Below are 55,987 nucleotides of genomic sequence, written 5' to 3' on the forward strand. Positions count from 1 at the left end.
TCTGCCCCCGTATTGAACAAACCCGCATTGAAGAAATACGGACTTTTACGCCCCGATTTCAAAGTAAACTCGCCGAATTTCAATACATTTCGGCTTAAAGCAAATTCGATAAAATCGCGTTTATATTGTTCCATTTTTTCACTCCTATAAACTGTGTTTATAAGCCTAGCGCTTCGCGTTGAGCGATAAAAATTTGATTACAGCCTTGTTTCGCTAAATCTAATAATGTTAATAATTCTTCATGGCTAAATGGCTCGCCTTCTGCAGTGCCTTGCACCTCAATCATGCGACCATCTTCCATCATCACAACATTCATATCGGTTTCCGCTGCAGAATCTTCCACGTATTCCAAATCACAAACAGCTTGACCATCAACAATCCCTACAGAAATCGCCGAAACTAGCCCTTTAATGGGGTTAGTTTTTAACGTGCCATTCTCAATTAAACCGTTGATCGCATCACATAATGCGACTGCAGCACCAGTAATGGATGCAGTTCGTGTGCCGCCGTCCGCTTGAATAACATCACAATCTAAAGTAATCGCACGTTCACCCAGTGCTTTAAGATCCACCATGGCACGCAAAGAGCGGGCAATTAAGCGTTGAATTTCCATTGTGCGTCCGCCTTGTTTACCTTTAGCCGCCTCACGTTGCATACGACTATGTGTTGAACGTGGCAACATTCCATATTCAGCCGTTACCCAACCTTGCCCTTGTCCTTTTAAGAAACGTGGCACAGCATCTTCCACTGTTGCAGTACAAAGCACTTTGGTGTCCCCAAATTCAACAAGCACAGAACCTTCAGCATGCTTGGTGTAGTTACGGGTAATTTTAATTTGGCGGGGTTGATTATTTTCTCGATTATTTGGACGCATAATTATTCCTTGATATGGTTTCGAACGATGTAATAAAAAAGCGCACTATTCTAGCACGCTTTAGTTTTTATTTTTGTTAAAATTCACTAAGATATTGATTATTGATAATAAAAAAGCAAGGTGCTTTACCTTGCTTTATTAATTTGGTGGAGATAATCGGGATCGAACCGACGACCTCTTGAATGCCATTCAAGCGCTCTCCCAACTGAGCTATATCCCCATAAAAGACAGCGACATGATAAAATTTGACTATGTGGCTGTCAATACGATTTTATTATGCGTTTGTTATCCGATTAAATATTAAGCGTTTTGTGCATGAATAAAATCAATAGCGCGCTGAATACGTGCAAGTACGCGATCTCTGCCGATACCGACTAGGGTAACATCCATTGATGGCGATTGACCAGAACCTGTCACAGCGACACGTAATGGCATGCCAACTTTACCCATGCCCACTTCTAGTTCAGCAGCTGTTTGCTCAATGGCTTCGTGAGTAGAATGTAAATCCCAGCTAGAAAGTGCGGTTAATTTTTCTTTCACTTTTGTAAGCGCTTCAGCAGCATTGCCTTTGAAATGTTTTTTCGCTGCAGCTTCATCAAAGGTTTCAAACTCTTCAAAGAAGTAGCGGCTTGACCTTGCCATTTCTTTTAAGGTTTTGCAACGTTCCGCAAGCATGGTGACTATTTCAGTTAATGCAGGGCCATTGCTTGTATCAATGCCTTGATCTTTGTAATGCCATTCAAGATGTTTAGCCACATATTCTGGCGGTAATTCACGGATATAATGTTGATTCAACCATTGTAATTTTTCGGTATTAAATGCGCTAGCTGATTTGCTAACGTGATCTAATTCGAAATAGTTGATCATTTCTTCGCGACTGAAAATTTCTTGGTCGCCATGTCCCCAGCCTAAACGTACGAGATAGTTGATTAAAGCTTCGGGTAAGTAACCATCATCACGATATTGCATTACGCTCACTGCGCCATGTCGTTTAGAGAGTTTTTGACCATCATCGCCATTAATCATAGAAACGTGTGCATAGGTTGGAATTGGGGCACCAATCGCTTTTAAAATGTTAATTTGACGAGGCGTGTTGTTGATATGATCTTCGCCACGTACAACATGTGTGATACCCATGTCCCAGTCATCTACAACTACACAGAAGTTATAAGTTGGAGAACCGTCTGTGCGGCGAATAATAAGATCATCAAGCTCACTGTTGCTGATTTCAATACGGCCACGTACGGCATCATCAAATACTACCGAGCCTTCAGTTGGATTTTTAAAACGTACAACGTGGGGTTCATCAGGTGAATGGTTGTGATCGTGTAAGCAGTGACGGTCATAACGTGGTTTTTCTTTATTTTGTTCTTGAGTATGACGAAGTTCTTCTAAGTGTTCTTTAGTACAATAACAACGATATGCTAAGCCTTGTTCAATCATTTCATCGATCACTTGGTTATAACGATCAAAGCGTTTAGTTTGGTAATAAGGGCCATGCTCCCACGGAAGATTTAACCATTCCATGCCTTCAATAATGGCAGCCGTTGCTTCTGGTGTTGAACGCTCTAAATCAGTGTCTTCAATTCGTAATACAAATTCGCCGTTATTATGTTTTGCGTATAACCAAGAATAAAGTGCGGTACGTGCGCCACCTACATGTAAATAACCTGTAGGGCTAGGAGCAAAACGAGTACGCACTTTTACATTTGGATCTAAATTAAAAGGAGCATCTAGTTTCATTTTTATAACCTATCTTCAATAAAATATTAGTCGTTATTCTACTACGACTTGTTTGACTTCTAAATAAAAAAGCGGATTTTATGCTTATTTTTACGACAATTAAACAAAATTTAATAAAAAGGTATTGACTGAAAATGCATTCTCCCTATAATGCCAACCCACAACATTAAGGGCGATTAGCTCAGTTGGGAGAGCACCTCCCTTACAAGGAGGGGGTCACTGGTTCGAGACCGGTATCGCCCACCACTTCTCTAAAAAGTGTTCTTAATGTTACTAAGTTTGACCAAGCGGGCGATTAGCTCAGTTGGGAGAGCACCTCCCTTACAAGGAGGGGGTCACTGGTTCGAGACCGGTATCGCCCACCACTTTTCTAAAGTGTCCTTTCCGCTCAAACTTTCCCTTTATATTTAAACGCTTTCTAGTGGGCGATTAGCTCAGTTGGGAGAGCACCTCCCTTACAAGGAGGGGGTCACTGGTTCGAGACCGGTATCGCCCACCACTTAAAAGTGTTTAAATAAACCGAAAATTTAAGGTTTTGCCTTAATATTATCGGGCGATTAGCTCAGTTGGGAGAGCACCTCCCTTACAAGGAGGGGGTCACTGGTTCGAGACCGGTATCGCCCACCACTTTATTTTCAAATTATCCAAATAATTTTCTTTTCCCGTTCAATCCATTACGTTTACGTGATAAAGTGCGCAGGCATTGTCATATCTAATTTTAAACTGTTTATATATCATAGGGAAAATTTATGATCGCTTATATTTTCTTAGCTTTATTCACGATTGCGGCAGTGATTTTTATTGTAAACTCCCATTATCGTTGGACTTATTTCTTTGCTATTACGCTTTTTACTTTTTTATTTGGCGGCATGCTTATGGTTTCCAGCCAATGGCAACGTGCTTTAAATTTTTCATCAGTGCTTTTTGTAGTGCTGATGTTATTTCATCGTTTAAAAATTCATTATTACAAACAGCCTTTGTTAATTTCAGATTTCTTTCTTGTGGTGGATTGGCGAAATTGGGAAACCTTAATTCATTATAAAGGTGCGTTGTTTGGCGTTATTGGGCTACTGGCGTTATTAGGTTATGCGATTTTTGGTTTTAATGATGTCGAGTCTTTAGGGGTATTGGGTAACAGCATTGGGGTGTTATTGTTTATCATTAGCTTTAGCTTGATGTGGCATTATTCTAAAAATCCAAGTGCGGTGCAAGTTTGGTTAGATTCTTTGCCCGATGATGGTCGTGATGTGTTTTTAAATTTACCAATGTCTTGCCGCGGTATTTTTTTCAAAGTGCCAAATTTTGATGGCAATAGCCAAAATTTTATTGAAAAAATGACCGCACTTTCACCTGATACAAACAACCTATCTGAAACAAAACCCGATATTGTTGTGACATTAATGGAATCCACGCTGAACCCTCATCAATTTGCTTTTAGTCAGCAATCTATTCCACCACTTTCCATGTTTGAGTCTCAAAGTGATACAGTATTTGCTTCGCCGTTGCGTGTACATACTTTTGCTGGTGCAACGTGGAAATCAGAATTTGCTTTTTTAGCTGGTGTACCTTCAACCGATTTTGGCGCGTTAGCAAGTGGCGTTTTTTATTCTGTTGTACCGCACTTGCAATCAGGTTTAGTGAAAAATCTAAAAGCTCAAGGATATTTTTGTGTTGCCTTGTCGCCTTTTACAAAAGGTAATTACAATGCAAAATCCGCTTATGATCATTTTGGTTTTGATTTGATGTTACAGCCGCAAGATCTTGGTTATCCTGCACCTATCAGTAAAAATCTTTGGGATATTAGTAGTGAAGAAATGATGAAGTACACCCGAATGATTTTGGAAAAACAACATCCTGCGTTAGAAAATGTAGATCAGCCGATGTTTGTTTATGTATTGACTATGCGTGAACATGGTCCATACGAATTGGGCATGGAAAATACATTTAATCTTCAAATGCCTAATTTAGGGGCTAAAAGTATTTCTGCATTGAATGACTATACTCAACGTATTGTCGCATTGAATGATGCGATTGAAGGAATAAATAACTATTTACAAGAACGTAAAAAGCCTTTTGTGCTAGGGTATTTCGGCGATCACCAAGTGGCATTTGATAATGCGATCCCTCCGAAGAAAGGGGATTATGCACAGCCCGATTATGTGACGCAATTTGTTGTAAGAAGTAATTGTGCAAGTCAATTTAAGCAAGAACAAAAGTTTTTAGATCTTGCTTTTGCTGGAGGCGTCTTGATGAATGTAGCAGGATTATCAGCAGAAGATGAATTTATGAAAGCGAATATGGCAATGTGTAAATTGAGTGATGGCAAATTAGAAGATTCTTCTGATATTCAGCTACTCAATGATTATCGCCATTATTTATATCAAACATTGGCGATTGCCAGATAATTTTCTTAGATCGAGCATTATTGCTCGATCTGCTCGCCAATTTCATCTAAGGTTGAAGCTAATTGCGCACCAACTAATACCACAAGCCAACTTATTTGAATCCACAATAACATAATTGGTAAAGTTGCCATTGCACCGTAAATTAATTGATAAGAGGGAAAAGTGACGATATACCAAGTAAATGCTTGTTTACCAAGAGTGAAAAAAATCGCGGCAAGAAATGCACCGTAAGCTGAATGCTTAATTTTCACTTTTTTATTCGGTACAACCGTATAAATAAGCGTAAAAATAAACCAAGTAAATAAAAAAGGCACAAAACTGAGCAATTTTAAACCTAATGATAAATGTTCCGATTGTTCAAACATTATTTTAATATACGAACTAATCCCAATACTAACGCCAATAATAAGTGGGCCAAGTGTCAAAATCATCCAATAAATCGCAAAAGAAGAAAGCGGAGAGCGAGATTGACTATTGTGCCAAATACTATTTAATGTTCGGTCGATATTATTAATCAACATCAAGGCGACCGCAATCAAGCTAATAATACCAACAGCACTCATTTTTTTTGAATTTAAGACAAATTGATCGATATATTCGCCCACCATATCACTCGCTGATGGCGCAAAATTAGTGAAAATCATTTCTTTCAATTCTCCCGTCACTTCATTGAATACAGGAAAAGCAGAGAAAATAGAAAAAATAACCATAACCAAAGGAACCATTGCTAACATTGTGCTATAAGTCAATGCGCCAGCTACTTGATTAAGTTTATTTTCTGAAAAACGTTTCCAAAAGAGCAGGCTAAATTGTTTCAATGAAATCATAAAAATCCCCCACAGCAATGTTTAAATTTTTTACCAGAACCGCAGACACAAGGTTGTTTCATTGTCGGTAATGATACCGTTGGATCTACAAAATACCAACGATCTTCAATTTTCACAAAAATTGACCGTTCTTGATGGACTTGTTCACAATCTTCGCCTTGAAAAATCGCCTTAAATTCCACCGCACTTTGAGTTTTTGTAAGGCTTTCCGTTTTTAGAATTTCTAATCCTAGCCACACGGTATTGTCCGCCCATTCTTGCAATAACCTAGGCTCTAATAAAGTTTGTTGGCTTGGTACAGTTGTTGCAACAATATAAGGTATATTTTCTAAAACGTAAGCCGTATAACGTGAACGCATAAGTTGCTCTACCGTTTCGGGAAATGCTTGTTTTAAATGAAATTTTCCACAACAATCCGCATAATGATGACCAGATTGACAAGGACAATTTTCTAAAGAAAGTGCGGTTGAAATTTCTGACATATTTATCTCTGTTGTTTGAATTTCGATACTTGTGAGCGAATTGAGCGTTTAAAGGCTTCAGCTAATACTTCAATATCTAATGCTGCTTCTAGTTCAGCTTCATTTTTTGGCGCAGATAACAAGCGATTTAAATGACGAATTGTTATTTGCGGATAAGGACGGGCGAGTAATTTTAATTCATCCTTTTGCTTAATTGTTCCTGTTTCAATAATACGAACATACCATCCACTAAGCCCAGTTTGATAAACAATATCTCGCGTCTCTTCGTTTTCCGTGTTTTTTGATAAACGCTCACAAGGTTTACGTGGTTGAGATACTTCTAAAATGGTTGAGCCGATTTGATAACGATCGCCAATACATACATTGTCTTCATTCAAGCCTGATACGACAAAATTTTCTCCGTATATCGCAGTATCCATATAAGAAAAATCTTTATTTAATAAAGTATTTAATTTATTAAAAGAATCTGCCGACATAAAAAAGAGAGATTTATCTACACCACCATGATGTTTTTTTAAACCCACATCGTTTCCTTCCGCACCAAGAGAATGAATTTTTACCGATGGCACAACTTTTTTACGAATCGCGCTTTCATACTGGCTTCCATCGGAAAAGGTTAGGGTTTCAACTTGTCCCACTTTTATAACTAAAATTTTTGCATTCATTTTATTTTTCGCTTGTTCTAGAAAAAATTTACGTGGAATTATAACCGAAAACGTTTAACTTTTTGACCGCACTTCTTTTTTTACTTATTATTTGTTATCAGAAAAATGAAAGAGAAATAATGAAAATGTTTGAAAGAGAAAACAAAATTTTCTAAAAATGTTTTATTTCTTTTCTTTACAATAAGATTTTTCCTAAGGGCGAAATCATCACGTTCAATGATAATAAGGAGATTTATTATGTCAGACGTATTTCACTTAAACCTCACTAAAGCACAACTTAAAGGCGCAACACTCGCTATTGTTCCAGGCGATCCTGCGCGTAGTGAGCGTATTGCGAAACAACTTGATAACCCAGAGTTTCTTGCAAGCACGCGTGAATTTACATCGTGGTTAGGTTATGTCAATGGTCAGCCTATTGTTGTATGTTCTACGGGTATTGGTGGCCCTTCAACATCAATTTGTGTAGAAGAACTTGCTCAACTTGGTGTACGTACTTTCTTACGTATTGGTACAACGGGTGCAATTCAACCGCACATTAATGTAGGCGATGTTCTTATCACAACCGCTTCTGTTCGCTTAGATGGTGCAAGCTGTCATTTCGCACCTTTAGAATATCCCGCTGTGGCAAACTTTGAATGTACAACCGCACTTTATAATGCAGCGAAAGCAAAAGGTATCGAGCCTTATGTGGGTATAACCGCTTCATCTGATACATTCTATCCAGGTCAAGAACGTTATGATACCTATAGCGGAAAAGTATATCGTGATTACCAAGGGCTACTTAAACAATGGCAAGATTTGAATGTAATGAACTACGAAATGGAATCCTCAACATTGTTCACTATGTGTAGTGCATTGGGTTTACGTGCAGGAATGGTTGCAGGCGTGATTGTAAACCGTACTCAACAAGAAATTCCAAATGAAGCAACAATAAAGCAAACGGAAGAAAAAGCTGTGTCTGTTGTGATCGCAGCTGCACAAGCGTTGTTAAGTTAAATTAATATTTATTTGAAGCAATAAAACCTTATTTTATTCTGCACCTTAATTAGATTTATTTTCTAACGAAGTAAGGTGCAGATTTTTTATTAACAAACTGCGATCTTCTGATCAATTTAATCAAAGTAGTCTATTTACTTGTTGGCATTGAAACCTAAACTTGATATAAGTTCTAAATAAACTACTTTTAAAGGCTAAATAACCTAAAATATTTACGACTAAAATTAGATTTCTGTTAAATCTACATTTTTAGTCTCTTTTGAGGCTAATAATGCCAAGAAAGTCATTAATGCATTGATTGCTAAATAAATTCCTACGCCCATTACACCGAATGACGCGTTAATTTTTAAAGAAATCATTGCTGCAATTGTTGCACCAATAATTGATGCTAAATTATACGCAAGAGAGGCACCTGAATAACGGACTTCTGTTGGGAATAATTCTGGTAATAGCGCAGCCATTGGACCAAATGTCATTCCCATAATCGCCATACCAATCACTAAAAATGCAAATACGCTAACTGGAGTGCCATTTTCTAAGAATAACGGCATTGCTAAACCAAGCACGCCGATAGCAATAGTCACCCAAATCAACCATTTACGACGACCGATTTTATCGGCATAAAAACCGGAAATACTGATAAAAATACCAAATACAATGGCACTAATTAATAACAAGCCAGTAAATGTATTTGCTGGGATACCTAAGCCAAGCGCATAACCTGCTTCAGAAAGCTTTGGTGCTGTTCGAGAATATGCCTGTGCAAAAGCCGTCATAATGTAAAACAGAGAATAAGTTGCCACCATAATAAATGTACCAATGATCATTGGTTTTAAGTGTTTGGTAAACACAACACTCACTGGTGCATTCAATTTTTTGCCTTTTTGCTCTGCTTCCACAAATACGTGGCTTTCGTGCAAAGTTAAGCGAACATATAAACCAACTGCAACTAATAAAATGGAAGATACAAATGGAATACGCCACGCCCATTCAACAAGTGCATTATGACCAAGTAAATAGCTAGCTAAGAAGAACGTTCCATTAGCGACAAATAAACCAATTGGTGCGCCTAATTGAGGGAAAGTACCGTACCAAGCTCGTTTTCCTTCTGGTGCATTTTCTGTTGCGACTAACGCTGCACCGCCCCATTCTCCACCAAGTCCAATTCCTTGACCAACACGGCATACACAAAGCAAAATCGGCGCCCAGATACCAATTTGAGCATAATTAGGAAGTAAACCAATTACTACCGTTGAACCACCCATTAAAACAAGAGAGGCAACCAAGGTTTTTTTACGACCAATTTTATCGCCAAAGTGACCAAATAATGCCGAACCAATAGGACGTGCAAAAAATGCAAGCGCAAGCGTAGAAAGAGAAAGTAGATCATTAGAAAGAGGATCATCGCTATGAAAGAATTGCGTATTGAAAACTAATACAGCGGCAGCCGCATAAATATAATAATCAAAAAATTCAATTGCTGTACCGACCATCGAGGCTAACGCCACTTTCATCGGATTATTACGAAGTTGTGTAGACATTGTGTTTCCTTAGAAGTTTATTATAAAAAGAAAGGGATAAATCCTAGCATTTTAACTAAGGTCTAGCAATTTTTAATATGCAATTTTCTATTTTTTTAGAGAAATATTTTGAATTTCCTAAATGTGAGTTATGCCCAGCACAGGGAATTGTCACTAAATTAATTTGATTTTCTTTCGCAATAGTTTGAAATTTATGATCTCGTTCGCCACAAAAATAAAAAAATGGCAAAGAACTTAACCGCACTTTTTCACTAAAATCAGGTTGCTTGGATAGACTTGTCGCCAACAACATTTTGCCAATATTTTCCCCACAATTTGATTTTCGTTTTTCAACTAACTGCAGTCTTTCTTCTGCAGTCAAATGGGAAAACACGGGCTGTTGATACCAATCATTTAATACATTTTCTGGCGATTCTTGCATAAAACGTTGAGCCCAAGCAAAATCCTGTTGAAAACGAGCCTGTTTTTCTTCGTCGGTTTTTAAACCTAGATTCGCCCCTTCTAAAATAACGCCTTGCAAATTAGATCGTTCCACCTGAGCTTGCAGCGCATAATACAAAGCGATCCGTCCGCCTAAAGAATACCCAACAAGAAAATAGGGGTCATTTTTTACCGCACTTTTAATTTGCTGAGATAAATACTCCGCCGTTTCTTCAAAATTTGTAACTTCAACGCCTTTGGCTTGTCCATGAAAAGGCAAATCTAGCGCAATACAATTAAAGTGCGGTAAATTTTTAATGACTTTTTGCCAGTCGTTTTTTGTACCAAGAAGTCCGTGAAGAAAAATGATGTTTATCATTGGAGGGATTATTGATAGAAATAATAAATATGGCGGACTAAAGCCCGCCTACAGAATAATACTTAAGCACCAATCACGGCGTGACTAATTTGCTCGATTAAGCGTTTATACAAACTACTACCATCACTCGGATTCGTTTTGATTTCAATTAACGTTGCCTTGCGACGACTATAAGCCTGTTTAACAACGGAATTAAGATCTGCCCAAGTATAAGGATGAGCGTATTTGAGATCGAACATTGCCGCGATTTGAGAAAAATCGCCATTATGCGGTAATCGATAGAACTGATCTTTGACTTGTTCATCCACAGGTAACATATCAAAAATCGCGCCACCATTATTATTGATCACAAAGATTACCGTTGGTTGCGTAACGTTTTTGAATAATGCGAAAGAATTTAGATCATATAAAGTGGACGTATCGCCAATCACCGCAACAACAGGTTTATTTGAACCTATACCAATTCCAGCTGCCGTAGCCAACAAACCATCAATTCCACTCGCACCACGATTGGTATAAACAGGATAACTTTCTGGTAATTGCGTTAGCGCATCAACAAGACGAACAAGTAAACTATTACCTAAAAATAAAACACCGTTATAAGGTAAAAGTGTTGGTAAACGTAATGCGAGCGAGGCTTCCGTTAAATTTCCGCCTACTTGCTGTTCAATAAAGGTCGCACAGAACTTAGATAGAGCTAATGGCTCAAGCAACCAAGGCTTTTGGCGTAAAGGAGGATGCGCACGCAACCAATGATGCGCTTTAGCATTAAATCTTGTCAATGAATGATGGTAAGGATCCAATGCTTTACCGCTTTGTTCAACCAACCAAAATTCCCCTTTAAACGCCTGTAAGAATTGATTAATTCGTTTACTAATAAAGCGTGCACCAAATTGAATCACAATATCAGCTTGCAGAAGTTTTTCACGAACAGTTTGATTTGCGAGCCAAATATCTTCATAAGGCGTCGTTGGAATAACACCAGATTGAATATCCGTTAGTAATATCCAGCCCATAGCACTTGCCCAAGCATTAATTCCCATCGCTTGTTCTGCAGGTAATTGACCAACCACAACGACACCACGTTTGGTACGCCAATGATCCCAATTTTCATGCATTAATACTTCGTTTTGTTGGGCTTCTACATTTATCCAAGACTTGGTTTGAATTAACCAGCGTTGTAACGGATGTAGCCAACTATGGGAATTTACTTCCTCATCAGTTGCATCATAAAGTGGCTCGGTAAATGGCACATTAATATGAACAACGCCACTTTGTTGTTTTTGTTGGAAAGCTGCCTGTTCAAGTAGAGAAATTAACCACTGCGCAGAATAATCAGCATTCGGTTTAGGTAAATTAACATTTGCAACCGGATACTGACCAAACATATTTTGTTGCAAAATAGCTTGATTCGCACCGCACTCCCAAAGTTCTGGTGGACGATCAGCAGTTAAAACAAATAAATTCACACCCGTTTGGCGCGCTTCAATAATGGCGGGATAAAGGTTTGCAGTCGCCGTGCCTGATGTAACAATAATTGCAACAGGCGATTGAGTTGCCTTAGCAATACCCAAAGCAAAAAAACCTAAACCGCGTTCATCAAAATGCGTATGACAAGTGACTGAACCCGCATTTTGCAAACGTACGGCTTCTAGAGTTAAAGGTGTCGAACGCGAACCTGGCGCGATACAAACGTGAGAAACGCCTTGACGCACCAAGGTTTCTAAAATCACTTTCGACCAACAACGATTAAACACGCTTACCGACATTTTTTTCTCCGTTATCATTTTTCTTCTGCAAACAAGGAAATCAACCCTGCTGCTTTACGTTCAATTTCTTTCCATTCTTCCAATGGCTGCGAGCCTGCCACAATGCCCGCGCCAGCAAATACACGAATACGATGACCCTCAATAAAGGCGGAACGAATCGCCACACAAAATTCTGAACATGCATCGCTCATCACACCCAATGTTCCCGCATACCAGCCTCGATCAAAGGTTTCAATTTCTGACAAAATCATTTTGGCTTGTTGCTGTGGCAAACCAGATACTGCAGCTGTAGGATGAATCGCTTTTAATATATTTACATCCGCATAATGTGCGGTCAAATTTGCACGAATTTTACGAATCAAATGTTGTACTTTACGTAACGGTTTTAATTCCACATTGCTTACATCAAAACTTTCTACTTGCTTACGTAAATTCTGCGAAATATCTTCTACGACCAACCAATTTTCTTTTAAATTTTTCTCGTCATTTAACAACCAATTGGCTTGAGATTGCGTTTCTTCCTCACTTTCAGAAACCGAGGCTGTCCCCGCCAAAGCTTCAGTTAGCAACAAGTTATACTCACGAGCAAATAGGCGTTCTGGCGTAGAACCAACAAAAACCGAATGAGGATTTTCAGCCCACAAAAAATGATAACAACCTTGATTTTGTTTTTCGCTTTCAGCTAAAAAATCGTACGCATTAATCGCTTGCTTTAAATGAAAAGTGGTTTCATTGGCTAATACAATTTTTGTCAGCTCTCCACTTTTAATTTCTACCAAAGCCTGATTTACCCAATCGCACCAAGTTCTTTCGTTAGCTCGAGGCTCTGTATGCAAAGGAATCTGTTTTGGCAAAGCAGAAAGTGCGGTGAGATTTTCAAAAGTTTTTAGGTGGGCTAAAGTATCATTCGCACTTTGCTCATCTTTCACAAAAAATGATACCAATGCACCTTTCTCATCCTGTTCAACAAGAATTTTTGGCAATACAAATTGTGCGGTACCTTGAAATTGCAAACCACCTACCAGTGGGAAACCACTTTCTTCAATAAACTCTTGCGCTAAATTTAATTGTGAAAATGACTGCACTTCGCCAAGCGCAGCCAATGCTTTTTCTTCATCACGAAAATGTAAATAAAATTGTGGATACGCAGATTGACTTTTCAGCCAAGCCAATAAATCGACCTTGTCCAGTTTCACCTGAAAACGGACAAGTTCATTCGTTGATTGCTGTAAATATGCGTGAATTTTCGATTTTAACTCGCCTATTGCATGCGCTAAATAACTCATTAGATTTTGTTTTAAATACACAAAAAATTAGCCGTATTCTACCGCAGATTGTTAATGACAAAAAATTTTTTTACAAAATCTTTTCAATATTGAAAATTCAGCGTAAATTAACCGCACTTTTCTCGAAAAATTTATTAGAAACAAAAGGATTTCACTATGCGATTATTCCCAAAATCCGACAAATTAGAACACGTATGTTATGACATTCGTGGGCCAGTGCATAAAGAAGCACTACGCTTAGAAGAAGAAGGCAATAAAATTTTAAAACTTAATATCGGCAACCCCGCCCCTTTCGGCTTTGAAGCACCCGATGAAATTTTAGTAGACGTGCTACGTAATTTGCCATCGGCTCAAGGCTACTGCGATTCAAAAGGTTTATATTCTGCTCGTAAAGCCATTGTTCAATATTATCAATCAAAAGGTATTCACGGTGCGACCGTCAATGATGTGTATATTGGTAACGGCGTATCTGAGCTTATCACAATGGCAATGCAAGCATTACTTAATGATGGCGATGAAGTGCTTGTGCCGATGCCTGATTATCCGCTTTGGACTGCAGCGGTAACCCTTTCTGGCGGTAAAGCTGTTCATTATCTTTGTGATGAAGAAGCAAATTGGTTCCCAGCTATTGATGATATTAAAGCGAAAGTGAATGCTAAAACTAAAGCCATTGTTATCATCAATCCAAACAATCCAACTGGCGCAGTGTATAGCAAAGAATTATTACAAGAAATTGTGGAAATCGCGCGCCAAAATAATTTGATTATCTTCGCAGACGAAATCTATGACAAAATTTTATACGATGGCGCAATACATCATCACATTGCCGCACTTGCCCCTGATTTATTAACCGTTACGCTGAATGGGTTATCAAAAGCTTATCGAGTTGCAGGCTTCCGCCAAGGTTGGATGATTTTAAACGGCCCAAAACATAATGCGAAGGGTTATATTGAAGGCTTGGATATGCTGGCATCAATGCGCTTATGTGCTAACGTACCAATGCAACATGCAATTCAAACCGCACTTGGTGGCTATCAAAGTATTAATGAATTTATTTTACCGGGCGGCCGATTACTTGAGCAACGAAACAAAGCCTATGATCTTATTACTCAAATACCCGGCATTACTTGCGTAAAACCAATGGGGGCGATGTATATGTTCCCGAAAATTGATGTGAAAAAATTCAATATTCACAGTGATGAAAAAATGGTGCTTGATTTACTCCGCAAAGAAAAAGTGTTACTTGTGCACGGTAAAGGATTTAATTGGCATTCGCCAGATCACTTCCGTGTTGTTACTCTTCCTTATGTAAATCAACTTGAGGAAGCCATTACAAAATTAGCAAGATTTTTGTCTGATTACCGTCAATAATGAATGCTTTGACAACATTACAAAGGGGACTGAATGTCCCCTTTTTATCGATATAAATATATTGCACTTTCCTTTTGCACTACTATAATAGTGCAAATTTATTTTAGAGGCATTTTATGACACAACAAAGATCCCCTTCTCTCTTAGGCGGTGCGATGATCATCGCTGGTACAGCTATTGGTGCAGGCATGCTGGCTAACCCAACTTCAACGGCTGGTGTATGGTTTATTGGTTCGATTCTCGCTTTAATTTATACTTGGTTTTGTATGACGACATCAGGATTAATGATCCTAGAAGCTAATCTGCATTATCCAACAGGTTCAAGTTTTGACACCATCGTTAAAGATTTATTAGGAAAAAGTTGGAATATTATCAACGGCCTTTCTGTTGCTTTCGTCTTATATGTTTTGACTTATGCCTACATAACCTCAGGCGGAGGCATTACACAAAATCTGCTCAGCCAAGCATTCAGTTCTGCTGAAAGTGCGGTGGATATTGGAAGAACTTCAGGATCTTTAATTTTCTGCCTTATCCTTGCAGCCTTCGTGTGGCTTTCAACCAAAGCGGTGGACCGTTTCACAACTGTGTTAATTGTCGGGATGGTGGTCGCTTTTTTCCTTTCTACCATTGGTTTATTAAGCTCTGTAAAAACAGAAGTTTTATTCAATACCGCTGCTGAAAGCGAGCAAACATATTTACCTTATTTATTGACCGCACTTCCAGTTTGTCTCGTGTCCTTTGGTTTCCACGGGAATGTTCCAAGTCTCGTCAAATATTACGATCGTGATGGTTGTCGTGTGATGAAATCGATCTTTATTGGTACGGGATTAGCACTCGTAATTTATATTTTATGGCAGCTTGCTGTGCAAGGTAATTTACCACGCACTGAATTTGCCCCAGTCATTGAAAAAGGCGGCGATGTTTCTGCATTATTAGAGGCTTTACATAAATACATTGAAGTAGAATACCTTTCCGTCGCATTAAATTTCTTTGCTTATATGGCAATTTCTACGTCATTCTTAGGTGTAACTTTAGGCTTATTTGACTATATCGCCGATCTGTTTAAATTTGACGATAGCTTATTAGGCAGAACAAAAACAACACTTGTTACTTTTTTACCGCCATTATTGCTAAGCCTGCAATTTCCTTATGGATTTGTGATTGCCATTGGTTACGCTGGATTGGCGGCAACAATTTGGGCTGCAATTGTCCCCGCACTTCTTGCCAAAGCAAGTCGCCAAAAATTCCCAAATGCGACTTATAAAGTGTACGGAGGAAGTTTTATGATTGGGTTTATAATGTTATTTGGCATATTAAATATTGTGGCGCAAATTGGGGCAAACTTAGGTTGGTTTGCAAGTTTTACTGGGTAAGTTTTAAAGAATGGATTTAAATTTTCAAGATATTTAAATGATTAAATAGTGATCTGCACCTTATAGGTGGGTTATGTAGTCCAACTAATTCATGCAGATCAGCCCCTTAATTATTTTACTTTTTATTAGTTACAAACAATCTTCACTGCCAGTCCGCCTTGCGATGTTTCGCGATACTTAGCGTTCATATCTTTGCCTGTTTCGTACATTGTTTCAATCACTTTATCCAAGCTTACTCTTGGATTAGTGGTACGGCGTAAAGCCATACGTGATGCATTGATTGCTTTAACTGAAGCAATCGCATTGCGTTCGATACAAGGTACTTGAACTTGACCGCCGACAGGGTCGCAAGTTAACCCTAAATTATGCTCCATTGCAATTTCAGCTGCGATGCACACTTGTAGTGGATTGCCACCCAGAATTTCAGCAAGTCCTGCAGCCGCCATTGAACAAGCTACACCGACTTCACCTTGACAACCCACTTCTGCGCCAGAAATCGAAGCGTTCATTTTATAAAGTGAACCAATCATACCCGCTGCTAATAAATAGCGTTCAATGATTTCAGGTGTTAATGGCGAGATAAATTTTTCGTAGTAAGCTAATACAGCTGGAATAATCCCACACGCACCATTAGTTGGAGCTGTGACTACACGTCCACCCGCTGCATTTTCTTCATTGACAGCAAGCGCAAACATATTGACCCAGTCGATCACACGCATTGGATCGTTAGATAAATTCGTATTAGCTTGCAACATACGATAAAGTGAAGCCGCACGACGTGGTACTTTTAATGGGCCGGGTAAAATACCCTCTGTGTGAATACCGTGTTCAATACAAGCCTGCATCGTTTTCCAAACATTCTCTAGATGAGCACTGACAGCCTCTTTGCCATTCAATGCGATTTCATTTTCCAACATCACAGTGGAAAGCATTAAACCGTTATCACTGCAATGTTTCAAAATATCTTCGGCATTTTTGTAAGGATAAGGCACTTGGACTGTGGTTTTTTCTTCTTTGCCAAAATGGGCTTCATCGACAATAAAACCACCACCAATCGAATAATAGGTTTGGCGATAAAGTTCTGTGCGATTTTCATCAAGAGCGGTAATTGTCATGCCATTTTCGTGCAATTTTAAAAAAGTGCGGTGGAAAATGAGATTATTTTCAAAATCAAATTTTACCGTTTTTTGATCAACATTAATGGGTAAAAGCGCAGTTTGTTTCACTTTCTCGATGAAACCTGAAATCATATCGATGTCCACATTATGTGGTAAATAACCCGCTAATCCCATAATGATGGCGATATCTGTACTGTGACCTCTCCCTGTCATCGAAAGAGAACCATACACATCCACATGAATTTCAGCTGTTTGTTCAAACTGATTTCGTTTAATTAAGTCGTCTATAAATTGCTTGCCCGCTTTCATCGGACCGATCGTGTGGGAACTGGATGGCCCAATTCCCACTTTAAACATATCAAATACGCTAATCATAAATTTCTCAAAATTCGTTAAAAATTAAAAGCGATTATAATAATCCATAAACAACTGCAGAAATAGCAATTAGTCCCATAATTGTTACAAATACATTACTGAAACGTCCGCTGTAGCGTTTCATTGCTGGGATTTTGCGAATCGCATACATTGGCATAATGAATAAAATCATCGCAATGATTGGGCCGCCAAGAGATTCAATTAAGCCTAAGATACTTGGATTAATAATCGCAACGCCCCATAAGGTTAATAAGAAGAAAAGTGCGGTCGCATAATTGAGTTTTTTACGATTTACAGATTCGCCTTTCATTTTCAAATATAAGCCTTCTAATCCTTCACGCGCCCCCATATAGTGACCGAAGAATGAACTTGTAATCGCTAAGAATGCAACAAGCGGGCCAAAATAAGAGATATATGGATTATCAAATTTATTTGCTAAGAAAGACAAGATACTAATATTCTGTTCTTTTGCTGCCACTAATTCTTCAGGTGTTAGTGTTAATACACAGCTAAATACGAAGAACATTACGAAGAATAATAAAATCGTTGAAGCGCCTTTTTCTGTATGGCTGATATGGCGTTCTGCACCCTCAAACGTTTTGTATTCACGGAATTGTGAGCAAGTGAACGATGAAGTCGCTGGCGAATGGTTAAATGAAAATACTAATACGGGAATGGTTAGCCATAAAGTGGTTAAGAAACCACCTGCTGTTGGAAATTCATATAATACGGCACTATTCCATTCAGGAATTAAGTAAATAGAAAGAACAAATAAAATTAAGACTAACGGGTAAACAAGCCATTCTGTGATTTTTAACATCACTTTTTCATTAAATAACATCACGGAAATCAATACCGCAATTAATACAAAAGAGAGAATAACTCGATTTGGTGATGCCATACCAAGTTGATTTACAATGAAAGAATCTACGGTGTTCGTGATACCGTTACCGTAAATTAACAGAATAGGGAAAATTGCGAAAAAATAAAGTAAGGTAATAAGTTTACCCGCTGTTTTACCAAAGTGTTCTTCCACTACTTCAGTAATATCGCTACCAGGCTTTTTAGATGAAAGCACAAAATAAGCTAAGCCACGATGAGCAAAATAAGTCATGGGCCCGACGATAATTGCCATTAAAACTAACGGCCAAAATCCACCCATCCCTGCGTTAATCGGCAAGAACAATACGCCCGCGCCAACCGCCGTACCGAAAAGGTTTAACATCCACGTTGCATCAAATTTGTTCCATTTGAGTTTTTCTGTTGATTTCATAGTTTGCTCCAAAGCATAAATTACTTAAATTTGTCAATTTGTAGAGCAAAATCCGCTCCAACTAAATTTGAGTATTATGTTATGCCAATAAATAGAGAATCTCAAAGAGCAAATTCTAAAATTGTGATCAAGTTAAAATTTTTTTATAAAAAGTGCGGTAATTTTCAGCGACAAAAAAATCGGTGCGATGACGACACCGATTGCGTATAAAAATAAATGAAATTAGAACCGCACTTTTTTCAATCTTAAGGCGTTCATCAATACGGAAATTGAGCTCAACGCCATAGCAGCACCAGCGATTATAGGGCTAAGAAAACCGAAAGCAGCAAGGGGTATACCGAGAATATTGTAAATCAATGCAAAAAATAGATTTTGTTTGATATTTTTCAAGCTTGCTCTTGCAATAAAAAACGCATCCACCAGTTGATTTACCGAATGTTGCATAAGCGTTGCCGAGGCTGTTTGTTCTGCAATATCTGAACCTGATTTCATCGCAAAACTGACGTTTGCAGTGGCTAAAGCAGGGGCATCATTTATCCCATCGCCTACCATTGCGACAATATGACCTTGAGCTTTCAGCTTTTGAATTTGTTCCGCTTTATCTCTTGGAGTTAGTTTCCCAAAGGCTTTCTTAATGCCGAGTTGTTTAGCGATGTAATCAACCACAGATTGTTGATCGCCACTCATAATTACGACATCAATATTTTGCTGTTGTAAGCGTTGAATGGCGTGCAAGCTATCGTTTTTTAAAGTATCCGTCAGTGCAAATGCACCGATGGCTTCATCATTTATGGATACCGCGACAATGCTCGCAATTTGCCAAATATCCTCTAAATTTTTAGGCAAGATTAAACCGCAATAATCGGGTTTACCGACTTTTATTGTTCCCACTTGTTCTAATTCAGCTTGAATGCCTTGACCCACTTCCATCTTTGAAAAAAGTGCGGTGGGAATTTCTAACATTTTTTGTTCTGCTGCTTGCACAATAGCTTTTGCAATTGGGTGGTTAGCTTGTCGTTCAACTGCTGCTGCAAAACGATACAAATCGTCTTCAGAATACACCGCACTTTGTGGCTGCCATAAAGCAGAGATTTCAAGCTCGCCTTTTGTTAATGTGCCAGTTTTATCAAGCACAACGGTATCCACATGGGCGGTTTCCTCCATTGCAGCCGCATCTTTAAACCATACGCCAGCATTGACTGCTTTACCTAAACCAACCATTATGGCTGCTGGTGTGGCTAATCCCAAGGCACAAGGGCAAGCAATCACAAGCACGGATACCGCGTGAATTAGTGAAGACACACTATCATTCGTCAGAATATAAGTGAGTGCGAAAGTAACAAGTGAAATCACTAAAACGACAGGCACAAACACGGAAGCAACTTTGTCAGCAAATCGAGCAATGGGTGCTTTTGAACCTTGTGCATCTGATAATGCATTCATCATATCGCCAAGTAAGGTTTGGCTACCAAGCTGATTTGCTCGATAGATAATAGAACCTTCTGTTACCATCGCCCCCGCTAATACTTTTCCACCTTTCTGTTTTTCTTCTGGACGAGACTCGCCCGTTAAATGGCTTTCATCACACCATCCATTTCCACTTTCAATTATGCCGTCTGCCGCAATACGTTCGCCTTGATTCGCACGAATGATTTCGCCGATATTGACTTGGTCAAGAGCAATTTCACTCCATTTTTCATTACGTAAAACAGTGACTTTTTTCGGTGTCAGTTGCAAGAGCATACTCAAGCTATTTAAGCTATGCTTTTTAGTGCGATCTTCAAGAAATTTTCCAAGACTGACAAAACCAATTACCATAACAGAAGCTTCAAAATACACATGCCCCATTGCATGATTGGCGTGGTAAAACAGCATAAAAGCAGAATAAAGATAAATGGTGAGCGTTCCTGTACTGACAAGGACATCCATATTGGCAAGTCCACCACGAATACTACCGATTGCTCCGCGATAAAATGGAATGGCTAACCAAAGTTGCACAATGCTTGCTAATGCAAATTGCCAAATCGGCGGTAACATTAAGTGATGGGAGCCACTCATCATTCCAAGCATACCAATCAAAAATGGAATATTGATTATCCAAAGTACGATTAATCGCCAAGGGATTGATGTATTTTTTTCTATTGGTAATTCGTTGGTTTGTTTGATATGGGCAGAGAAACCTGTTTTATGGATAATCTCGATAATTTGAGTTTCGCTTGCTTGCGTAGCGTCAAATACAACTTGTGCTTCTTCGACGGCAAAATTCACTCCCGCTTGTTGCACAAATGGTTTTTTATTTAAAACTTTTTCAATGCGATTGGCACAAGATTGGCAGGTCATCCCACCAATCTGAATCGAAATTTTTTTACTCTGTGGCGTCAAATCCAGCATCTTCAATGACCTCAATCAACTGTGCAACATTGACTCGATTTTCATCAAAAGTAATATTTACTTTACCCTCTAATTGCACATCAGCAGATTGTACACCATCTAATTCAGTTAAAACTTGAGTAAGACTTTTTACGCAACAGCCGCAATGTATGCCTTTTATGTTTAATGTGATAGTTTTCATTTTTACTCCTTGTTAGTTGTTTTATTGATGAATGCGATTGGCACAAGATTGGCAGGTCATCCCACCAATCTGAATCGAAATTTTTTTACTCTGTGGCGTCAAATCCAGCATCTTCAATGACCTCAATCAGCTGTGCAACATTGACTCGATTTTCATCAAAAGTAATATTTACTTTACCCTCTAATTGCACATCAGCAGATTGTACACCATCTAATTCAGTTAAAACTTGAGTAAGACTTTTTACGCAACAGCCGCAATGTATGCCTTTTATGTTTAATGTGATAGTTTTCATTTTTACTCCTTGTTAGTTGTTTTATTGATGAATGCGATTGGCACAAGATTGGCAGGTCATCCCACCAATCTGAATCGAAATTTTTTTACTCTGTGGCGTCAAATCCAGCATCTTCAATGACCTCAATCAGCTGTGCAACATTGACTCGATTTTCATCAAAAGTAATATTTGCTTTACCCTCTAATTGCACATCAGCAGATTGTACGCCATCTAATTCAGTTAAAACTTGAGTAAGACTTTTTACGCAACAGCCGCAATGTATGCCTTTTATGTTTAATGTGATAGTTTTCATTTTTACTCCTTGTTAGTTGTTTTATTGATTGTTAAACTATAAACCTTTACATAAGGTTAAGGTCAAGAAGTTTTTTATGAATATTAGTGAAGCCGCAAAATTAGTAGGTTTATCTACAAAACAAATCCGTGATTATGAAAAAATGGGGTTAATTAAACCCGCTGTTCGCAGTTTGTCAGGCTATCGAAATTATGGAGAAAGTGATTTAGAAAGGTTGCATTTTATTCGACACTCACGCAATGTTGGGTTTTCGTTACATCAAATCGCACAATTATTAGCACTACAAGATAATCCTAAGCGTAGCTGCCGAGAAGTGAAAGTGCTAACTGCTCAACATATTGCGACATTAAATCAACAAATAGAACAGTTACAAAAAATGGTACAAAAATTGCAGCACTGGCACGACAGTTGTCAGGGCAATGACAACCCTGGATGTTCAATTTTGAATGGCTTGAACGGATAAGTGAAAAGTGCGGTTAATATTCCCAGCTTTCTGGATCGACACCTAATTCACGCATAAGCACTTTGGCATCTTCAGGGATTTCATCATTACGCTCTTTCATTAAATCTGCATCGGTGGGTAAAGGCTGTCCTGTGAATGCATGCAAGAACGCTTCACAAAGCAATTCACTATTAGTTGCGTGACGTAAACTTTTTAATTGGCGGCGAGTGCGTTCATTCGTCAAAATTTCCAGTACTTTAATGGGAATGGATACTGTAATTTTTTTTACTTGCTCACTTTTTTTGCCATGTTCTGCATAAGGGCTGATATATTTTCCGTCCCAATTCGCCATAATTTCCCTTAAGTGCTTATTGATAACCTTACAAATTGTCCGTATTCTAATTAAAAATCAAATAAATAACAATCTAGACGGCTAAACTTCCAAAATAAGTTCTTAAAAAAAGTGCGATGATTTTTATATTAAATGCTAATAAAAGCTAGACAGCGTAGGGTTTTAGTGGTAATTTACGCGCCATTCAAAGGGTGCAAGCCCACCATTCGAATAATCAATTCTTATTAATTCCAACATTTATTCATTATGCATTTAACAGAACTTAAAAATACGCCTGTTTCTGATCTTGTGAAACTCGGCGAGGAGCAGATGGGCTTAGAAAATTTAGCTCGTTTGCGTAAACAAGATATTGTCTTTGCAATCTTAAAACAGCACGCCAAAAGTGGCGAAGATATTTTCGGCGGTGGCGTGTTAGAAATTTTACCAGATGGTTTTGGTTTCCTTCGTTCTGCCGACAGTTCCTATCTTGCAGGCCCTGATGATATCTATGTTTCCCCAAGTCAAATTCGTCGTTTTAATCTTCAAACTGGTGATAAAATCGAAGGTAAAATTCGTCCACCAAAAGAAGGCGAACGCTATTTTGCACTTTTAAAAGTTGATCAAGTTAATGATGACAAACCTGAAGTTTCTCGTAGCAAAATCTTATTTGAAAACTTAACGCCATTACATGCTAACTCTCGTTTAAGAATGGAGAGAGGCAATGGCTCAACAGAAGATTTAACTGCCCGTATTTTGGATTTAGCCTCGCCAATTGGTAAAGGCCAACGTGGGTTAATCGTAGCACCACCAAAAGCGGGTAAAACAATGTTGTTGCAAAATATTGCACAAAGTATCACGCATAATTATCCTGATGTGGAACTTATCGTATTACTGATTGATGAACGCCCAGAAGAAGTGACAGAAATGCAACGTTCCGTAAAAGGCGAAGTCATTGCGTCTACTTTTGATGAACCCGCAACTCGTCACGTTCAAGTGGCAGAAATGGTAATCGAAAAAGCGAAACGTTCCGTAGAGCATAAAAAAGATGTGGTCATTTTGCTTGATTCTATTACTCGTTTAGCGCGCGCTTACAATACAGTCACTCCAGCTTCAGGTAAAATTTTGTCTGGTGGTGTGGATGCTAATGCGTTGCATCGTCCAAAACGTTTCTTTGGAGCTGCACGTAATGTGGAAGAAGGCGGCAGTTTAACGATTATTGCAACAGCACTAGTTGATACTGGTTCGAAAATGGATGAAGTAATTTTTGAGGAATTTAAAGGTACGGGTAATATGGAATTGCACCTTTCTCGTAAAATTGCAGAAAGACGCGTATTCCCAGCCATTGACTTTAAACGCTCTGGTACTCGTAAAGAAGACTTACTCACAACAGCTGATGAATTACAAAAAATGTGGATTCTTCGTAAGATTCTTAATCCAATGGATGAAGTGGATGCAATGGAATTCTTGATTGATAAGCTGATGATGGCGAAAACCAACGAAGAGTTTTTTGAAGTGATGAAACGTTCGTAAAAGTAACCGCACTTTTATGAAGAATAAGGGGAAAATATCATGTTTTCCCCTTTTTAATATCCGTAATATTTGACGAAATAAATGATGACAGCTGATAAGTTCATAAAAGGGGCAAAAGGTATAAATTCTTTTTTCTTTTTATGAATAAGCGAAAAGCATATTCCAAAAACTGAGGCTAATAATAAAAAGTGCGGTAAGGTTTCTAAATGAATAAAACTTCCTAATGCCATTGCTAGCCAATAATCTCCCCGTCCAAAGGCTTCTTTTCCGTAATAGAATTTTGCAATCCAATAGATTGCGTAGAAAACAATAAAAAAACTTGCCGCACTTTTTATACTTTCAGATAACGTAAGCAATGAAAAATTATTGTCTGCCCCAAATAAACCGATTGTAAGTAGCCATAAACAGAGTGTAGTAGAAATAAGTTGATAGTGCCAATCAAGATAACTGATTGCCCAAAGGATAAGAAGTGTGAGTCCGAACCATACAGTAAAAATAGAATCTTTGAAGGCAATTTGTAAAAATATAAATCCAACTCCAACACTTAAAAAATACCTCAAAATATGACCGCACTTTTTTTGTTGAATAGAGGCAAAGTGCGGTTGAAATGGAGAACGGTTTTGTGGAAATAATTCAATATAAGTCGCATAAATCTCTTGCTGTAAACGGGTAATAAAACCAGATAGGTAGAACCACAATGCGATCCCTAAGATGCCGCCTAATAAAAACATTGTGAAGTAAATCATTGAATAACAGAGCCCATATTAAAGATAGGTAAATACATTCCCATCATAATAATTCCAATCAGACTGCCGATGATCACCATCATTAATGGTTCTAGCATTTGCGAGAGTAAGTCAATTTGATGATTAAGTTTTTCTTGGTAATTATCCGCAATATGCTCTAGCATCAAAGCGAGTTTTCCGCTTTGCTCGCCAATTTGTAACATTTGTTGTGCTTCCATCGGGAAAAGATCGCTACTTACGCTATTAGAAAACGCATAGCCTTGAGAAACCCATTGTAAAATTGACCGCACTTCTTTATCTAATACGATGTCATTTACAAGCGTCTTGGTTTGCCACGTTTGTGTGCGAGGGAGAAAACTGTCTAGTGCTTGATTAAGCGGAATGCCAGCCTGCAACATAATTTGTAAACTTTGACTAAAGTTCACTAAACGTGAAAGTTTTTGAATTGTGCCAAAAATAGGCGTGATAGAGATAAGTTGGTTTTTCTTTTGATGAAACCAAGTCTGGCGTTTTAGATAGAAGTAATAAAATAGAACAAAACTCAAAGCGAAAAATAGCAAAATGCCAATATTTTGCTTAAGAAAATTGGATATAGAGAGCAATATTGCAGTTATTGTTGGTAATTCGGCATTATTGCCACTGTACATTTCAGCAAATTGAGGCACGATAAAAAGCAGTAATGCGAGTGTTAGTAATAGTGAAATTCCCAATACCATTGAGGGGTACAACATAATTTTCTGTAATTTGCGTTGTAATGCTAAAGATTGGCTACGATGTGTGGCTATTTTTTTACAAACTACGGCTAGTTTGCCTGTCATTTCTCCCACTTGAATCAGTTGAATTTCTTGTTGTGTGAGATATTTTCCTTGTTGTTCAATGGCTTGTGAGAATGCTAAGCCAGATTCAATGGATTGAAGCAGTCGTTCAAGCCATTCGTTGAGCATAATTTGAGTACAATTTTGTTGCAAAATTTGCAGGCTGTTTTTTAACGGAATTGCGGACTGTAGCAATGTCGCTAATTGATTGAGTAATTCACTGATTTCTGAATTTTTGGGCTTTGCCCCAAATTGCCAGTTTTGTTGTAATTTGATGTGAGTAAGCCCGTGGCTTATTAACTGAAAGTGTGCTTGTTGTTTCGTATCCGCAATAATTGAGCCTTTTTGTTTCTGATTTAATGCGTTACTACCTTGATAATAAAAGAGTTTTTTAGTCATGAGTTTTTACCTAACACACGTTCAATTTCTTTCTCATCTGTTATGCCTTGGCTAACTTTTTCTAAACCACTCTCTCGTAAATTCTCAAAATCCGTTTGATAGCCATTCTGTTGCCAATGTAGAAATTGATACACGCCGATTCGCCCTCGATAACCTTGATGGCAATCACAAGAATTTATTAAATTTCCACCGCACTTTGGACAGATTTTTCGTACAAGACGCTGTGCAATGACAAGTAGCAAACTGTTTTCAATTTCATACTGCTGAATACCGAGTTGTTGTAAGCGAGAAATGGCAGATATTGCATCATTGGTATGTAAAGTTGAAAGCACCAAATGCCCCGTTTGAGCGGCACGTAGTGCAATCCTTGCACTTTCTTCATCTCGAATTTCACCTAGCATAATGATATCGGGATCTTGACGTAAAAAAGCGCACAATAGACGGCTAAAATCTAATCCAATCTGTGAATTAATTTGGCTTTGAATAATGCCATCAAGCTCAATTTCAATGGGATCTTCCGCTGTCATAATGTGTTTATCAGGTGTATTAAGCCATTGAAGTGCAGTGTAAAGTGAGATACTTTTTCCACTTCCTGTTGGGCCAGTTACTAAAATTAATCCTTGGGGTTGGCTAAGAGCGTGTTGAAATGCCTGTTGTTGGCTTTCAGTCATACCCAGTTCAGCAAAGCTAAGTTCTACAGGTTTATTTTGTTGCGCTCGCAACACGATTTTTTCGCCCCAATGGGTTGGTAAGGTTGAAAGACGGAAATCAAGAATATCGGAAAAAGTGGTTTTAAATTGAAATCGCCCATCTTGTGGAAGTCGATTTTCACTAATATCTAATTTAGCCAGTAATTTTAAGCGTGAAATAATACGATTAGCGAATATTTTGCTTATTAAGGGTTGTGGTTGTAAAACACCATCAATTCTAAACCGCACTTGAAACTGATCAGCCAAGGTTTCTAAATGAATATCAGAGGCATTTTTTTGTAAAGCAGATTCAAAAATTTGATTAAGCAAGCGAATGACGGGCTCATCATCTTGTTGTTCAAGATGAGACTGTTCTTGATGTTGGTAATATTTAACTTGCTCTTCCACTTTAGGTTGATTAGGAGCAAGTTGCTGTAATAGTTCTTTAAGTTGAGTGCTTTCTAATAAAACTGGCTCAACAAGTTTACCGGTTATAAACGCAATAGTTTCACAGGCGGAAAGATTAGAAAGGGAATCTACACCTAGCCAAAGACGATTATTTTCTTCTCTGAGTGGTAACGCAAAATAACGTAAGAGCAGCGACTGTTGTTGCTGATTACGCCCCCATAACTCTGGCGAGATCGTAAATATCTCGCCATTTTGAGCGGTTACACGCTGAGTATGAAGTAAAGCATAGCTCGTCATTGTGTGATACTTCCGCAAAAATTTGCTGGAAATAAAGAGGCATCCGTTCCTTTGCAAGTTGTTGTCCAAGTTACACCTGTTGCAGCATTACCTGTAGCTTGCAAAATATATTCCATATTTGCCAATGTGCCATCCCCTTTTACTGTTATTGCACCGTTGCTTGTTGTCACTGATTTTACATAGCCTTTTGTTGTCTTTATATCCGCTGCAATACCATTTTTTCCACCCGTACACTTTGTTATTTCCTTTGTGCTATAAACGCATAATTCCACATCAGCCTTATAAGGTGCTGACGCTTGCAGTAATTCAGATACCGCTGCTTTTTTAGTATAATTTTGATAAGAAGGAATTGCGATAGTGGCTAAAATAGCAATAATTGCAATCACAATCATTAGCTCTATTAATGTAAAACCTTTTTTCAAGGTTTGCTGTGTTGTTAGTTTCATTCATTTTCCTTTTATTAAGCCTTTGTTAGCGACGACATTGTGAAAAGGAAAAATTTGTTTGTAAAATTGACCGCACTTTTTCTGCGATCCTGATCGCAAAAAAAGGAAAAAAGTATGCAAAAACTAAAAGATATTGAACAAGGTATATTGACCGATTGTCGGCAAATTCCATCTCCACATTTTGATGAACGTCCAGATTTACAGGATATTTCACTTATTGTGATCCATTACATTAGCTTACCGCCAGAACAATTTGGCGGCGGATATGTGGATGATTTTTTTCAAGGAAAATTAGATCCTAAGATCCATCCTTATTTTGCAGAAATTTATCAAATGCGTGTTTCAGCACATTGTTTGATCGAACGAAATGGGCGAATTACGCAATATGTCAATTTTAATGATCGCGCTTGGCACGCAGGCGTATCTAATTTTCAAGGACGAGAAAAATGTAATGATTTTGCCATTGGAATTGAGCTGGAGGGGTGTAATGAACAGCCTTTTACCGACGCTCAATATTTTTCATTGCAAGAGCTTACCAATGTAATAATGAAAAGTTACCCAAAGATTACAAAAGATCGAATTGTTGGACATTGCGATATTTCGCCAGGACGTAAGATCGATCCTGGTCAATATTTTGATTGGGAACGTTATTTATCCAGTGTAAAACAAACTGTATAAAAATTAAACATCAAATTTTGATGTATTCTGTGTATTATAAATGCGTTCACTCTTTTAATTCTAACTAGTTGAATTAAAAGGAATAAATTTAAATCTGAAATTTTATTAAAAAAGTTAATTTGAGTTATACAACATTATAGATTTTCTCAACCACAATTTTATCCACAGAAATATTGAATAACTCAAAGAGATGATAAAAAGATCTTTTGTGAATAAAACTGTTTTAAAAATTGTATTTTTTTACCGCCTTTCTTCCATTTTTGAATGTGAAAAGTGCGGTTTATTTTTGTTTAAGACCTTTTGGTTGGAAATAACCCTATTTATTTTTAAGTTTGATGTGATAAGGATCTTTGCCTGTTTTTACGAGATCAATTCACAATCAGAAATCCGTTATTCACAATGTTATCCACAACATAGGTACTTTTCGTCATATAAACAAAATAAGAATATTTTGTTGTCTAGAATTTTCCCCTTCCGTAAAATTGTATATTTTTAACCGCACTTTAGGTTCAAACCCAATGTGCGGTTATTTTTATTGATTTTCCTCTTTTCGCTTTTTGCGATTTTTTCTAAAATGTGATACTTTTTCGCCGTCAATAAGACATTAAACACAAATCAATATGAACGACGAACAGCAAAATTCAAACCAATCTGAAAATACGAAAAAACCTTTTTTCCAATCTTTATTCGGTCGCTTTTTTCAAGGCGAATTAAAAAATCGTGAAGAACTTGTGGAAGTGATTCGCGATTCAGAACAAAACGATTTAATTGATCAAAATACGCGTGAAATGATTGAAGGCGTGATGGAAATTGCGGAACTTCGTGTTCGTGATATTATGATTCCTCGTTCACAAATTATTTTTATTGAAGATCAACAAGATTTAAATACTTGTTTAAACACAATTATTGAATCCGCTCATTCTCGTTTTCCTGTGATTGCCGATGCCGATGACCGCGATAATATCGTAGGCATTTTGCACGCAAAAGATTTATTAAAATTTTTACGTGAAGATGCCGAAGCGTTTGATTTATCTTCATTATTGCGCCCCGTCGTGATTGTGCCAGAAAGCAAAAGAGTGGATCGTATGTTAAAAGATTTCCGCTCAGAGCGTTTCCATATGGCCATTGTGGTGGATGAATTTGGTGCAGTGTCGGGGCTTGTTACTATTGAAGATATTTTGGAACAAATTGTTGGCGATATTGAAGATGAATTTGATGAAGAAGAGATTGCGGATATTCGTCAGCTTTCTCGTCATACTTATGCTGTGCGTGCGCTCACCGATATTGATGATTTCAATGGGCAATTTAATACGGATTTTGATGATGAAGAAGTAGATACCATTGGCGGTCTGATTATGCAGACTTTTGGTTATTTACCAAAACGTGGGGAAGAAATTATTTTGAAAAATCTTCAATTTAAAGTGACTTCTGCAGATAGTCGTCGATTAATTCAACTTCGAGTCACAGTGCCAGATGAACATTTGGCAGAAATGAATAATGTAGATGAAAAATCTGAATAGGATTTTATTATCAATTAAATTTATGAATAAATATTTAACTTATTTTATTGCTTTTATATCGGGTTTAATCGGCGTTTTTGCCTTTTCGCCTTTTGATTATTGGCCTTTAGCCTATGTGTCTTTACTCGGTTTACTTTATGTCGCTAAAAATCCTAAAAAATCCACCGCACTTTTATCCACTTTCTTGTGGGCGATGGGATTTTTCTGCTTTGGAGTAAGTTGGCTTAATGTTAGCATCCATCAATTTGGTGGTGCGTCGTTAGGTGTGAGTTATTTCCTTGTCGGTTTGCTTGCGGCTTATCTTGCGCTATATCCAATGCTCTTTACCTATTTAGTTCAGCGTTTCAAAGTGCAAAGTGCGGTAATTTTTGCCGTGATTTGGACATTGACAGAATTTTTACGGGGTTGGATTTTTACTGGTTTTCCTTGGCTTCAGTTTGGTTATACACAAATTGACAGCCCATTTTATGGTCTCGCCCCAATTTTTGGGGTAACAGGATTGACATTCTTTACCCTTTGGGCAAGTGCGGTCATTTTTAATCTCGTTTCCTCTTTGTTTAAAACGAAAAATTTTAAATTAGTTTTAGCGAATGCTTTGTTATTGATTATTGTAGGGGGATTAAGTGCTTATTCATCGCGAATTCACTTTGTAAAATCTGTTGAAAATAAGGCAATTTCAGTCACGCTTGCGCAAGGCAATATTGAACAAAATCTTAAATGGGATCCTAATTATTTCTATTCTACTTTGGCAATTTATCAAAAATTAATCGCAGAAAATCTTGGTAAAACCGATTTAATTATTTTGCCTGAATCAGCCTTGCCAACCCTTGAAAATGCAATTACACCATTTTTTGAAAAATTAGAGCATGCTGCTAAAGAGACTAAAACGGAGATTATGATTGGAACGGTATTCCAAGATACAAAATCTGGTAAGTTATTAAATTCAATTATGACTACTGGAAACCCAGATTTTCCTTATCAACCAGATACGCCAAATCGTTATAATAAACATCATCTCGTGCCTTTCGGGGAATATGTTCCGCTAGAAAGTATTTTGCGACCGCTTAATTCAGTGTTTAATTTACCAATGTCAGCATTTCAAAGTGGAGAGGCTGTTCAACCCTCTTTAATCGCAAAAAAACGTGCTTTTTCGCCAGCAATTTGTTATGAAATTATTTTCGGCGAGCAAGTGCGACAAAATTTGAAACAAGATACGGATTATTTGCTCACCTTATCTAATGATGCGTGGTTTGGCGATTCTATTGGGCCTTGGCAACATTTACAGATGGCAAGAATGCGCGCTTTAGAATTAGGCAAACCGCTTATTCGTGCAACAAATACGGGGATTTCAGTTTTTGTTGATGCGCAAGGTAAGGTATTAGCACAAGCCCCGCAATTTATTGAAACAACTTTGACTTATAAAATTGCACCTGCGGAAGGCAAAACCCCTTATTCTGTGTTAGGAAATATGCCTTTGTATGCTTTATCTTTATTGTTTTTACTCTTGCACAGTATGATGGCGTTTATTCGTCGTAAGATGAATATCTTATAAAAACACCAGTTAAAATGACCGCACTTTTTCATTCATATAAATAAACATTATGCGCATACCAAGAATTTATCATCCAATATCCCTTGAAAATCAAACTCAATGTCAGCTTTCAGAAGACGCGATAAATCACGTTGCTCGAGTGTTAAGAATGACAGAAGGCGAACAGCTTGAACTCTTTGATGGTTCTAATCATATTTATCCAGCAAAAATTATTGAGTCAAATAAAAAGTCCGTAAAAGTAGAGATTTTTGGGCGTGAGCTTGCGGATAAAGAATCCAATTTAAAAATCCATTTGGGGCAAGTAATTTCTCGCGGAGAACGAATGGAATTTACTATTCAAAAATCTGTAGAATTGGGGGTAAATGTGATTACGCCATTATGGTCAGAACGCTGTGGCGTAAAACTTGATGCAGAGCGAATGGATAAAAAAATCCAACAATGGCAAAAAATTGCGATTGCAGCTTGCGAACAGTGCGGTCGTAATAGCGTGCCAGAAATTCGTCCATTGATGAAATTGCAAGATTGGTGTGCAGAAAATGATGGTGCATTGAAATTGAATTTACATCCACGCGCGCACTATTCTATTAAAACCTTACCGAGTATTCCATCTGAGGGTGTTCGTTTATTAATTGGCTCGGAAGGTGGATTATCAGCACAAGAAATTGCACAAACTGAACAGCAAGGATTTACAGAAATTTTATTAGGAAAACGTGTTTTACGTACTGAAACTGCATCACTTGCAGCGATAACTGCATTACAAATTTGTTTTGGGGATTTAGGCGAATGATGGAATTACAAGGAAAATTTTTGATCGCAATGCCACATTTAGACGATTATTTTAATCGCACGGTAGTATTTATGTGTGAGCATAATGAACAGGGTTCAATGGGTTTGGTAATTAATCAGCCGACAGATTTAAGCATTGCGGAACTTTATTCAAAACTCAATTTTATGATGAAAAATGACCGCACTTTTGGTAACGAAATGGTGGTCGCAGGCGGGCCTGTGCATACAGAAAGAGGGTTTATTTTACATAAGAATACGCTTAATGCCTTTCAGCATACTTATAAAGTCACAGAGGAACTTTCAATGACAACCTCCGCTGATGTAGTGGAAACGCTCGGTTCAACTTTTGCACCTGAAAAATATCTTGTTGCACTAGGATGTTCAAGCTGGGGGGCAGGTCAGTTAGAAAAAGAAATAAGCGATAATGCGTGGTTGGTGGCGTCATCTAAGGATCAAATTTTATTTGATATGCCCTATGAAGATCGTTATATGGCGGCTAATCAGTTACTTGGTATTCATCCTTATAATTTTGCCTTAGCGCAAGTGGGGCATAGTTAATGGAAATTACCGCTCTAGCTTTTGATTTTGGCACTAAAAGTATCGGTTGTGCCATAGGGCAAAGTATTACAGGTACAGCACAAGCCTTGCCAGCTTTTAAAGCACAAGATGGCATTCCAAATTGGGAAGCGATCGAAAAATGCTTGAAAGAATGGAAGCCAGATGTTGTTATTGTTGGCCTTCCTTTAAATATGGACGGAACAGAACAAAATTTGACTTTGCTGGCTCGTAAATTTGCAAATCGTTTACAAGGTCGTTTTGGGGTTAATGTCCATTTACAAGATGAACGATTAACCACCACGCAAGCTCGTAGTGAAATTTTTGAACGTGGTGGTTTTAAAGCATTAAAAAAAGGCAAAGTCGATGGCATTTCAGCCTGTTTAATTTTAGAGAGCTGGTTTGAATGCACTGAATATTAAATTTACATCGCCAAAATAAACCTAATTTTAGAATGATTAAAGTGCGATTTTATAATCTCGCTTTTTCACCACCAAATTCATCTAATAAATTTTCCGTGAGTTTGGCTAAAATACCTGTCATCAGTACAAAATCTGCATCAAAACGCTGTGCAAAATCTTCTTTCAGAATATCATCATTTTTTTCCCGTACACTATCTGCAAATTTTAAACGTTTGATTGTGCAATCTTCGTTAAAAACGAAAGTTAAGGTATCTTCCCATTCTAAGGCTAATTTACTTACTACTTTTTTGCCATCTTGCAGAAGTGCGAGAATTTCTTCATTTTCTAAGGGTTGTTTTTTACAACGAATAACGCTGTCTTCCTGACTGCCGCGAAGCTCGGCTTCTTCTAATGCAAGTAACCAATGCGGTAAGCTATCTTGAAGGATCCAATTGGTTAAAATCGTGCTGGGTTCATTAGCAAAGGCTAAAGGCACGACAGGAAGCGAGCCTAGGGATTTACGCAGTAATGCAAGTGCATCTTCTGCGCGTTTACTCGATGCGGCATCAATATGAATAAGATTATTTTCCGTATCAATCCACAGTGCCGTATGCTGATTTTTACTAAATGCACGAGGTAATAAATTCATCACAACATCATCTTTTAATGTCTGTTTTTCTACCTTTTTAAGTTTGCGATTTTCTTTTTGTTCAAGGTTTTCAATGCGTTCATCAAGTTCACGTTTGACCACATTTGCTGGCAAGATTTTTTCTTCTTTTTTGGCGATTAATAGAATTTGTTTTCCAACAGAAAAATAGAGTAAATCACTTCCTCGTAATGGAGCAGACCATCCAAATTTACTTTGATCTTGAGCACCGCAAGGATGAAATTGACAATCTTCCAGTTGAGTTTGTAGCTGTGCAAGATCCCAATCTAGCGGTTTAGTCAGACTATAAGTCATTAAATTTTTGAACCAAAAATTAACTTTATAACTCATAACATTTCACCATGTACAATTTTATCATTAAATCAATAATTTACTTATTTCAAAACACCATTTATAATTCATAGTATATCATCATATTTCAATTTTTTAGTAACCATAATGGTAACTTATCACAATCAAGCTAGATTTCTTGGTTACTAAAAAATATATTAATACCTATTTTTATATACATAAACAGATGTCTTATGGCTAAAAAAGTAAAACCACTTGTTGACACTGAAATCAAGAAAGCAAAAGCATCAAACAAACCATATACATTGACTGATGGTTATGGACTATTTCTAATCATTTCACCAACAGGTTCAAAATCTTGGCGGTTTAATTACTATCGACCTATAACAAAGAAACGAGCAAAAATTTCTTTAGGCCTATATCCAGCAATTACACTATCAAAAGCAAGGGAGTTGAGAGAACAATATCGTCAATTACTAGCTAATAAGATTGATCCGCAAGAATACATAAAACAGCATGAATTACTGCAATTACAACGACAAAACAATACATTTTTTGCCATATCAACTCAATGGAAACAAAAAAAAGTTTCTGAAATCAAGTCTGTAACACTTAAAAGCCGATGGAGAACGCTAGAAAAATATGCATTTCCATATTTAGGCGATAACCCTATTGCTGAAATTACACCACAACAGTTACATGATACAGTTATACCATTATTTGAACGAGGAGTTTCTCACACTGGGAAGCTTGTTATTGCATTAGTTAATGAAATCATGAATTTTGCTGTTAACAAAGGTATTATTGAGTTTAATAAATGCATCAATGTATCAAAGGCTTTTAATGTAAACAGAACAACACATCATCCAACTATTAGACCTGAAAAACTACCTGAATTCATGTCTGCGTTACGTCATTCACATATTGACCTTATGGTGAAATATCTTATTGAATTCTCCCTTTTGACTATCACCCGTCCAAGTGAAGCTGCAAATGCACAATGGAATGAAATTGATTTTGAGAAATCGCTATGGAATATCCCTGCTGAACGCATGAAAATGAAAAAAGCTTTCACCATTCCATTATCACTACAAGTGCTTAAAATACTTAATAAGCTAAAAAACATTTCAGGCCGTAGTCGTTTTATTTTTCAAAGCCAACGTTATCCTGAAAGACCATTACATTCAAGCTCTGCCAATGCAGCAATTAAACGCGTTGGTTATAAAGATCAATTAACATCACATGGGCTACGTTCTATCGCAAGCACCTATCTTAGCGAGACATTTACCGAAATGAATCTGGAAATTCTTGAAGCTTGCCTTTCTCATCAAAGCAAAAATCAAGTTCGTAACGCCTACAATCGCTCAACCTATCTTGAACAACGAAAACCATTAATGAATGCTTGGGGAGATTTTGTTGAAGAATGTATGAAAAAAAGTATCTAAAAATAAAGGGAATCAATACTGATTCCCTTTATTTACCTAACCTTTCTTCAGTAACTCTACCATTTCTCTCAGTAGCTTTATTTCATTATCTTTTTGCTCTACTAGCTTATTCAACAAACCTTCTTTTTCTTCCAATAATTGCTGACAATGTGATAACGATAATTTTAGTTTTTCAATCTCAATCAATAGAGATTTCTCATTGTCTCCCTGAAATGACGAACTAAAATGAGAATTCTCATTGAATTGAACGAAGACATTTCGTTCACCAGAATTAATCAATTCAACAATATCTATATCTAAAATCTGTGCAATTTGCTCTAGCTTATCCAGATGTAATTTCGTTTCACCACGTTCAATTTTTGCATAGCCATTCAATGACATACTCATTCTTTCAGCCATCTCTTCTTGTGACCAATGCTTTGTTTCACGTAGTTTTCTGATCTTTTCATGTACGTTCATTCTTATACCCATAAATAGGTTAATTTTTTACAACAAACTGTGTGCTAACTATACATCGATTGTTGGTAGAACGCAAAATCTCTCTTAGATAAAATTTACAAATACAACTATACTGGGGATATTTATGCTTAAATCTATACTTAAACCAATAGGACATATACTAAAACTTCTAATAAAAACTGCTTTATTCTTACTTTCATTATTATTCATACTAATGCTAATTATCGGATTCGTTGATAACAAAAAAATTCCAACCGAATTTATTGTTTTTGGGATTCTAGGTATTTGTTACATTTGCTACACATTTAATTCTTGGGCAAATAAGCCTGAAGTCTGTCCAGTCTGTAAATCAGGCAAAATTGAATTGGATTCAATTAAAGAAATTGACCGCTGGCTGGGAAAAACTAAAGTGCGTGAAAGAATGGCATCTGGAAAAACACGAGAACGATATATTCAATGCACGAAAGTAAAAAAACGATATACATATTGTTGCCAAAATCCTAATTGCAAGCATACGTATACTAAAATACGGGAAGAAGAATTATAGGTGTAACTATGTTTTCAACCGCTATAATTGAAAAAATTAATTATTACATCTATTGTCTTGTTGACCCTAGAAATCAAAATATCTTCTATATTGGTAAAGGTATTGGCAATAGAGTTTTTCAACATGCACAAGGTGCATTAACTTGCAAAACTAATGAAAATGATAAAATATCACTAATCAATGATATACATAAAGATGGACTTGAACCCTTATACTATATTTTAAGACATAATATCAAGGAGGAAAAACAAGCACTTGAATATGAGGCTTTAGCGATCGATTTATTATCCATTGTTAAACCTAATCAACAACCATTAACCAATATTCAAGGTGGCACACATTCTTCTGAAAAAGGTTTAATGTCATTATCAGAACTAAAACATATATATGACCCACAAGAATTAAAAACAGATTTACCTGTTGTTTTAATCACAATTAATAAAAACTATAAAAAATTAAAACAACAAATAAAATCAGGCGAAATTGATAAATCGCAAATTGAAAAAGAAATTTACGAACGCACTCGCGGCTATTGGAAAACGGGTTCACGCCGTGAAAAAGCCAAATATGCTATTGCAGTTTATCGTGGCTGGACATTAGCAGCCTACGAAATTTCATACTGGATTGAAGCACCTATTGAGCGTCAAGGTCGTTGGGGTTTTATCGGTAAACTTGTGCCGAAAGATTCTCCAATTTATCAAGAACTTGTTAATAAATTAACCTATTCATCAAATAATGATTACAAGGCGCCACAAAATCCAATAACTTATCGTAATTGTTAATATTTACTTTAATGGAATCTTAAAATGAATAAATTTTTAATTACATCTATATTTCTAATAACAAATATTACATATGCAGGAATCCGTACTATTGAACTTCCGCCAGAACAATCCGGTTCAATAGCTATGAAATGTGGAGACTATATTTATTTTGGTGAAAAACGTTCATCTTACGATGTCTGCATGATAACAGGCTTGTTAAAAACATATGAAAAAGGTCAATGTATTACTCATGATGAATACAAACTTTTAAACAAAGCATGTAGCACTAAACCCGACAATGTTCCACAAGCCTACAAAATGAGAGATTCATCTTACTATGTTGAATACTCACCAGAAACTGATGGTTTTGTACCAATGAGTAGTGAAAACTAAAATCGTCATAAAGAGCTCAAAAATGAGCTCTTTTTTCATTTTATGTATTACATATAGGTTTTATCATTCTAATCAACTAAATGCATCTAGACATCATTTAGAATTATTCTGGCTTACATTAAATACCTATATACATTTATCAAGTACAGTGAACTTAAAATGATGAAAAAATTTCCAAATTTTAAACCGCATTCTGACACGGAAACTGAAGAATTAATTAGCTTACTATTTAGAAAACTCGATATTGATGAACTAATCTTTCTGCTACGTGTTTTACAACGTGATATCCGTGCAAAATATACACTCACAAAAATAATTAAAAAAAATATCAATTTAAAGTTAGATTCATAAATTCCTGTGTTAAGCTCCTAAAAAGTATGTACGAAATAGGAGATAATTATGAAAATACAAGATAACGTCGGCTATTACTTCACAATTCAAGATCTTCAAGATCGTTTACGTGTAAGTCGTTCAACTATTCTGCGATTAATTGAATCGAAAAAATTAACATCTATCAAATTTGGACGACAAGTTCGTATTCCTGAATCTTAGATTCTAAGTTACCTTGAAACTTGTAAAGTATAAAAAAATAAGCCACCAAAAACATGGTGGCTTTTATTTACTATCTTTTATATCGTTTAAAACACATCTTCGCACTGCCTTCTGATATTGATAAACAGGTTGCTATTTCTCGCCATTTTAGACCTTGTGTTCTTAACTATACTATTTTCTCATATTTACTTTTTAAGTCATTTTGTGATTTCACCCATCCGAATTCTTCTGACCAACGATTCAATGAGCTTACACTAATACTAAATTGTTCTGCTATTTGCTTTAACGACATATTAGGTTTATTAGCTCCAAATTGATTAAACAACTCTTTCTTGATAATTTGTTGCTTTTCCCATCGTTTTCGAGAACGATTTGACTGAATTTGTTGAAACGATGATTCAGAAAATCTTTCCCAAATCCAACGAGATGAACTTCTAGCAATTCCTTTTAACTCCCTGTATGGTAATGGTGGATTATGATTCTGATTTAATAACTCTAATGAAGATAATAAATACTGATTAAATTGTTCTAATTGTTTACCTGAACATTTAAACTTCAGAACCTCACGATAACCAATTTTTTTGATCTGATTAAATAAAGAACAATTCCGACCTTCAATATCTTCATTATCATTTAGATAAAATACAGGTTTATTTGATAAATCAACAAAATCAGCTAAATAATCCAGAGTATATTTAGGTATATTAAATACAAATGTTCTCCAAAAATTTGAGTTTGGATTTTTAGTGAATACACCAACATAGTGTTGATCTGCTCCTAACTTATCAATATAAGCTCGTTGTATCTTTTTAAAATAACTTATTGGCTTAAATCGAGCATTCTTTGTGTTACAAATAGGTACCTCCAACGCATAGATATAATGACATCGACCGTTTAATCTATTTTGTACCACTATATTGGGACTTGGAAGTCCTAACAATTCCCAATCCATTGCAGAATTTTCCCGATCTAGATCTAACACCATAAATTTAATAAACAGATCATTAAACTGAATATACTTATGAGTTAATGCAACATCTTTAGGGTATAACTGCACCCCATTATCAAAATTATCTGTCTACTTTATCCGTTCTGCTAAGCTTTGATTAAAATCATCTAATGTATATGCTGATTCCATATTTACCTCTTTATATATGATTGAATTTATGTGGTAGACATATCTATCTAATATGTCTTAACTGAGATTAATACAAAAAAAGTATTTTTTAACTTAATATGATTATTTTTTAGACACTTAAAACATGAAAAAGAATCGAATGCCTAAATCTTAAGCAAAAAATATAGATTTGTAACAAAATATCATCCCATATCAGATATTAATAATTTAAAAGTAATATAAAATAATATCTAATTAAATTAGATCTCAATAACTTGATGATAAAAATATTGTTTAAGGCATATTACAAATTGAATAGATAAAATTTAGAGATTTTTTGGATACATCGGATACTTTTTGATGTATTGTATATACTAGAGATAATGTTACATATAATCAGTGAACAAGTAATAAACAGCTACAATGTACACACCTAAAAATAGTAACCAATTTGGTAACCAATTATCAAAACATGAAAGAAGATTGATTATATTTACAATGGTTAGAGATGATCTATTTAATTTTTGAACCACATCGTAACACTTCCTTCAATATAGGGTAGAATGTGCAGTATTATAGCCCATAAAAGTAGGAAAAACGATGCAACACAAATTGATTGCCTTTATTGGCGGCGGCAATATGGCGCAGGCTATTATTCTTGGCTTGTTGAAACAAGGTTATCCTGCCGAGCAAATTATTGTGAATGATCCAAATGAAGAAAAAAGAGCATTTTTTGCCAATCTTGGCATGGCAACTTCAGAAGATAATATGGAAAGTGCAATCAAAGCTGAGGTTGTGTTGCTTGCGGTAAAACCTCAAATGATGGCTGAAGTTTGTTCGCCACTAAGTGCGGTGGATTTTTCCGACAAATTGTTAATTTCCATTGCCGCCGGTATTTCAACTGAACGCTTGAACGCATTAATTCCAAGCGTAAAATCGATAGTACGCGTCATGCCAAATACGCCCGCATTGGTGGGGGAAGGTATGGCGGGTTTATTTGCACCGAAAAATACGAGTGAAAATTACCGCACTTTTGCACAAGATTTATTGGGAGCAGTGGGAAGAACGGTTTGGGTGAATGATGAAACTCAAATGCACGCAGTCACTGCCGCGTCAGGAAGTAGCCCTGCCTATTTCTTTTTAATGCTGGAAGCAATGCAGAAAGCCTTAATCAAAATGAATATTGATGAAAAAACTGCCCGTGAATTAGTGCAGCAATCTATGCTTGGTGCAGCAAAAATGGTGACAGAAAATCCGCAAATTGCACTTTCAACTTTGCGTGAAAATGTTACCTCGAAAGGTGGCACCACTGCGGCAGCGTTAGCAGTATTTGACGCACAACATTTTAATCAAACAATAGAGCAAGCTATGCAGGCTTGTTTGTCTCGTTCACAAGAAATGGAAACTTTATTCTGATGCAAGTTCGTCCTTTTTATTGGCTCGCACTGAGCTTTCTAGGTTACTACTGCGCTTATGGCGTGTTTTTGCCGTTCTTCCCCGCATGGTTGAAATCGCAACAATATGGGGAAGAAATGATTGGTTTGGTTATCGGGAGTGCTTATATTTTCCGATTTGCGGGCGGATTATTTTTTTCATCGCTGATTAAAAAAGCCAATCATATTATTAGTTCCTTACGCCTATTGGCGTTAGCATCGGCAATTATTATGGCGGCTATGAGTTTAGTTGCACATAATTTTTGGTTGTTGTTTATTGCTATCGGTTTGTATGCTTCTGTGAATTCAGCAGGAATGCCGATTGGGGATTCGTTGGCATCCACTTGGCAACGCCAAATCGGCTTGGATTACGGCAAAGTACGTTTGATTGGTTCTGCTGCTTTTATTCTTGGTGTAGTAGTATTTGGTAGCATGATTAGCTGGGTTGGCGAGCAAAATATCGTGTGGATTTTAACCGCACTTTTATCCTTCTATACCATCATTCAGCTTTTAAAACCCACCATTCCCCCAAAAGATGAAATACCTGAAGATGGCGTTCAAAATGATATTGGTTTTATTGCTTTACTGAAAAATCCGATGACATTGCGAGTCATGATTGCAGTAGGACTGATTCAAGGCTCTCATGCGGCTTATTATGTTTATAGCACGATTTATTGGACAAGTATTGGGATCTCCGTTTCTCAAACTAGCTTACTTTGGGGCATTGGCGTATTAGCGGAAATTGTATTATTTTTCTTCTCTCGTCGCTTATTCCAAAATATTTCTATCAGTGTGCTGCTTTATATTTCTGCGCTTGCGTGCATCGGACGCTGGGCTGTAATAGGATATATTGACGATTTCTGGTTGATATTCTTATTGCAACTTATACACAGTTTAACCTATGCCGTTTGCCATTATGCGATTGTTCGCTATATCACCACGCAACCGCAAAGCCATATTGCGAAGTTACAAGGTTTGTATAATGGTTTATCCAATGGTGTGCTCATTGCTATTTTCACTGCGATTGCTGGCATGATTTATCCAACGTCGCCAGCGATGACATTTGTATTTATGAGTATCATTGCAGCTGCTGCATTTTTTGTGATTCCACGTAAGTTAAATGCCTTTTTGATTGTTCAGCATAAATAGGACGCATTGCTTTCCTTTTAAAAAAGTAATATGAAAAATCTTGCACTTATTGATTTGTTTCTTAACGAATATTGGATTGAAAAAGGGCTTTCAGAAAATACCGTTCAATCTTATCGTTTGGATTTAACCGCACTTTGTGATTGGTTGGATAAAAACGACTTGTCTTTGGAAACTTTAGATGCTGTAGATTTGCAAGGTTTTCTAGGAGAGCGTTTGGAGAAAGGTTACAAAGCCACGAGCACCGCGCGAATGTTAAGTGCAATGCGTAAACTTTTCCAATATTTATATCGGGAAAAATATCGAGTGGATGATCCAAGTGCGGTGCTAAGTTCGCCTAAATTACCCAGTCGCTTGCCAAAATATTTAACTGAGCAACAAGTGTCTGATTTGCTCAATACGCCAGATGTGGACGTGCCTTTGGAATTACGTGATAAAGCAATGTTAGAGTTGCTTTATGCGACGGGGCTTCGTGTCACGGAGTTAGTTTCGCTTACGATTGAAAACATGAGCGTGCAACAAGGCGTGGTGCGAGTGATTGGTAAAGGGAACAAGGAACGTATTGTGCCAATGGGGGAAGAAGCTGCTTATTGGGTTCGTCAATTTATGCTTTATGGTCGCCCTGTTCTCTTAAATGGGCAGAGTTCTGATGTTGTGTTTCCAAGTCAGCGCACACAGCAAATGACTCGTCAAACTTTCTGGCATCGTGTAAAACATTATGCCATTCTCGCGGATATTGATGCTGATGCACTTTCCCCTCACGTTCTTCGTCATGCTTTTGCCACCCATTTAGTGAATCACGGTGCGGATTTACGCGTGGTGCAAATGTTGTTGGGGCATACAGATTTATCTACAACACAGATTTATACTCACGTGGCAAAAGAAAGATTGAAACGATTGCATGAAAGATTTCATCCTAGAGGATAATTTCGGGGTAAATTTTTATAGTTTTAAAGATTGATTGTGGATTTCTTATTGATTAATTAATTTGACACGCATCACAAATTTTGAATAAAAAATTAGACAGCTCAAGCATATTTTGCTATCTTGCGAAAAATTTCGACATTTGTTCTATCGAAAAGTAATTTTGGATTCTAAAATGAAAAAAATCACGCTTTTTTTTACCGCACTTTTATGCTTATTTTCAACTTCTGTTTTAGCCGAATCTAATTCAATACCTAAACAATGTGAACAACTATTTAAAGAAACAGAGAATTTGATTGCCCAAGCAGAAAAACAACCTGGAACCCACATTCAAGTAAATAAAATCAAAAGTAAACTAAACCAAAGCAAACAACAAATTCTTCAAATGGAATTAGCGACTCAGTTAAAAAGTTGTGAAATGGGTTTAGCAAAATTAAGTAATTTGAAAAGTTATAGTGAGTAATTAAAAAAGCCTTATTGAGTACAATAAGGCTTTTTTAGTGGTTAAATTTATCTAGTCTGATAATTTCTGCAAACCAAAATGACGATAAGTTTGTGATGTTGCAATACGACCTCTCGGCGTTCTTTGTAAAAAACCCTGTTGAATCAAATAAGGCTCTAACACATCTTCAATGGTATCACGTTCTTCGCCAATTGCAGCAGCAAGATTATCTAGTCCCACAGGGCCACCATCAAAACGCTCAATAACTGCAGACAACAACTTTCTATCTAAATAATCAAATCCAGCATCGTCTACATCTAGCATTGAAAGTGCTTGTTTTGCCACATTTATAGAAATAATACCGCCATTACGTACATCTGCATAATCACGCACACGTCGTAATAAACGGTTTGCAATTCGAGGCGTGCCTCGTGAACGACGAGCCACCTCGAAAGCGGCTTGTTGTTCTAATTCAAGATTTAAACAATCCGCACTTCTTGCAACGATAGATGTTAAATCTTCTACAGAATAAAACTCCAAACGTTGCACAATGCCAAAACGATCACGCAATGGAGAAGTCAAAGAACCCGCTCTAGTGGTCGCGCCAACCAAAGTAAAAGGGGGCAAATCTAATTTAATGGAACGAGCAGCGGGTCCTTCGCCAATCATAATATCCAACTGATAGTCTTCCATTGCTGGATAAAGGACTTCTTCAATAGCAGGGGAAAGTCGATGGATTTCATCAATAAATAACACATCATGCGGTTCAAGATTGGTTAGCATTGCAGCCAAATCGCCCGCTTTTTCCAATACAGGCCCTGACGTCGTACGAATATTCACGCCCATTTCATTTGCCACAATATTAGCAAGCGTTGTTTTTCCCAAACCCGGAGGGCCAAAAATCAATAAATGATCTAAGGCATCTTGACGTAGTTTGGCTGCCTTGATGAAAATATCCATCTGCTCGCGTACTTGTGGCTGCCCAACATAATCTGCTAATAGTTTAGGACGAATAGCACGGTCGATAACATCTTCATCAACCTTAGCTTGCCCGCTAATAATTCTATCTGCTTCAATCATATTTTTCCTACAATGCGGCTTTTAATGCTTCACGAATAACTTGTTCACTGGTTAATTCAGGTTTAGCAACGCGTTTTACCATTTTTTCTGCTTCTGCAGGTTTATAACCTAAAGCAATCAAGGCTGAAATTGCTTCATCAGATGAACTTTCCGAGTGGGATTCAATAGATGGGGATAATGGAATATGCGTACTTTCTACAAAGAAATCGCTTTGTTTTACGCCTTTAAATTTACCTTTGAGTTCAACTAACAAACGTTCAGCTGTTTTTTTGCCAACACCTGGAATTTTAGTGAGTTTAGAAAGTTCTTCTCTCTCTATTGCATAGGCAAATTGTTCGACCGACATGGCGGATAAAATCGCTAAGGCTAATTTAGGCCCCACCCCATTTGTTTTAATTAATTCACGAAATAAAGTGCGGTCTGTTTTCTGGGCAAATCCAAAGAGTAAGTGAGCATCTTCCCGAACAACAAGATGGGTGAATAAAGTTGTTTCTTGTCCAATTTCTGGTAAATCATAGAAACTCGTCATAGGCAAAAGCAATTCATAGCCTACGCCTTGCACATTGAGTAAAATTTCTGGAGGTTGTTTTTCTAAAAGAATGCCTTGTAAGCGACCGATCATAATTCTTCCGAATGATAAAAAAATTAACGCATAGAATAAAATAAAACTGGACGAACATCCAGTTAAATTTTTAATCTAAAGCGTCCTCGGCTATATCTGGTCTTTAAAAGTGCGGTCATTTTTTCTTGCGTTTCTGTCATTTTCACAGAATTGGCAATATGTAAAGAATGTTGAATAGAATGAGCGTGTGTAATCGCAATAGCCAACGCATCCGCTGCATCGGCTTGAGGTTTATCTGACAACTTCAAAATACGAGTCACCATTTCTTGCACTTGTACTTTATCAGCAGAACCAATGCCCACAACCGTTTGTTTTACTAAACGTGCGGCATATTCAAAAACAGGTAAATCATGATTTACCGCTGCAACAATCGCCGTACCGCGAGCCTGCCCAAGTTTCAATGCTGAATCCGCATTCTTCGCCATAAACACTTGCTCAATCGCAAACATATTAGGTTGAAATTGCGTGATGATTTCAGTTACTCCAGCATAAATGCGTTTCAAACGGGTGGGTAAATCTTCAACTTGAGTACGAATTGCGCCACTGCCGAGATATTCTAAATGTCTTCCTGTTTGGCGAATCACACCGTAACCCGTTACGCGAGATCCAGGGTCAATACCTAAAATAATGCTCATAATTTCTATAAAAAATGGGTAATTAAATTACCCATTTATTGCATTATTAAAGTTGAGATGCCACTTCGTCACAGATTTCTCCGTTGTGATATACGTTTTGTACGTCATCACAATCTTCCAGCATATCAATTAAACGAAGTAATTTTGGTGCAGTTTCAATATCAAGATCAACGGTTGTTGATGGAATCATCGTTACTTCAGCTTCTTGTACTTTAAAACCAGCTGCTTCAATGCCATCGCGCACTGAACCTAAATCTTCCCAAGCAGTATAGATTTCAAATGAACCATCATCTTGTGGTTGAATATCATCAGCACCCGCTTCGATTGCCGCTTCAGTTAAGGCATCTTCATCCGCTTCTGCGATTAAGATTAAACCTTTTTTGCTAAATAAATAACCCACAGAACCTTCTGTTCCCAAGTTACCACCACATTTAGTAAAACTTGGGCGTACTTGTGAGATCGTACGGTTTGCATTATCACTTAAACATTCCACCATAACCGCTGTACCGCCCGGGCCATAACCTTCATAGATTTTGGTTTCCATATTGGTGTCATCGCCACCACCTACGCCACGATCAATAGCGCGGTTGATAGTATCGCGCGTCATATTGTTGCTAAGTGCTTTATCTACTGCTGCACGTAAACGCGGGTTAGCACTCACATCGCCACCACCAATTTTAGCTGCGGTAACAAGTTCACGAATTAATTTAGTAAAAATTTTACCGCGTTGTGCATCTTGTGCTGCTTTGCGGTGTTTAATATTAGCCCACTTACTATGACCTGCCATTTTATTTCCTTCTATTTATCTTTAAGAATATATTTTCTAATTGCTTCCGCGTTATTGGAAGATTTTGTCATTTGGATTGCTTGTTCAGGGGAAACCCATTGATATGACAAATGCTCACTTAATATTGGTTCGAATTCTTGCTCCATTGCCAACAAAAACCAATGTTCACGGCAATACGTCACATTCGGTGCGTATTTATAGCGGAAATGTGGAAAAATTTCAAATTCTATGCTCTCATTGCAATCAAAAAGTGCGGTGGAATTTTCCGAAATTTCTAACCGCACTTCTTCCCATAGCTCACGAATTGCTGTTTTTTTTGGTGTTTCACCACTTTCAATGGTGCCAGTAACAGACTGCCAAAAATCAGGATCATCTTGGCGTTGGAGCATTAAAACTCTGTTTGTATCTTTAGTGTAAATTACAACGAGAACAGATTGATTATTTTTGTATTGCATCATTAAAAATGCGGTCAAATCTGACCGCACTTCATTCCTAATATTTCAAACTTATTCTGCTTTAACGACAGAAATTGCCAACTCTTCCAATGCTTGCGGATTTGCAAAACTCGGGGCTTCCGTCATTAAGCACGCTGCTGCCGTAGTTTTAGGAAAAGCAATTACATCGCGAATGTTTTCCGTGCCTGTTAAAAGCATGGTTAAGCGGTCTAAACCGAATGCAAGACCTGCGTGTGGCGGTGTACCAAATTTTAACGCATCTAATAAGAAACCGAATTTCTCGCGTTGTTGTTCTTCGTCAATACCAAGAATACGGAACACAGTTTGTTGCATTTTCGGATCAAAAATACGTACAGAACCACCACCCACTTCGTAGCCGTTGATGACCATATCGTAAGCATTGGCTACCGCACTTGTTGGATCAGCCTCTAATTGCTCTGGGCTGAAATCTTTTGGTGAAGTGAATGGATGGTGCATTGCTGCAAGATTACCTTCTTCATCACGTTCAAACATTGGGAAATCAATGACCCAAAGCGGTTTCCATTCGTCTAAACGAGTTAAGCCAAGATCACGACCTAATTTCAAACGTAACGCGCCCATTGCATCAGTGGTCGTTTGCCATTTGTCTGCACCGAAGAATAAAATATCGCCAGTTTGTGCATTCACACGTTCTGCTAACGCTTTCCATACCTCTTCATTTAAGAATTTCGCAATCGGACTTTGCACGCCTTCAAGACCAGCATTAATATCGTTTACTTTTGCCCAAGCCAAACCTTTTGCACCGTAGATGCCTACAAATTGTGTATATTCATCAATTTGTTTACGAGTAATTTCTGCACCATTTGGTACTCGAATGACTGCAACACGGCCATTTGGCTTGTTTGCAGGCTCATTAAATACTTTAAATTCAACATCTTTGACAATATCTGCTACATCTACCATTTCTAATGGGTTACGCAAATCTGGCTTATCAGAACCGAAACGACACATTGCTTCTTGCCAAGTCATCACTGGGAACTTACCTAAATCCACACCGATGGTATCAAGCCATAAGCCGTGCACCATACGTTCCATAATCTCGCGGACTTCTGGCGCAGTTAAGAAAGAAGTTTCCACATCGATTTGAGTAAATTCAGGCTGACGATCTGCACGTAAGTCTTCATCACGGAAACATTTCACGATTTGATAATAACGATCAAAACCAGACATCATTAAAAGCTGTTTGAAAAGCTGTGGTGATTGCGGCAATGCATAGAATTTGCCTTTATGCACACGGCTTGGCACTAAATAGTCGCGCGCGCCTTCTGGCGTTGCTTTGGTTAGCATTGGGGTTTCAATATCAAGGAAACCATTATCATCCATAAAGCGACGCACAAAACTGGTGATTTTTGCACGAGTTTTCAAACGCTGCGCCATTTCAGGACGACGTAAATCTAAATAACGGTATTTTAAACGTTGTTCTTCCGTATTATTTTGGTTAAAGTCTAATGGTAAAACATCAGAAGCATTGTAAACACGCAATTCCTTCGCTAACACTTCCACTTCGCCTGTTACCATATTTTTATTGATTTGGTTTTCAGGACGCGCAATCACTTCGCCTTTAATTTGAATACAGAATTCGTTACGTAAACCCGCAGCCGCTGTCAATGCATCTTGATATTTAGGATCAAAACAAACTTGCACAATGCCATCACGATCGCGCATATCAATAAAAATCAAGCCACCTAAATCACGACGGCGATGAACCCAACCGCTTAATGTTACGTCTTGCCCGATATTGTTACGGTTTAATGCTCCGCAATAATGTGTACGCATCATTTCAAAATCCTTTGTACTCTTTTAATTATGCTCAAAAATCTGTCGCAATTATAGCGGAAAACCAAGAGAGATAAAAAGTTTATTTATGCTGACAAATCAATCAAAAAAGCAAAGAAAAGTAATAAATGTTCAAAATAAAGGCTTTTTTGTGCCATATCATCAGATTTTTTGTTATATTATGCGGCTTGTTGAGATTAAATTACGTTAAGGATAACCACATGTTATTTATCAATATTACTTTTGCCTGTATTTTAGCGATCCGTTTTTACAGTCTGTCTATTTCAATTCGTCATGAAAAAGCACTCATTGCAAAGGGTGCAATACAGTATGGTAAACGCAATTCCACACTGTTGTCCATTGCCCATGTTGCATTTTATTTTGCGGCGATCATTGAGGCTAATAAGCAAAACCTGTCATTTAATAGCACTTCACAAATAGGGTTGGCGATTTTAATTTTTGCTATTGCAATGCTATTTTATGTGATTTATGAGCTAAAAGAGATTTGGACAGTAAAAATTTATGTTTTACCAGAACATCAAATTAATCGCTCTTTCTTGTTTAAATACGTACGTCACCCAAATTATTTCTTAAACATTATTCCCGAATTAATTGGTTTATCGCTTTTCTGTCAGGCTAAATATACCGCATTGGTTGGACTACCTATTTATTTGCTTATCTTAGCCGTGCGTATTAAACAAGAAGAGAGTGCCATGTCGCATTTATTTCCTAAATCATAATTTATAAATTTCTTCTAAAATAACGACTCTTTCTCTCTGCCTTTAACACATTATGGTAAAAGATACTCTATTTTCTACCCCCATTGCTAAATTGGGGGATTTCATCTTTGACGAAAACGTTGCTGAAGTCTTTCCAGATATGATTCAACGTTCCGTGCCTGGCTATTCCAACATTATTACGGCAATCGGTATGCTGGCAGAACGTTTCGTCACGGCTGATAGTAACGTTTATGATCTAGGTTGCTCACGAGGAGCTGCCACACTTTCTGCACGTCGAAATATTCATCAACCCAACGTAAAAATTATTGGTATCGATAATTCTCAACCGATGGTTGAACGTTGTCGCCAACATATTGCGGCATATCATAGTGAGATACCAGTAGAAATTCTCTGTAATGATATTCGCTACATTGAGATTAAAAATGCCTCAATGGTCATTCTCAACTTTACCTTGCAATTTTTACCGCCTGAAGATCGTATCGCATTGCTTACCAAAATCTATAAAGGCTTAAACCCAAATGGTGTATTGGTGCTATCTGAAAAATTCCGTTTTGAAGATACTAAAGTTGATCATTTACTCATTGACTTACACCACCAATTCAAACGTGCCAATGGTTATAGCGAACTTGAAGTGAGTCAGAAACGCACCGCTCTTGAAAATGTGATGCGTACTGATTCTATCGAAACACACAAAGTGCGGTTAAAAAACGTAGGATTTTCACAGGTAGAGCTTTGGTTCCAATGCTTTAATTTTGGCTCGATGATTGCGGTTAAATAAAACAACAGCGATTTAATCTTCTTACTTGCATACAGCAATTGAAATGATTAGTATATACTTATTAAATACATAGTATATACAGGAGGGTAAATATGCTTGCTAAAGTGTTTCAAAGTGGTAACAGCCAAGCTGTTCGGATCCCGATGGACTTTCGTTTTGATGTCGATACCGTAGAAATTTTCCGAAAGGAAAATGGAGATGTGGTATTACGCCCAGTTTCTAAAAAAACAGATGATTTTCTTGCGTTATTTGAAGGATTTGATGAGACCTTTATTCAAGCACTTGAAGCGCGTGATGATTTACCGCCTCAGGAGCGAGAAAATTTATGATTTATATGTTAGACACTAATATCATTATTTATTTAATGAAAAATCGTCCCAAAATTGTTGCCGAACGAGTATCACAATTATTGCCTAATGATCGCTTAGTTATGAGCTTTATTACTTATGCTGAACTTATTAAAGGCGCGTTTGGTAGTCAAAATTATGAGCAATCAATACGAGCAATAGAATTGCTTACTGAGCGAGTGAATGTACTATATCCCAATGAACAAATCTGTTTACATTATGGCAAATGGGCAAGTACACTCAAAAAACAAGGGCAACCTATCGGAAATAATGACCTATGGATTGCTTGCCACGCTTTGAGTTTAAATGCTGTTCTTATTACACATAATGTAAAAGAGTTTCAGCGTATTACAGATCTTCAGTGGCAAGATTGGACAAAATAGATAATTCTGATTTTTTATTTTACTTATGACATAATCCATTTAACTCAACTAAACAACTAAAAAAGGACAAACCAATGCGAATTTTACACACTATGTTACGTGTGGGCGATTTAGATCGTTCAATCAAATTTTATCAAGATGTTTTAGGTATGCGTTTATTACGCACCAGTGAAAACCCTGAATACAAATATACACTGGCTTTTTTAGGTTACGAAGATGGCGAAAGTGCGGCAGAAATTGAATTAACATACAACTGGGGTGTAGATAAATATGAACACGGCACAGCATATGGACATATCGCTATCGGCGTAGATGATATTTATGCGACTTGTGAAGCTGTTCGTGCAAGCGGTGGTAACGTTACTCGCGAAGCAGGGCCAGTTAAAGGTGGCTCAACCGTCATTGCTTTTGTTGAAGATCCAGATGGTTATAAAATTGAATTTATCGAAAACAAAAGTACTAAATCTGGTTTAGGCAACTAAAGTGCGGTCAATTTTTATTGTATTTTTAATAACGTAGGGATTCCTACGTTATTTTATTTTTAAGAGATAGATTATGTCTGATTCTCAAGAAATCCCTTATCACAACCAATTAAAAAATCGCTTTCGTGGCTATTTCCCCGTCATTATTGATGTTGAAACTGCAGGTTTTGATGCAAAAAAAGATGCGCTTTTAGAACTCGCTGCAATCACTTTAAAAATGGATGAAAACGGTTATTTACACCCAGATCAGAAATGCCATTTTCATATCGAGCCTTTTGAAGGAGCAAATATTAATCCTGAGTCCTTGAAATTTAATGGCATTGATATTCACAATCCATTACGTGGTGCAGTATCTGAACTCGATGCAATCACGGGGTTATTTCAAATGATACGTCGAGGACAAAAAGATGCGGATTGCCAACGCTCTATTATTGTGGCGCACAATGCTGCTTTTGACCAAAGTTTCGTGATGGCGGCAGCTGAACGTACTGGCGTAAAGCGTAATCCCTTCCATCCTTTTGTCATGTTTGACACGGCAAGTTTAGCAGGCTTAATGTTTGGTCAAACTGTTCTTGTTAAAGCCTGTCTTGCTGCTAAAATTCCCTTTGATGGGAAACAAGCCCATTCAGCGCTATATGATACCGAACGCACGGCGGAATTATTCTGTTATATGGTCAATCATTTAAAAGATTTAGGTGGCTTTCCCCATATTTCTCAAATAGATGAAACAGAAAACACAGCAGAAAATCAGACCGCACTTTAAAAAAACTAAAAAAGTGGTTGCAATCGTTTTATTTTTCCAGTAGTTTAAAAAGCAGTTCTTATTTGGAGATTTAAAAATGAACATTATCCGTCGTCACCATCATCACCATTCAACTGAATAATCTTTCAGGTTTTTGGTGTGCTTGGAAGATTTCTTCCGAGCTGACTGGATAATAAAAATCTTACCCCTCGGAAGGCTACTTTCGAGGGGTTTTGTTTTATTTATGATATAGGAGGCATTAATTTAGCGTTATTATTTATTCAATAAAAATTTTAAAGTAAAGTATTTATCATTTAATTTACAAGGAAAAACACAATGTTATCAAACCCCGTTGTTATCTCGATCATCGTTTTGCTGGCACTTAGTTTGCTACGCATCAATGTGATTATCTCACTAGTAATTGCTGCGCTTACCGCAGGATTTATCGGTGATTTAGGTTTAACTAAAACCATCGAAACCTTTACAGGTGGCTTAGGTGGCGGTGCTGAAGTCGCGATGAACTATGCAATGCTTGGTGCGTTCGCCATTGCTATTTCTAAATCAGGTATTACTGATTTAATCGCTTATAAAATCATCACAAAAATGAATAAAACACCAACTGCTGGCAATTTAACGTGGTTCAAATATTTCATTTTTGCGGTGTTGGCATTGTTTGCCATCTCTTCTCAAAACTTACTTCCAGTGCATATTGCTTTTATTCCAATCGTTGTACCACCGCTGCTTTCAATCTTTAACCGTTTAAAAATTGATCGCCGTGCAGTAGCTTGCGTACTTACATTTGGTTTAACTGCTACCTATATGTTATTACCAGTGGGCTTTGGAAAAATCTTTATCGAAAGTATTTTAGTTAAAAACATTAATCAAGTAGGTGCGACCTTAGGTTTACAAACAAATGTAGCGCAAGTTTCTTTAGCAATGTTGTTACCTGTTATTGGAATGATTTTAGGCTTACTCACAGCCGTATTTATTACCTACCGTAAACCACGTGAATACAATATCAATGTTGAAGAACCAACAACTAAAGATATTGAAGCTCACATTGCTAATATTAAACCAAAACAAATTATTGCAAGTTTAATCGCGATTATCGCGACCTTCGCAACACAATTAGTCACAAGCTCAACTATCATTGGCGGTTTAATTGGCTTAATTATTTTCGCACTATGTGGCATTTTCAAACTAAAAGAAAGCAACGATATTTTTCAACAAGGCTTGCGCTTAATGGCAATGATTGGCTTTGTAATGATTGCAGCTTCAGGTTTTGCAAATGTGATTAATGCCACCACTGGCGTAACAGATTTAGTACAAAGCCTAAGTTCTGGTGTTGTGCAAAGTAAAGGTATTGCCGCATTATTAATGCTTGTCGTTGGTTTATTAATTACAATGGGTATTGGCTCATCATTCTCTACAGTACCGATTATTACATCAATTTACGTACCACTCTGTTTATCTTTTGGTTTTTCTCCATTAGCGACAATTTCTATTGTAGGCGTAGCAGCGGCTTTAGGAGATGCAGGTTCGCCCGCATCAGACTCAACATTAGGCCCAACATCTGGCTTGAATATGGATGGCAAACACGATCACATTTGGGATTCTGTTGTACCTACCTTTATTCACTATAATATTCCATTATTGGTATTCGGCTGGATTGCAGCAATGTACCTTTAACGATTATAATCCCCCACTTGGGGGATTTTTTTATGACTGTTCAACAACTTATCCAACGCTTAGATCAAAAAGTTCAACAACTTTATCAAGCTCATTTATCCAAACGAGAAGAAAAAATCTTCGCCAAATTTGACCGCACTTTGTTCAGTGAAAATGGACAAAATGTTTCCTTTTATCTAAAAGAAATCAATCAAACGCTAGATAGAATAAAGACATTAGAGTCTAACGATTCTAATCACTATAATTTTCTAGCTGAGCGTTTACTCGCCCAATGTTCCGTTCTTTCGGAAGCTTTAGTTCGCAAAAATACTCATCTAACTGAATCCCAAACAACAACGAAACAAACCATTCAAAAATCTCAACATAGCATTCATAAATTACCACCAAGAGAACGCCTAGAAAAATATTACGAAGCACGAGAACAATTGAATAATCTTTATCGACAGCATAAAGATTTAGCACAAGCTGAAAAAAATAATGATGAGAAAATACGTTATGCTCAACTTGCAGAAGTTTATAAAAAACGCCAGCAAAAATGCCAAGATGCAATCGATCTTTTAGAAGAATATTTGGTGTTTAAAGAAGAAGTGGAAAACCGTGAAAATACGGAAAACAAATGATTAGAAATAAAAAACTAATTCTTCCGAATTAGTTAGCTCGTAAAAATTGATGGCGGAGGAATAGGGATTCGAACCCTAGGAGGGCGTAAACCCTCGCCGGTTTTCAAGACCGGTGCCTTCAACCACTCGACCATTCCTCCGTGATTTAACGAGCGTGAATAATACGTTCTCTAATAAAAACCGTCAAGTAGAAATAATCTCATTTTTATCAAGTGATTATTTTTACCACAGCTTATAAAAAATGCCTTTCCTATTTATGAACGGAAAGGCATTTTTGTTGAATGAATTTCAGTGCTTTTTATTACTACAATATATCGCAGAAATTAACCGCACTTTTGTCATCTAAACAATTATTTTACGCGAGAGACGTATTCGCCAGAGCGGGTATCAACTCTGATAACTTCGCCGATTTGGACGAAAAGCGGCACTTTTACAACTGCGCCTGTGCTTAATGTTGCAGGTTTACCGCCAGTGCCTGCGGTATCGCCTTTAAGACCTGGGTCTGTATCGACGATTTCTAATTCAACAAAGTTTGGTGGCGTAACAGTAATTGGTGCACCATTCCATAAAGTCACGATACAATCTGCTTGGTCTAATAACCATTTTTCTGCATCGCCTACGGCTTTTGCATCTGCAGAGTACTGTTCAAATGTTTCTGGGTGCATAAAGTACCAGAATGCATCGTCTTTGTATGAATAAGTTAAGTTAAGATCCATAACATCAGCTGCTTCAACCGAAGTGCCAGATTTAAAGTTTACGTCTAATACTTTGCCTGAAATTAATTTACGAATACGAGTACGAGTGAATGCCTGACCTTTGCCTGGTTTTACAAATTCATTTTCAACGATGACACAAGGCTCGCCGTCTTGCATAAATTTTAGACCTGGTTTGAAATCACTGGTAGTATATGTAGCCATATTTGAAATATCCTAAAAATGAGAGATGGTTTGAAAAGTGCGTATTTTACCCCAAGAACCCGTCATT

General features: G+C 37.2%; 62 protein-coding genes, 6 tRNA genes and 1 other annotated feature (2 of these 69 only partly in view). Of the genes, 35 read left to right on the forward strand and 33 right to left on the reverse strand.

Annotated elements, in window-relative coordinates; all coding sequences use genetic code 11:
* From pyrE to gltX, 4 genes are all read right to left on the reverse strand, one after another.
* A protein-coding gene (gene pyrE, locus DV356_RS05845; RefSeq protein WP_005656218.1) for an orotate phosphoribosyltransferase crosses the window boundary here: on the reverse strand, positions 1-134 show its beginning. 508 nt of this gene lie to the left of the window's left edge; 134 of the gene's 642 nt are visible here — the first part of the coding sequence; the start codon lies at positions 132-134; the stop codon falls past the left edge of the window.
* A gap of 23 nt (positions 135-157) precedes the next feature.
* The gene (gene rph / locus DV356_RS05850) at positions 158-874 is read right to left on the reverse strand and encodes a ribonuclease PH (protein WP_005632808.1); all 717 of its coding nucleotides are present in this window, start codon (positions 872-874) and stop codon (positions 158-160) included.
* A 144-nt stretch (positions 875-1,018) separates the two neighbouring features.
* A tRNA-Ala gene (locus tag DV356_RS05855) sits at positions 1,019-1,094 on the reverse strand.
* Positions 1,095-1,174: 80 nt separating this feature from the next.
* Complete coding sequence (gene gltX, locus DV356_RS05860; RefSeq protein WP_118806660.1) at positions 1,175-2,617, reverse strand: glutamate--tRNA ligase; 1,443 nt, start codon at positions 2,615-2,617, stop codon at positions 1,175-1,177.
* 170 nt (positions 2,618-2,787) lie between these two features.
* Here gltX and DV356_RS05865 point away from each other — a divergent pair.
* The 5 genes from DV356_RS05865 to lpt6 all read left to right on the forward strand — a co-directional run bounded on the left by DV356_RS05865 (position 2,788) and on the right by lpt6 (position 5,022).
* Positions 2,788-2,863 (forward strand) — tRNA-Val (locus DV356_RS05865).
* 43 nt (positions 2,864-2,906) lie between these two features.
* Positions 2,907-2,982: transfer RNA gene (locus tag DV356_RS05870), tRNA-Val, on the forward strand.
* A gap of 58 nt (positions 2,983-3,040) precedes the next feature.
* Positions 3,041-3,116 (forward strand) — tRNA-Val (locus tag DV356_RS05875).
* 52 nt (positions 3,117-3,168) lie between these two features.
* Positions 3,169-3,244, forward strand: a tRNA-Val gene (locus DV356_RS05880).
* 122 nt (positions 3,245-3,366) lie between these two features.
* Positions 3,367-5,022: a phosphoethanolamine transferase Lpt6 gene (gene lpt6, locus DV356_RS05885; protein WP_118806661.1), complete on the forward strand. Its 1,656-nt coding sequence runs from the start codon at positions 3,367-3,369 to the stop codon at positions 5,020-5,022.
* Between the two features lie 17 nt (positions 5,023-5,039).
* Here lpt6 and DV356_RS05890 read toward each other — a convergent pair whose 3' ends face one another.
* Genes DV356_RS05890 through DV356_RS05900 form a run of 3 tightly spaced genes read right to left on the reverse strand, consistent with a single transcriptional unit; the run spans position 5,040 to position 6,996 of the window.
* Positions 5,040-5,849, reverse strand: a complete 810-nt coding sequence (locus tag DV356_RS05890; RefSeq protein WP_050948897.1) for a virulence factor BrkB family protein — start codon at positions 5,847-5,849, stop codon at positions 5,040-5,042.
* Positions 5,846-6,331: a YchJ family protein gene (locus tag DV356_RS05895; RefSeq protein WP_118806662.1), complete on the reverse strand. Its 486-nt coding sequence runs from the start codon at positions 6,329-6,331 to the stop codon at positions 5,846-5,848. Before DV356_RS05895 ends, DV356_RS05890 begins: the two co-directional genes overlap by 4 nt.
* 2 nt (positions 6,332-6,333) lie before the next feature.
* Positions 6,334-6,996 carry an MOSC domain-containing protein gene (locus DV356_RS05900; protein WP_118806663.1) on the reverse strand — a complete coding sequence of 221 codons (663 nt, stop codon included), beginning with the start codon at positions 6,994-6,996 and terminating at the stop codon, positions 6,334-6,336.
* A 237-nt stretch (positions 6,997-7,233) separates the two neighbouring features.
* On the opposite strand from DV356_RS05900, the gene udp reads away from it, so the two are divergent.
* Entirely contained in the window at positions 7,234-7,992 is a 759-nt protein-coding gene (gene udp, locus DV356_RS05905) for a uridine phosphorylase (RefSeq protein WP_005668933.1), read from the forward strand.
* A gap of 224 nt (positions 7,993-8,216) precedes the next feature.
* On the opposite strand, the gene DV356_RS05910 is transcribed toward udp, so the two are convergent.
* The 4 genes from DV356_RS05910 to DV356_RS05925 all read right to left on the reverse strand — a co-directional run bounded on the left by DV356_RS05910 (position 8,217) and on the right by DV356_RS05925 (position 13,387).
* Positions 8,217-9,533, reverse strand: a complete 1,317-nt coding sequence (locus tag DV356_RS05910; protein WP_110431901.1) for an MFS transporter — start codon at positions 9,531-9,533, stop codon at positions 8,217-8,219.
* A gap of 55 nt (positions 9,534-9,588) precedes the next feature.
* Positions 9,589-10,332 carry a 2-succinyl-6-hydroxy-2,4-cyclohexadiene-1-carboxylate synthase gene (gene menH, locus DV356_RS05915; RefSeq protein WP_118806664.1) on the reverse strand — a complete coding sequence of 248 codons (744 nt, stop codon included), beginning with the start codon at positions 10,330-10,332 and terminating at the stop codon, positions 9,589-9,591.
* 62 nt (positions 10,333-10,394) lie between these two features.
* Positions 10,395-12,101, reverse strand: a complete 1,707-nt coding sequence (menD, locus tag DV356_RS05920) for a 2-succinyl-5-enolpyruvyl-6-hydroxy-3-cyclohexene-1-carboxylic-acid synthase (RefSeq protein ID WP_118806665.1) — start codon at positions 12,099-12,101, stop codon at positions 10,395-10,397.
* 14 nt (positions 12,102-12,115) lie between these two features.
* Positions 12,116-13,387 (reverse strand): isochorismate synthase, encoded by a 1,272-nt coding sequence (locus tag DV356_RS05925; RefSeq protein WP_192882165.1) that lies wholly within the window; start codon positions 13,385-13,387, stop codon positions 12,116-12,118.
* Positions 13,388-13,543: 156 nt separating this feature from the next.
* On the opposite strand from DV356_RS05925, the gene DV356_RS05935 reads away from it, so the two are divergent.
* Together DV356_RS05935 and mtr are read left to right on the forward strand one after the other, a co-directional pair.
* Entirely contained in the window at positions 13,544-14,758 is a 1,215-nt protein-coding gene (locus DV356_RS05935; protein ID WP_021035713.1) for a pyridoxal phosphate-dependent aminotransferase, read from the forward strand.
* Positions 14,759-14,874: 116 nt separating this feature from the next.
* Positions 14,875-16,131, forward strand: coding sequence for a tryptophan permease (gene mtr, locus DV356_RS05940; RefSeq protein WP_118806668.1), 1,257 nt, complete (start codon positions 14,875-14,877; stop codon positions 16,129-16,131).
* Positions 16,132-16,256: 125 nt separating this feature from the next.
* Here mtr and DV356_RS05945 read toward each other — a convergent pair whose 3' ends face one another.
* The 6 genes from DV356_RS05945 to DV356_RS05970 all read right to left on the reverse strand — a co-directional run bounded on the left by DV356_RS05945 (position 16,257) and on the right by DV356_RS05970 (position 22,053).
* Positions 16,257-17,624 carry an L-serine ammonia-lyase gene (locus DV356_RS05945; RefSeq protein WP_118806669.1) on the reverse strand — a complete coding sequence of 456 codons (1,368 nt, stop codon included), beginning with the start codon at positions 17,622-17,624 and terminating at the stop codon, positions 16,257-16,259.
* A 34-nt stretch (positions 17,625-17,658) separates the two neighbouring features.
* Positions 17,659-18,897: an HAAAP family serine/threonine permease gene (locus DV356_RS05950; protein WP_032824149.1), complete on the reverse strand. Its 1,239-nt coding sequence runs from the start codon at positions 18,895-18,897 to the stop codon at positions 17,659-17,661.
* A 222-nt stretch (positions 18,898-19,119) separates the two neighbouring features.
* Positions 19,120-21,288, reverse strand: coding sequence for a heavy metal translocating P-type ATPase (locus DV356_RS05955; protein WP_118806670.1), 2,169 nt, complete (start codon positions 21,286-21,288; stop codon positions 19,120-19,122).
* Positions 21,263-21,469 (reverse strand): heavy-metal-associated domain-containing protein, encoded by a 207-nt coding sequence (locus DV356_RS05960; RefSeq protein WP_005666693.1) that lies wholly within the window; start codon positions 21,467-21,469, stop codon positions 21,263-21,265. The genes DV356_RS05955 and DV356_RS05960 overlap by 26 nt, the downstream gene beginning before the upstream one ends.
* Positions 21,470-21,554: 85 nt before the next feature.
* A complete protein-coding gene (locus DV356_RS05965) occupies positions 21,555-21,761 on the reverse strand; it encodes a heavy-metal-associated domain-containing protein (protein WP_005666693.1) in 207 nt (68 codons plus the stop codon).
* 85 nt (positions 21,762-21,846) lie between these two features.
* Complete coding sequence (locus tag DV356_RS05970; protein ID WP_005631184.1) at positions 21,847-22,053, reverse strand: heavy-metal-associated domain-containing protein; 207 nt, start codon at positions 22,051-22,053, stop codon at positions 21,847-21,849.
* Positions 22,054-22,129: 76 nt separating this feature from the next.
* Between DV356_RS05970 and cueR the strand changes: the two genes are divergently transcribed.
* Positions 22,130-22,516, forward strand: a complete 387-nt coding sequence (cueR, locus tag DV356_RS05975) for a Cu(I)-responsive transcriptional regulator (protein ID WP_050847321.1) — start codon at positions 22,130-22,132, stop codon at positions 22,514-22,516.
* 13 nt (positions 22,517-22,529) lie between these two features.
* Here cueR and metJ read toward each other — a convergent pair whose 3' ends face one another.
* Positions 22,530-22,847, reverse strand: coding sequence for a met regulon transcriptional regulator MetJ (metJ, locus tag DV356_RS05980; protein ID WP_005631186.1), 318 nt, complete (start codon positions 22,845-22,847; stop codon positions 22,530-22,532).
* 246 nt (positions 22,848-23,093) lie between these two features.
* Here metJ and rho point away from each other — a divergent pair, with 246 nt between their 5' ends.
* A complete protein-coding gene (gene rho / locus DV356_RS05985; protein WP_005648966.1) occupies positions 23,094-24,356 on the forward strand; it encodes a transcription termination factor Rho in 1,263 nt (420 codons plus the stop codon).
* A 53-nt stretch (positions 24,357-24,409) separates the two neighbouring features.
* Here the strand turns inward: rho and DV356_RS05990 are convergent, their stop codons facing one another.
* Genes DV356_RS05990 through DV356_RS06005 form a run of 4 tightly spaced genes read right to left on the reverse strand, consistent with a single transcriptional unit; the run spans position 24,410 to position 28,156 of the window.
* Positions 24,410-25,102 carry a prepilin peptidase gene (locus DV356_RS05990; RefSeq protein WP_118806671.1) on the reverse strand — a complete coding sequence of 231 codons (693 nt, stop codon included), beginning with the start codon at positions 25,100-25,102 and terminating at the stop codon, positions 24,410-24,412.
* Entirely contained in the window at positions 25,099-26,316 is a 1,218-nt protein-coding gene (locus tag DV356_RS05995; RefSeq protein ID WP_118806672.1) for a type II secretion system F family protein, read from the reverse strand. Before DV356_RS05995 ends, DV356_RS05990 begins: the two co-directional genes overlap by 4 nt.
* A complete protein-coding gene (locus tag DV356_RS06000) occupies positions 26,313-27,710 on the reverse strand; it encodes a GspE/PulE family protein (protein ID WP_118806673.1) in 1,398 nt (465 codons plus the stop codon). The genes DV356_RS05995 and DV356_RS06000 overlap by 4 nt, the downstream gene beginning before the upstream one ends.
* Positions 27,707-28,156 (reverse strand): prepilin-type N-terminal cleavage/methylation domain-containing protein, encoded by a 450-nt coding sequence (locus DV356_RS06005; protein ID WP_118806674.1) that lies wholly within the window; start codon positions 28,154-28,156, stop codon positions 27,707-27,709. The genes DV356_RS06000 and DV356_RS06005 overlap by 4 nt, the downstream gene beginning before the upstream one ends.
* A gap of 114 nt (positions 28,157-28,270) precedes the next feature.
* Here DV356_RS06005 and ampD point away from each other — a divergent pair, with 114 nt between their 5' ends.
* From ampD to ruvX, 6 genes are all read left to right on the forward strand, one after another.
* Positions 28,271-28,834, forward strand: coding sequence for a 1,6-anhydro-N-acetylmuramyl-L-alanine amidase AmpD (gene ampD, locus DV356_RS06010; protein WP_118806675.1), 564 nt, complete (start codon positions 28,271-28,273; stop codon positions 28,832-28,834).
* Between the two features lie 620 nt (positions 28,835-29,454).
* Positions 29,455-30,354 (forward strand): CNNM family magnesium/cobalt transport protein CorC, encoded by a 900-nt coding sequence (corC, locus tag DV356_RS06015; RefSeq protein WP_005648977.1) that lies wholly within the window; start codon positions 29,455-29,457, stop codon positions 30,352-30,354.
* 22 nt (positions 30,355-30,376) lie between these two features.
* Positions 30,377-31,906: an apolipoprotein N-acyltransferase gene (gene lnt / locus DV356_RS06020; protein WP_118806752.1), complete on the forward strand. Its 1,530-nt coding sequence runs from the start codon at positions 30,377-30,379 to the stop codon at positions 31,904-31,906.
* 49 nt (positions 31,907-31,955) lie between these two features.
* Positions 31,956-32,693: a 16S rRNA (uracil(1498)-N(3))-methyltransferase gene (rsmE, locus tag DV356_RS06025; RefSeq protein ID WP_118806676.1), complete on the forward strand. Its 738-nt coding sequence runs from the start codon at positions 31,956-31,958 to the stop codon at positions 32,691-32,693.
* Positions 32,690-33,250 carry a YqgE/AlgH family protein gene (locus DV356_RS06030; RefSeq protein ID WP_005654097.1) on the forward strand — a complete coding sequence of 187 codons (561 nt, stop codon included), beginning with the start codon at positions 32,690-32,692 and terminating at the stop codon, positions 33,248-33,250. The genes rsmE and DV356_RS06030 overlap by 4 nt, the downstream gene beginning before the upstream one ends.
* Positions 33,250-33,669, forward strand: coding sequence for a Holliday junction resolvase RuvX (ruvX, locus tag DV356_RS06035; RefSeq protein ID WP_021035696.1), 420 nt, complete (start codon positions 33,250-33,252; stop codon positions 33,667-33,669). Before DV356_RS06030 ends, ruvX begins: the two co-directional genes overlap by 1 nt.
* 49 nt (positions 33,670-33,718) lie before the next feature.
* Here the strand turns inward: ruvX and rdgC are convergent, their stop codons facing one another.
* Positions 33,719-34,645, reverse strand: a complete 927-nt coding sequence (gene rdgC, locus DV356_RS06040; protein ID WP_118806677.1) for a recombination-associated protein RdgC — start codon at positions 34,643-34,645, stop codon at positions 33,719-33,721.
* Between the two features lie 194 nt (positions 34,646-34,839).
* Between rdgC and DV356_RS06045 the strand changes: the two genes are divergently transcribed.
* Positions 34,840-36,051, forward strand: coding sequence for a tyrosine-type recombinase/integrase (locus tag DV356_RS06045; RefSeq protein WP_005656300.1), 1,212 nt, complete (start codon positions 34,840-34,842; stop codon positions 36,049-36,051).
* Positions 36,052-36,087: 36 nt separating this feature from the next.
* Here the strand turns inward: DV356_RS06045 and DV356_RS06050 are convergent, their stop codons facing one another.
* Positions 36,088-36,510, reverse strand: coding sequence for a helix-turn-helix domain-containing protein (locus DV356_RS06050; RefSeq protein ID WP_005649001.1), 423 nt, complete (start codon positions 36,508-36,510; stop codon positions 36,088-36,090).
* A 124-nt stretch (positions 36,511-36,634) separates the two neighbouring features.
* On the opposite strand from DV356_RS06050, the gene DV356_RS06055 reads away from it, so the two are divergent.
* From DV356_RS06055 to DV356_RS06075, 5 genes are all read left to right on the forward strand, one after another.
* Positions 36,635-37,057: a hypothetical protein gene (locus tag DV356_RS06055; protein WP_005649003.1), complete on the forward strand. Its 423-nt coding sequence runs from the start codon at positions 36,635-36,637 to the stop codon at positions 37,055-37,057.
* Positions 37,058-37,065: 8 nt separating this feature from the next.
* Complete coding sequence (locus tag DV356_RS06060; RefSeq protein ID WP_005649004.1) at positions 37,066-37,839, forward strand: LEM-3-like GIY-YIG domain-containing protein; 774 nt, start codon at positions 37,066-37,068, stop codon at positions 37,837-37,839.
* A 24-nt stretch (positions 37,840-37,863) separates the two neighbouring features.
* The gene (locus DV356_RS06065) at positions 37,864-38,214 is read left to right on the forward strand and encodes a hypothetical protein (RefSeq protein ID WP_005649006.1); all 351 of its coding nucleotides are present in this window, start codon (positions 37,864-37,866) and stop codon (positions 38,212-38,214) included.
* A 159-nt stretch (positions 38,215-38,373) separates the two neighbouring features.
* Entirely contained in the window at positions 38,374-38,565 is a 192-nt protein-coding gene (locus tag DV356_RS06070) for a hypothetical protein (protein WP_005656304.1), read from the forward strand.
* Positions 38,566-38,613: 48 nt separating this feature from the next.
* The gene (locus DV356_RS06075) at positions 38,614-38,766 is read left to right on the forward strand and encodes a helix-turn-helix domain-containing protein (protein ID WP_005649008.1); all 153 of its coding nucleotides are present in this window, start codon (positions 38,614-38,616) and stop codon (positions 38,764-38,766) included.
* A 166-nt stretch (positions 38,767-38,932) separates the two neighbouring features.
* Here the strand turns inward: DV356_RS06075 and DV356_RS06080 are convergent, their stop codons facing one another.
* A complete protein-coding gene (locus DV356_RS06080; RefSeq protein ID WP_005656305.1) occupies positions 38,933-39,823 on the reverse strand; it encodes a replication initiation protein in 891 nt (296 codons plus the stop codon).
* 660 nt (positions 39,824-40,483) lie between these two features.
* Here DV356_RS06080 and proC point away from each other — a divergent pair.
* The 4 genes from proC to DV356_RS06100 all read left to right on the forward strand — a co-directional run bounded on the left by proC (position 40,484) and on the right by DV356_RS06100 (position 43,849).
* Complete coding sequence (proC, locus tag DV356_RS06085; protein ID WP_118806678.1) at positions 40,484-41,299, forward strand: pyrroline-5-carboxylate reductase; 816 nt, start codon at positions 40,484-40,486, stop codon at positions 41,297-41,299.
* On the forward strand, positions 41,299-42,465 hold the full coding sequence (locus tag DV356_RS06090; RefSeq protein ID WP_118806679.1) for a 3-phenylpropionate MFS transporter: 1,167 nt from the start codon (positions 41,299-41,301) through the stop codon (positions 42,463-42,465). Before proC ends, DV356_RS06090 begins: the two co-directional genes overlap by 1 nt.
* Positions 42,466-42,495: 30 nt before the next feature.
* The gene (xerD, locus tag DV356_RS06095) at positions 42,496-43,389 is read left to right on the forward strand and encodes a site-specific tyrosine recombinase XerD (protein ID WP_118806680.1); all 894 of its coding nucleotides are present in this window, start codon (positions 42,496-42,498) and stop codon (positions 43,387-43,389) included.
* A gap of 172 nt (positions 43,390-43,561) precedes the next feature.
* Complete coding sequence (locus DV356_RS06100) at positions 43,562-43,849, forward strand: DUF5339 domain-containing protein (protein WP_118806681.1); 288 nt, start codon at positions 43,562-43,564, stop codon at positions 43,847-43,849.
* A gap of 51 nt (positions 43,850-43,900) precedes the next feature.
* On the opposite strand, the gene ruvB is transcribed toward DV356_RS06100, so the two are convergent.
* The 6 genes from ruvB to aspS all read right to left on the reverse strand — a co-directional run bounded on the left by ruvB (position 43,901) and on the right by aspS (position 49,225).
* Positions 43,901-44,908 carry a Holliday junction branch migration DNA helicase RuvB gene (ruvB, locus tag DV356_RS06105; protein WP_005649027.1) on the reverse strand — a complete coding sequence of 336 codons (1,008 nt, stop codon included), beginning with the start codon at positions 44,906-44,908 and terminating at the stop codon, positions 43,901-43,903.
* A gap of 7 nt (positions 44,909-44,915) precedes the next feature.
* Complete coding sequence (ruvA, locus tag DV356_RS06110; protein WP_005659994.1) at positions 44,916-45,530, reverse strand: Holliday junction branch migration protein RuvA; 615 nt, start codon at positions 45,528-45,530, stop codon at positions 44,916-44,918.
* 62 nt (positions 45,531-45,592) lie between these two features.
* The gene (ruvC, locus tag DV356_RS06115) at positions 45,593-46,165 is read right to left on the reverse strand and encodes a crossover junction endodeoxyribonuclease RuvC (RefSeq protein WP_005659992.1); all 573 of its coding nucleotides are present in this window, start codon (positions 46,163-46,165) and stop codon (positions 45,593-45,595) included.
* A gap of 46 nt (positions 46,166-46,211) precedes the next feature.
* Positions 46,212-46,952 carry a YebC/PmpR family DNA-binding transcriptional regulator gene (locus DV356_RS06120; protein ID WP_005649034.1) on the reverse strand — a complete coding sequence of 247 codons (741 nt, stop codon included), beginning with the start codon at positions 46,950-46,952 and terminating at the stop codon, positions 46,212-46,214.
* Between the two features lie 11 nt (positions 46,953-46,963).
* Positions 46,964-47,437, reverse strand: coding sequence for a dihydroneopterin triphosphate diphosphatase (gene nudB / locus DV356_RS06125; protein WP_162628611.1), 474 nt, complete (start codon positions 47,435-47,437; stop codon positions 46,964-46,966).
* A gap of 21 nt (positions 47,438-47,458) precedes the next feature.
* Positions 47,459-49,225: an aspartate--tRNA ligase gene (aspS, locus tag DV356_RS06130; protein ID WP_118806682.1), complete on the reverse strand. Its 1,767-nt coding sequence runs from the start codon at positions 49,223-49,225 to the stop codon at positions 47,459-47,461.
* Between the two features lie 218 nt (positions 49,226-49,443).
* Here aspS and DV356_RS06135 point away from each other — a divergent pair, with 218 nt between their 5' ends.
* The 8 genes from DV356_RS06135 (at position 49,444) to priC (ending at position 55,003) form a co-directional block, all read left to right on the forward strand.
* Positions 49,444-49,962 (forward strand): isoprenylcysteine carboxyl methyltransferase family protein, encoded by a 519-nt coding sequence (locus tag DV356_RS06135; protein WP_005659984.1) that lies wholly within the window; start codon positions 49,444-49,446, stop codon positions 49,960-49,962.
* 52 nt (positions 49,963-50,014) lie between these two features.
* Complete coding sequence (cmoA, locus tag DV356_RS06140) at positions 50,015-50,740, forward strand: carboxy-S-adenosyl-L-methionine synthase CmoA (protein WP_112102847.1); 726 nt, start codon at positions 50,015-50,017, stop codon at positions 50,738-50,740.
* Positions 50,741-50,832: 92 nt separating this feature from the next.
* A complete protein-coding gene (locus DV356_RS06145; protein ID WP_005656316.1) occupies positions 50,833-51,069 on the forward strand; it encodes an antitoxin in 237 nt (78 codons plus the stop codon).
* Entirely contained in the window at positions 51,066-51,470 is a 405-nt protein-coding gene (locus tag DV356_RS06150) for a PIN domain-containing protein (RefSeq protein WP_118806683.1), read from the forward strand. The genes DV356_RS06145 and DV356_RS06150 overlap by 4 nt, the downstream gene beginning before the upstream one ends.
* 74 nt (positions 51,471-51,544) lie before the next feature.
* Positions 51,545-51,952: a lactoylglutathione lyase gene (gene gloA, locus DV356_RS06155; RefSeq protein WP_005628548.1), complete on the forward strand. Its 408-nt coding sequence runs from the start codon at positions 51,545-51,547 to the stop codon at positions 51,950-51,952.
* 73 nt (positions 51,953-52,025) lie between these two features.
* Positions 52,026-52,715 carry a ribonuclease T gene (rnt, locus tag DV356_RS06160; protein WP_118806684.1) on the forward strand — a complete coding sequence of 230 codons (690 nt, stop codon included), beginning with the start codon at positions 52,026-52,028 and terminating at the stop codon, positions 52,713-52,715.
* 96 nt (positions 52,716-52,811) lie between these two features.
* Positions 52,812-52,933 (forward strand) — a sequence feature (His leader region).
* 97 nt (positions 52,934-53,030) lie between these two features.
* Positions 53,031-54,383, forward strand: a complete 1,353-nt coding sequence (locus DV356_RS06165; RefSeq protein WP_118806685.1) for a Na+/H+ antiporter family protein — start codon at positions 53,031-53,033, stop codon at positions 54,381-54,383.
* A 32-nt stretch (positions 54,384-54,415) separates the two neighbouring features.
* Complete coding sequence (gene priC / locus DV356_RS06170) at positions 54,416-55,003, forward strand: primosomal replication protein PriC (protein ID WP_005654063.1); 588 nt, start codon at positions 54,416-54,418, stop codon at positions 55,001-55,003.
* Positions 55,004-55,053: 50 nt separating this feature from the next.
* Here priC and DV356_RS06175 read toward each other — a convergent pair.
* Both DV356_RS06175 and efp read right to left on the reverse strand, forming a co-directional pair.
* Positions 55,054-55,143 (reverse strand) — tRNA-Ser (locus tag DV356_RS06175).
* Between the two features lie 210 nt (positions 55,144-55,353).
* Positions 55,354-55,920, reverse strand: a complete 567-nt coding sequence (gene efp / locus DV356_RS06180) for an elongation factor P (protein ID WP_005544066.1) — start codon at positions 55,918-55,920, stop codon at positions 55,354-55,356.
* A gap of 37 nt (positions 55,921-55,957) precedes the next feature.
* Between efp and epmB the strand changes: the two genes are divergently transcribed.
* On the forward strand, positions 55,958-55,987 hold the 5' portion of the coding sequence (gene epmB, locus DV356_RS06185; RefSeq protein WP_005691796.1) for an EF-P beta-lysylation protein EpmB. The gene runs 987 nt beyond the window's last position; 30 of the gene's 1,017 nt are visible here — the first part of the coding sequence; it begins with the start codon at positions 55,958-55,960; its stop codon lies off the right edge, out of view.

Origin of the sequence: Haemophilus influenzae, assembly GCF_003494325.1 — a bacterium.
Taxonomy (GTDB): Bacteria; Pseudomonadota; Gammaproteobacteria; order Enterobacterales; family Pasteurellaceae; genus Haemophilus; species Haemophilus influenzae_I.

What these genes read in the sequence shown, in the direction of transcription:
- rph (WP_005632808.1), bottom strand. Translation starts at nt 874, where the DNA reads ATGCGTCCAAATAATCGAGAAAATAATCAACCCCGCCAAATTAAAATT.
- gltX (WP_118806660.1), bottom strand. Translation starts at nt 2,617, where the DNA reads ATGAAACTAGATGCTCCTTTTAATTTAGATCCAAATGTAAAAGTGCGT.
- lpt6 (WP_118806661.1), top strand. Translation starts at nt 3,367, where the DNA reads ATGATCGCTTATATTTTCTTAGCTTTATTCACGATTGCGGCAGTGATT.
- DV356_RS05890 (WP_050948897.1), bottom strand. Translation starts at nt 5,849, where the DNA reads ATGATTTCATTGAAACAATTTAGCCTGCTCTTTTGGAAACGTTTTTCA.
- DV356_RS05895 (WP_118806662.1), bottom strand. Translation starts at nt 6,331, where the DNA reads ATGTCAGAAATTTCAACCGCACTTTCTTTAGAAAATTGTCCTTGTCAA.
- DV356_RS05900 (WP_118806663.1), bottom strand. Translation starts at nt 6,996, where the DNA reads ATGAATGCAAAAATTTTAGTTATAAAAGTGGGACAAGTTGAAACCCTA.
- udp (WP_005668933.1), top strand. Translation starts at nt 7,234, where the DNA reads ATGTCAGACGTATTTCACTTAAACCTCACTAAAGCACAACTTAAAGGC.
- DV356_RS05910 (WP_110431901.1), bottom strand. Translation starts at nt 9,533, where the DNA reads ATGTCTACACAACTTCGTAATAATCCGATGAAAGTGGCGTTAGCCTCG.
- menH (WP_118806664.1), bottom strand. Translation starts at nt 10,332, where the DNA reads ATGATAAACATCATTTTTCTTCACGGACTTCTTGGTACAAAAAACGAC.
- menD (WP_118806665.1), bottom strand. Translation starts at nt 12,101, where the DNA reads ATGTCGGTAAGCGTGTTTAATCGTTGTTGGTCGAAAGTGATTTTAGAA.
- DV356_RS05925 (WP_192882165.1), bottom strand. Translation starts at nt 13,387, where the DNA reads ATGAGTTATTTAGCGCATGCAATAGGCGAGTTAAAATCGAAAATTCAC.
- DV356_RS05935 (WP_021035713.1), top strand. Translation starts at nt 13,544, where the DNA reads ATGCGATTATTCCCAAAATCCGACAAATTAGAACACGTATGTTATGAC.
- mtr (WP_118806668.1), top strand. Translation starts at nt 14,875, where the DNA reads ATGACACAACAAAGATCCCCTTCTCTCTTAGGCGGTGCGATGATCATC.
- DV356_RS05945 (WP_118806669.1), bottom strand. Translation starts at nt 17,624, where the DNA reads ATGATTAGCGTATTTGATATGTTTAAAGTGGGAATTGGGCCATCCAGT.
- DV356_RS05950 (WP_032824149.1), bottom strand. Translation starts at nt 18,897, where the DNA reads ATGAAATCAACAGAAAAACTCAAATGGAACAAATTTGATGCAACGTGG.
- DV356_RS05955 (WP_118806670.1), bottom strand. Translation starts at nt 21,288, where the DNA reads ATGCTGGATTTGACGCCACAGAGTAAAAAAATTTCGATTCAGATTGGT.
- DV356_RS05960 (WP_005666693.1), bottom strand. Translation starts at nt 21,469, where the DNA reads ATGAAAACTATCACATTAAACATAAAAGGCATACATTGCGGCTGTTGC.
- DV356_RS05965 (WP_005666693.1), bottom strand. Translation starts at nt 21,761, where the DNA reads ATGAAAACTATCACATTAAACATAAAAGGCATACATTGCGGCTGTTGC.
- DV356_RS05970 (WP_005631184.1), bottom strand. Translation starts at nt 22,053, where the DNA reads ATGAAAACTATCACATTAAACATAAAAGGCATACATTGCGGCTGTTGC.
- cueR (WP_050847321.1), top strand. Translation starts at nt 22,130, where the DNA reads ATGAATATTAGTGAAGCCGCAAAATTAGTAGGTTTATCTACAAAACAA.
- metJ (WP_005631186.1), bottom strand. Translation starts at nt 22,847, where the DNA reads ATGGCGAATTGGGACGGAAAATATATCAGCCCTTATGCAGAACATGGC.
- rho (WP_005648966.1), top strand. Translation starts at nt 23,094, where the DNA reads ATGCATTTAACAGAACTTAAAAATACGCCTGTTTCTGATCTTGTGAAA.
- DV356_RS05990 (WP_118806671.1), bottom strand. Translation starts at nt 25,102, where the DNA reads ATGATTTACTTCACAATGTTTTTATTAGGCGGCATCTTAGGGATCGCA.
- DV356_RS05995 (WP_118806672.1), bottom strand. Translation starts at nt 26,316, where the DNA reads ATGACTAAAAAACTCTTTTATTATCAAGGTAGTAACGCATTAAATCAG.
- DV356_RS06000 (WP_118806673.1), bottom strand. Translation starts at nt 27,710, where the DNA reads ATGACGAGCTATGCTTTACTTCATACTCAGCGTGTAACCGCTCAAAAT.
- DV356_RS06005 (WP_118806674.1), bottom strand. Translation starts at nt 28,156, where the DNA reads ATGAAACTAACAACACAGCAAACCTTGAAAAAAGGTTTTACATTAATA.
- ampD (WP_118806675.1), top strand. Translation starts at nt 28,271, where the DNA reads ATGCAAAAACTAAAAGATATTGAACAAGGTATATTGACCGATTGTCGG.
- corC (WP_005648977.1), top strand. Translation starts at nt 29,455, where the DNA reads ATGAACGACGAACAGCAAAATTCAAACCAATCTGAAAATACGAAAAAA.
- lnt (WP_118806752.1), top strand. Translation starts at nt 30,377, where the DNA reads ATGAATAAATATTTAACTTATTTTATTGCTTTTATATCGGGTTTAATC.
- rsmE (WP_118806676.1), top strand. Translation starts at nt 31,956, where the DNA reads ATGCGCATACCAAGAATTTATCATCCAATATCCCTTGAAAATCAAACT.
- DV356_RS06030 (WP_005654097.1), top strand. Translation starts at nt 32,690, where the DNA reads ATGATGGAATTACAAGGAAAATTTTTGATCGCAATGCCACATTTAGAC.
- ruvX (WP_021035696.1), top strand. Translation starts at nt 33,250, where the DNA reads ATGGAAATTACCGCTCTAGCTTTTGATTTTGGCACTAAAAGTATCGGT.
- rdgC (WP_118806677.1), bottom strand. Translation starts at nt 34,645, where the DNA reads ATGAGTTATAAAGTTAATTTTTGGTTCAAAAATTTAATGACTTATAGT.
- DV356_RS06045 (WP_005656300.1), top strand. Translation starts at nt 34,840, where the DNA reads ATGGCTAAAAAAGTAAAACCACTTGTTGACACTGAAATCAAGAAAGCA.
- DV356_RS06050 (WP_005649001.1), bottom strand. Translation starts at nt 36,510, where the DNA reads ATGAACGTACATGAAAAGATCAGAAAACTACGTGAAACAAAGCATTGG.
- DV356_RS06055 (WP_005649003.1), top strand. Translation starts at nt 36,635, where the DNA reads ATGCTTAAATCTATACTTAAACCAATAGGACATATACTAAAACTTCTA.
- DV356_RS06060 (WP_005649004.1), top strand. Translation starts at nt 37,066, where the DNA reads ATGTTTTCAACCGCTATAATTGAAAAAATTAATTATTACATCTATTGT.
- DV356_RS06065 (WP_005649006.1), top strand. Translation starts at nt 37,864, where the DNA reads ATGAATAAATTTTTAATTACATCTATATTTCTAATAACAAATATTACA.
- DV356_RS06070 (WP_005656304.1), top strand. Translation starts at nt 38,374, where the DNA reads ATGATGAAAAAATTTCCAAATTTTAAACCGCATTCTGACACGGAAACT.
- DV356_RS06075 (WP_005649008.1), top strand. Translation starts at nt 38,614, where the DNA reads ATGAAAATACAAGATAACGTCGGCTATTACTTCACAATTCAAGATCTT.
- proC (WP_118806678.1), top strand. Translation starts at nt 40,484, where the DNA reads ATGCAACACAAATTGATTGCCTTTATTGGCGGCGGCAATATGGCGCAG.
- DV356_RS06090 (WP_118806679.1), top strand. Translation starts at nt 41,299, where the DNA reads ATGCAAGTTCGTCCTTTTTATTGGCTCGCACTGAGCTTTCTAGGTTAC.
- xerD (WP_118806680.1), top strand. Translation starts at nt 42,496, where the DNA reads ATGAAAAATCTTGCACTTATTGATTTGTTTCTTAACGAATATTGGATT.
- DV356_RS06100 (WP_118806681.1), top strand. Translation starts at nt 43,562, where the DNA reads ATGAAAAAAATCACGCTTTTTTTTACCGCACTTTTATGCTTATTTTCA.
- ruvB (WP_005649027.1), bottom strand. Translation starts at nt 44,908, where the DNA reads ATGATTGAAGCAGATAGAATTATTAGCGGGCAAGCTAAGGTTGATGAA.
- ruvA (WP_005659994.1), bottom strand. Translation starts at nt 45,530, where the DNA reads ATGATCGGTCGCTTACAAGGCATTCTTTTAGAAAAACAACCTCCAGAA.
- ruvC (WP_005659992.1), bottom strand. Translation starts at nt 46,165, where the DNA reads ATGAGCATTATTTTAGGTATTGACCCTGGATCTCGCGTAACGGGTTAC.
- DV356_RS06120 (WP_005649034.1), bottom strand. Translation starts at nt 46,952, where the DNA reads ATGGCAGGTCATAGTAAGTGGGCTAATATTAAACACCGCAAAGCAGCA.
- aspS (WP_118806682.1), bottom strand. Translation starts at nt 49,225, where the DNA reads ATGATGCGTACACATTATTGCGGAGCATTAAACCGTAACAATATCGGG.
- DV356_RS06135 (WP_005659984.1), top strand. Translation starts at nt 49,444, where the DNA reads ATGTTATTTATCAATATTACTTTTGCCTGTATTTTAGCGATCCGTTTT.
- cmoA (WP_112102847.1), top strand. Translation starts at nt 50,015, where the DNA reads ATGGTAAAAGATACTCTATTTTCTACCCCCATTGCTAAATTGGGGGAT.
- DV356_RS06145 (WP_005656316.1), top strand. Translation starts at nt 50,833, where the DNA reads ATGCTTGCTAAAGTGTTTCAAAGTGGTAACAGCCAAGCTGTTCGGATC.
- DV356_RS06150 (WP_118806683.1), top strand. Translation starts at nt 51,066, where the DNA reads ATGATTTATATGTTAGACACTAATATCATTATTTATTTAATGAAAAAT.
- gloA (WP_005628548.1), top strand. Translation starts at nt 51,545, where the DNA reads ATGCGAATTTTACACACTATGTTACGTGTGGGCGATTTAGATCGTTCA.
- rnt (WP_118806684.1), top strand. Translation starts at nt 52,026, where the DNA reads ATGTCTGATTCTCAAGAAATCCCTTATCACAACCAATTAAAAAATCGC.
- DV356_RS06165 (WP_118806685.1), top strand. Translation starts at nt 53,031, where the DNA reads ATGTTATCAAACCCCGTTGTTATCTCGATCATCGTTTTGCTGGCACTT.
- priC (WP_005654063.1), top strand. Translation starts at nt 54,416, where the DNA reads ATGACTGTTCAACAACTTATCCAACGCTTAGATCAAAAAGTTCAACAA.
- efp (WP_005544066.1), bottom strand. Translation starts at nt 55,920, where the DNA reads ATGGCTACATATACTACCAGTGATTTCAAACCAGGTCTAAAATTTATG.